This is a genomic window from Herbaspirillum sp. VT-16-41 (assembly GCF_001994935.1).
Classification (GTDB): domain Bacteria; phylum Pseudomonadota; class Gammaproteobacteria; order Burkholderiales; family Burkholderiaceae_D; genus Herbaspirillum; species Herbaspirillum frisingense.
Genome location: NZ_MUXB01000114.1, coordinates 341,650 through 397,259 on the forward strand (window position 1 = coordinate 341,650; position 55,610 = coordinate 397,259).

The 55,610-nt window shown below is 63.1% G+C and carries 50 protein-coding genes and 1 pseudogene (1 of these 51 running past the window's edge); 23 read left to right on the forward strand and 28 right to left on the reverse strand.

Annotation, left to right across the window (positions count from 1 at the left end; all coding sequences use genetic code 11):
• Positions 1-234: 234 nt before the first annotated feature.
• The 3 genes from BTM36_RS16815 to BTM36_RS16825 all read right to left on the reverse strand — a co-directional run bounded on the left by BTM36_RS16815 (position 235) and on the right by BTM36_RS16825 (position 4,239).
• Positions 235-1,269 (reverse strand): putative 2-aminoethylphosphonate ABC transporter substrate-binding protein, encoded by a 1,035-nt coding sequence (locus BTM36_RS16815; protein ID WP_077237156.1) that lies wholly within the window; start codon positions 1,267-1,269, stop codon positions 235-237.
• Positions 1,270-1,364: 95 nt separating this feature from the next.
• On the reverse strand, positions 1,365-3,110 hold the full coding sequence (locus BTM36_RS16820) for a putative 2-aminoethylphosphonate ABC transporter permease subunit (protein WP_077237157.1): 1,746 nt from the start codon (positions 3,108-3,110) through the stop codon (positions 1,365-1,367).
• A gap of 7 nt (positions 3,111-3,117) precedes the next feature.
• The gene (locus BTM36_RS16825; RefSeq protein WP_254427024.1) at positions 3,118-4,239 is read right to left on the reverse strand and encodes a putative 2-aminoethylphosphonate ABC transporter ATP-binding protein; all 1,122 of its coding nucleotides are present in this window, start codon (positions 4,237-4,239) and stop codon (positions 3,118-3,120) included.
• A 287-nt stretch (positions 4,240-4,526) separates the two neighbouring features.
• On the opposite strand from BTM36_RS16825, the gene BTM36_RS16830 reads away from it, so the two are divergent.
• A complete protein-coding gene (locus BTM36_RS16830; protein ID WP_077237158.1) occupies positions 4,527-5,069 on the forward strand; it encodes a hypothetical protein in 543 nt (180 codons plus the stop codon).
• Positions 5,070-5,274: 205 nt separating this feature from the next.
• Entirely contained in the window at positions 5,275-7,194 is a 1,920-nt protein-coding gene (locus BTM36_RS16835; protein WP_077237159.1) for a SurA N-terminal domain-containing protein, read from the forward strand.
• A gap of 274 nt (positions 7,195-7,468) precedes the next feature.
• Here the strand turns inward: BTM36_RS16835 and BTM36_RS27860 are convergent, their stop codons facing one another.
• Complete coding sequence (locus tag BTM36_RS27860; RefSeq protein WP_139347172.1) at positions 7,469-7,648, reverse strand: hypothetical protein; 180 nt, start codon at positions 7,646-7,648, stop codon at positions 7,469-7,471.
• 29 nt (positions 7,649-7,677) lie between these two features.
• On the opposite strand from BTM36_RS27860, the gene BTM36_RS16840 reads away from it, so the two are divergent.
• Positions 7,678-8,397 carry a glutamine amidotransferase gene (locus BTM36_RS16840; RefSeq protein WP_039876277.1) on the forward strand — a complete coding sequence of 240 codons (720 nt, stop codon included), beginning with the start codon at positions 7,678-7,680 and terminating at the stop codon, positions 8,395-8,397.
• Between the two features lie 88 nt (positions 8,398-8,485).
• On the opposite strand, the gene BTM36_RS16845 is transcribed toward BTM36_RS16840, so the two are convergent.
• Positions 8,486-9,109 carry an arylesterase gene (locus BTM36_RS16845; RefSeq protein WP_174616870.1) on the reverse strand — a complete coding sequence of 208 codons (624 nt, stop codon included), beginning with the start codon at positions 9,107-9,109 and terminating at the stop codon, positions 8,486-8,488.
• Between the two features lie 52 nt (positions 9,110-9,161).
• Between BTM36_RS16845 and BTM36_RS16850 the strand changes: the two genes are divergently transcribed.
• Entirely contained in the window at positions 9,162-9,884 is a 723-nt protein-coding gene (locus BTM36_RS16850; RefSeq protein WP_077237160.1) for an ABC transporter ATP-binding protein, read from the forward strand.
• A 6-nt stretch (positions 9,885-9,890) separates the two neighbouring features.
• Here the strand turns inward: BTM36_RS16850 and BTM36_RS16855 are convergent, their stop codons facing one another.
• On the reverse strand, positions 9,891-10,835 hold the full coding sequence (locus tag BTM36_RS16855; protein ID WP_006712631.1) for a DMT family transporter: 945 nt from the start codon (positions 10,833-10,835) through the stop codon (positions 9,891-9,893).
• Positions 10,789-12,357, reverse strand: a complete 1,569-nt coding sequence (locus BTM36_RS16860) for a bifunctional ADP-dependent NAD(P)H-hydrate dehydratase/NAD(P)H-hydrate epimerase (protein WP_077237161.1) — start codon at positions 12,355-12,357, stop codon at positions 10,789-10,791. Before BTM36_RS16860 ends, BTM36_RS16855 begins: the two co-directional genes overlap by 47 nt.
• 405 nt (positions 12,358-12,762) lie before the next feature.
• Between BTM36_RS16860 and BTM36_RS16865 the strand changes: the two genes are divergently transcribed.
• Positions 12,763-12,984, forward strand: a complete 222-nt coding sequence (locus BTM36_RS16865; RefSeq protein ID WP_039876271.1) for a hypothetical protein — start codon at positions 12,763-12,765, stop codon at positions 12,982-12,984.
• Positions 12,984-13,271 (forward strand): type II toxin-antitoxin system RelE/ParE family toxin, encoded by a 288-nt coding sequence (locus BTM36_RS16870; protein WP_174616865.1) that lies wholly within the window; start codon positions 12,984-12,986, stop codon positions 13,269-13,271. The genes BTM36_RS16865 and BTM36_RS16870 overlap by 1 nt, the downstream gene beginning before the upstream one ends.
• Positions 13,272-13,298: 27 nt before the next feature.
• On the opposite strand, the gene BTM36_RS16875 is transcribed toward BTM36_RS16870, so the two are convergent.
• The gene (locus BTM36_RS16875; RefSeq protein WP_077237162.1) at positions 13,299-14,570 is read right to left on the reverse strand and encodes an FAD-dependent oxidoreductase; all 1,272 of its coding nucleotides are present in this window, start codon (positions 14,568-14,570) and stop codon (positions 13,299-13,301) included.
• A 536-nt stretch (positions 14,571-15,106) separates the two neighbouring features.
• Between BTM36_RS16875 and purL the strand changes: the two genes are divergently transcribed.
• From purL to BTM36_RS16890, 3 genes are all read left to right on the forward strand, one after another.
• Positions 15,107-19,132: a phosphoribosylformylglycinamidine synthase gene (gene purL / locus BTM36_RS16880; RefSeq protein ID WP_077237163.1), complete on the forward strand. Its 4,026-nt coding sequence runs from the start codon at positions 15,107-15,109 to the stop codon at positions 19,130-19,132.
• A gap of 208 nt (positions 19,133-19,340) precedes the next feature.
• Positions 19,341-20,678, forward strand: coding sequence for a DUF6402 family protein (locus BTM36_RS16885; RefSeq protein WP_039876265.1), 1,338 nt, complete (start codon positions 19,341-19,343; stop codon positions 20,676-20,678).
• Positions 20,672-21,094, forward strand: a complete 423-nt coding sequence (locus tag BTM36_RS16890) for a hypothetical protein (RefSeq protein ID WP_077237164.1) — start codon at positions 20,672-20,674, stop codon at positions 21,092-21,094. Before BTM36_RS16885 ends, BTM36_RS16890 begins: the two co-directional genes overlap by 7 nt.
• A gap of 174 nt (positions 21,095-21,268) precedes the next feature.
• On the opposite strand, the gene BTM36_RS16895 is transcribed toward BTM36_RS16890, so the two are convergent.
• From BTM36_RS16895 to BTM36_RS16925, 7 genes are all read right to left on the reverse strand, one after another.
• Positions 21,269-22,735: an IS1182 family transposase gene (locus BTM36_RS16895; protein WP_077237165.1), complete on the reverse strand. Its 1,467-nt coding sequence runs from the start codon at positions 22,733-22,735 to the stop codon at positions 21,269-21,271.
• A gap of 151 nt (positions 22,736-22,886) precedes the next feature.
• On the reverse strand, positions 22,887-24,011 hold the full coding sequence (locus tag BTM36_RS16900) for a porin (protein WP_077237166.1): 1,125 nt from the start codon (positions 24,009-24,011) through the stop codon (positions 22,887-22,889).
• Between the two features lie 527 nt (positions 24,012-24,538).
• The gene (locus BTM36_RS16905) at positions 24,539-25,315 is read right to left on the reverse strand and encodes a peptidylprolyl isomerase (protein WP_006712622.1); all 777 of its coding nucleotides are present in this window, start codon (positions 25,313-25,315) and stop codon (positions 24,539-24,541) included.
• Positions 25,316-25,406: 91 nt separating this feature from the next.
• Positions 25,407-25,691 carry a BolA family transcriptional regulator gene (locus BTM36_RS16910; protein WP_077237167.1) on the reverse strand — a complete coding sequence of 95 codons (285 nt, stop codon included), beginning with the start codon at positions 25,689-25,691 and terminating at the stop codon, positions 25,407-25,409.
• Positions 25,688-26,308, reverse strand: a complete 621-nt coding sequence (locus BTM36_RS16915; protein WP_077237168.1) for a septation protein A — start codon at positions 26,306-26,308, stop codon at positions 25,688-25,690. The genes BTM36_RS16910 and BTM36_RS16915 overlap by 4 nt, the downstream gene beginning before the upstream one ends.
• Before the next feature lie 97 nt (positions 26,309-26,405).
• A complete protein-coding gene (msrB, locus tag BTM36_RS16920) occupies positions 26,406-26,801 on the reverse strand; it encodes a peptide-methionine (R)-S-oxide reductase MsrB (RefSeq protein WP_077237169.1) in 396 nt (131 codons plus the stop codon).
• A 64-nt stretch (positions 26,802-26,865) separates the two neighbouring features.
• A complete protein-coding gene (locus BTM36_RS16925; protein WP_077237170.1) occupies positions 26,866-28,341 on the reverse strand; it encodes a YdiU family protein in 1,476 nt (491 codons plus the stop codon).
• Positions 28,342-28,514: 173 nt separating this feature from the next.
• On the opposite strand from BTM36_RS16925, the gene BTM36_RS16930 reads away from it, so the two are divergent.
• The 5 genes from BTM36_RS16930 (at position 28,515) to BTM36_RS16950 (ending at position 32,521) form a co-directional block, all read left to right on the forward strand.
• Positions 28,515-29,450, forward strand: a complete 936-nt coding sequence (locus tag BTM36_RS16930) for a branched-chain amino acid ABC transporter permease (RefSeq protein WP_077237171.1) — start codon at positions 28,515-28,517, stop codon at positions 29,448-29,450.
• A gap of 2 nt (positions 29,451-29,452) precedes the next feature.
• A complete protein-coding gene (locus tag BTM36_RS16935) occupies positions 29,453-30,676 on the forward strand; it encodes a branched-chain amino acid ABC transporter permease (RefSeq protein WP_077237172.1) in 1,224 nt (407 codons plus the stop codon).
• Positions 30,677-30,684: 8 nt separating this feature from the next.
• Positions 30,685-31,443, forward strand: a complete 759-nt coding sequence (locus BTM36_RS16940; protein ID WP_077237173.1) for an ABC transporter ATP-binding protein — start codon at positions 30,685-30,687, stop codon at positions 31,441-31,443.
• Positions 31,436-32,146: an ABC transporter ATP-binding protein gene (locus BTM36_RS16945; RefSeq protein WP_077237174.1), complete on the forward strand. Its 711-nt coding sequence runs from the start codon at positions 31,436-31,438 to the stop codon at positions 32,144-32,146. Before BTM36_RS16940 ends, BTM36_RS16945 begins: the two co-directional genes overlap by 8 nt.
• 93 nt (positions 32,147-32,239) lie before the next feature.
• Positions 32,240-32,521 (forward strand): hypothetical protein, encoded by a 282-nt coding sequence (locus BTM36_RS16950; RefSeq protein WP_077237175.1) that lies wholly within the window; start codon positions 32,240-32,242, stop codon positions 32,519-32,521.
• Positions 32,522-32,587: 66 nt separating this feature from the next.
• Here BTM36_RS16950 and BTM36_RS16955 read toward each other — a convergent pair whose 3' ends face one another.
• The 3 genes from BTM36_RS16955 to BTM36_RS16965 form a co-directional block, all read right to left on the reverse strand.
• Positions 32,588-33,895 carry an MFS transporter gene (locus BTM36_RS16955; protein WP_077237176.1) on the reverse strand — a complete coding sequence of 436 codons (1,308 nt, stop codon included), beginning with the start codon at positions 33,893-33,895 and terminating at the stop codon, positions 32,588-32,590.
• 138 nt (positions 33,896-34,033) lie between these two features.
• Positions 34,034-34,792 carry an SDR family oxidoreductase gene (locus tag BTM36_RS16960; protein WP_006712611.1) on the reverse strand — a complete coding sequence of 253 codons (759 nt, stop codon included), beginning with the start codon at positions 34,790-34,792 and terminating at the stop codon, positions 34,034-34,036.
• Between the two features lie 228 nt (positions 34,793-35,020).
• Positions 35,021-36,454 (reverse strand): aldehyde dehydrogenase family protein, encoded by a 1,434-nt coding sequence (locus BTM36_RS16965; protein WP_077237177.1) that lies wholly within the window; start codon positions 36,452-36,454, stop codon positions 35,021-35,023.
• Positions 36,455-36,758: 304 nt separating this feature from the next.
• Between BTM36_RS16965 and BTM36_RS16970 the strand changes: the two genes are divergently transcribed.
• The 3 genes from BTM36_RS16970 (at position 36,759) to BTM36_RS16980 (ending at position 39,960) form a co-directional block, all read left to right on the forward strand.
• Positions 36,759-37,535 (forward strand): FadR/GntR family transcriptional regulator, encoded by a 777-nt coding sequence (locus BTM36_RS16970; RefSeq protein WP_077237178.1) that lies wholly within the window; start codon positions 36,759-36,761, stop codon positions 37,533-37,535.
• A gap of 41 nt (positions 37,536-37,576) precedes the next feature.
• On the forward strand, positions 37,577-38,518 hold the full coding sequence (locus BTM36_RS16975; protein WP_077237179.1) for a LysR substrate-binding domain-containing protein: 942 nt from the start codon (positions 37,577-37,579) through the stop codon (positions 38,516-38,518).
• Positions 38,519-38,778: 260 nt separating this feature from the next.
• Positions 38,779-39,960, forward strand: a complete 1,182-nt coding sequence (locus tag BTM36_RS16980) for a diguanylate cyclase (protein WP_077237180.1) — start codon at positions 38,779-38,781, stop codon at positions 39,958-39,960.
• A 13-nt stretch (positions 39,961-39,973) separates the two neighbouring features.
• Here the strand turns inward: BTM36_RS16980 and BTM36_RS16985 are convergent, their stop codons facing one another.
• From BTM36_RS16985 to imuA, 3 genes are read right to left on the reverse strand one after another with little or no spacing between them, the layout of a single operon-like run.
• Complete coding sequence (locus BTM36_RS16985) at positions 39,974-43,225, reverse strand: error-prone DNA polymerase (protein ID WP_077237181.1); 3,252 nt, start codon at positions 43,223-43,225, stop codon at positions 39,974-39,976.
• A 9-nt stretch (positions 43,226-43,234) separates the two neighbouring features.
• On the reverse strand, positions 43,235-44,719 hold the full coding sequence (locus BTM36_RS16990) for a DNA polymerase Y family protein (RefSeq protein ID WP_077237182.1): 1,485 nt from the start codon (positions 44,717-44,719) through the stop codon (positions 43,235-43,237).
• Complete coding sequence (gene imuA, locus BTM36_RS16995) at positions 44,646-45,404, reverse strand: translesion DNA synthesis-associated protein ImuA (protein ID WP_077237183.1); 759 nt, start codon at positions 45,402-45,404, stop codon at positions 44,646-44,648. The genes BTM36_RS16990 and imuA overlap by 74 nt, the downstream gene beginning before the upstream one ends.
• A gap of 239 nt (positions 45,405-45,643) precedes the next feature.
• On the opposite strand from imuA, the gene BTM36_RS17000 reads away from it, so the two are divergent.
• Both BTM36_RS17000 and BTM36_RS17005 read left to right on the forward strand, forming a co-directional pair.
• Positions 45,644-45,949 carry a nucleotidyltransferase family protein gene (locus tag BTM36_RS17000; protein WP_006465246.1) on the forward strand — a complete coding sequence of 102 codons (306 nt, stop codon included), beginning with the start codon at positions 45,644-45,646 and terminating at the stop codon, positions 45,947-45,949.
• A gap of 364 nt (positions 45,950-46,313) precedes the next feature.
• Positions 46,314-46,661 carry a KGG domain-containing protein gene (locus BTM36_RS17005; protein WP_006465245.1) on the forward strand — a complete coding sequence of 116 codons (348 nt, stop codon included), beginning with the start codon at positions 46,314-46,316 and terminating at the stop codon, positions 46,659-46,661.
• 219 nt (positions 46,662-46,880) lie between these two features.
• On the opposite strand, the gene BTM36_RS17010 is transcribed toward BTM36_RS17005, so the two are convergent.
• Both BTM36_RS17010 and BTM36_RS17015 read right to left on the reverse strand, forming a co-directional pair.
• Entirely contained in the window at positions 46,881-48,365 is a 1,485-nt protein-coding gene (locus BTM36_RS17010) for a Fic family protein (RefSeq protein ID WP_077237184.1), read from the reverse strand.
• 110 nt (positions 48,366-48,475) lie between these two features.
• Positions 48,476-49,231 carry a YoaK family protein gene (locus BTM36_RS17015; protein ID WP_006465243.1) on the reverse strand — a complete coding sequence of 252 codons (756 nt, stop codon included), beginning with the start codon at positions 49,229-49,231 and terminating at the stop codon, positions 48,476-48,478.
• A gap of 256 nt (positions 49,232-49,487) precedes the next feature.
• On the opposite strand from BTM36_RS17015, the gene BTM36_RS17020 reads away from it, so the two are divergent.
• Complete coding sequence (locus BTM36_RS17020; protein ID WP_077237185.1) at positions 49,488-49,745, forward strand: hypothetical protein; 258 nt, start codon at positions 49,488-49,490, stop codon at positions 49,743-49,745.
• Positions 49,746-50,107: 362 nt separating this feature from the next.
• Here BTM36_RS17020 and BTM36_RS17025 read toward each other — a convergent pair whose 3' ends face one another.
• Entirely contained in the window at positions 50,108-50,638 is a 531-nt protein-coding gene (locus BTM36_RS17025; RefSeq protein ID WP_006465241.1) for a CBS domain-containing protein, read from the reverse strand.
• Between the two features lie 371 nt (positions 50,639-51,009).
• On the opposite strand from BTM36_RS17025, the gene BTM36_RS17030 reads away from it, so the two are divergent.
• From BTM36_RS17030 to BTM36_RS17040, 3 genes are all read left to right on the forward strand, one after another.
• Entirely contained in the window at positions 51,010-51,297 is a 288-nt protein-coding gene (locus BTM36_RS17030; RefSeq protein ID WP_077237186.1) for a PQ-loop domain-containing transporter, read from the forward strand.
• A 192-nt stretch (positions 51,298-51,489) separates the two neighbouring features.
• A complete protein-coding gene (locus tag BTM36_RS17035) occupies positions 51,490-52,062 on the forward strand; it encodes a DUF4142 domain-containing protein (RefSeq protein WP_077237187.1) in 573 nt (190 codons plus the stop codon).
• Positions 52,063-52,205: 143 nt separating this feature from the next.
• Positions 52,206-52,445, forward strand: coding sequence for a hypothetical protein (locus BTM36_RS17040; protein WP_006465238.1), 240 nt, complete (start codon positions 52,206-52,208; stop codon positions 52,443-52,445).
• A 452-nt stretch (positions 52,446-52,897) separates the two neighbouring features.
• Here the strand turns inward: BTM36_RS17040 and BTM36_RS17045 are convergent.
• From BTM36_RS17045 to BTM36_RS17060, 4 genes and pseudogenes are all read right to left on the reverse strand, one after another.
• Positions 52,898-53,407: pseudogene (locus tag BTM36_RS17045) on the reverse strand (type 1 glutamine amidotransferase domain-containing protein); the annotation flags it as partial.
• A 69-nt stretch (positions 53,408-53,476) separates the two neighbouring features.
• Positions 53,477-53,689, reverse strand: a complete 213-nt coding sequence (locus BTM36_RS17050) for a hypothetical protein (RefSeq protein WP_006465236.1) — start codon at positions 53,687-53,689, stop codon at positions 53,477-53,479.
• 256 nt (positions 53,690-53,945) lie between these two features.
• On the reverse strand, positions 53,946-54,212 hold the full coding sequence (locus tag BTM36_RS17055; RefSeq protein WP_077237188.1) for a hypothetical protein: 267 nt from the start codon (positions 54,210-54,212) through the stop codon (positions 53,946-53,948).
• Positions 54,213-54,214: 2 nt separating this feature from the next.
• Positions 54,215-55,610: the 3' portion of a thiamine pyrophosphate-binding protein gene (locus BTM36_RS17060; protein ID WP_077237189.1), read on the reverse strand. Its footprint extends 299 nt past the window's final position; only the last 1,396 of its 1,695 coding nucleotides appear in the window; its start codon lies off the right edge, out of view — the gene reads right to left on this strand; its stop codon occupies positions 54,215-54,217.

Here is a 55,610-nt window from a genome sequence, read left to right on the forward strand (position 1 = left end):
TCTCCACGCGCCGTCGCAGGCTGGGCTGCGATGGCGCCGAAGTTCTGTCAACGCGGGGCTGTGTCGAAGATGCGACCCAGATGACCGTTCGCCCTGAGTAGCGGCGTCGCCGCGTATCGAAGGTTCACCGTCTGTGCGCCCCTTCGACAAGCTCAGGGCCGGCTTCGATACGGCCCGGCCCGGGCCTGCTCAGGTCGAACGCTTCCGGTGGATTTCGTCACAGCCCCGGAGAAGTTACTGCTTCTTCTCGGACTTGCTTTCGTAGCGCTTGCTCCACTCGGTCAGGATGCGATCACGGTTGGTGCTGGCCCAGGTGAAGTCGTTCTTGATCAGGCGCTTTTCGTAGTCGGCCGGCAGCAGTTCGTCCGGCTTGGCCACGCCCGGGATGGCGACCACGGCGAAGTTCTTTTCATACAGGGCCATGGCTTCCTTGCTGGCGGAGAAATCGGCCAGCTTCTTGGCTGCTTCCAGGTGCTTGCTGCCCTTGACGATGGCGGTGGCTTCGATGTCCCAGCCCAGGCCTTCGGCCGGCAGGATCACGTCGATGGGCGCGCCTTCCTTCTTGGTCTTCACGGCGCGGTACTCAAAGGCGATACCGATCGGGAATTCACCGGTGGCCGCCTGCTTGCAGGGCTTGGAGCCGGAGTGGGTGTACTGGCCGATGTTCTTGTGCAGGGCGTCCATGTAGGCCCAGCCCTTGTCTTCGCCCATCATCTGCAGCCAGGCCGAGACGTCCAGGTAACCGGTGCCGGAGGACGCCGGGTTGGGCATGACGATCTTGCCGGCATAGACCGGCTTGGTCAGGTCGGCCCAGGAAGTCGGCTTGGGCAGACCTTGCTTCTGCGCTTCCACGGTGTTGAAGCAGATGGCCGAGGCCCACACGTCCATGCCGACCCAGGCCGGCGGGTTGGCAGCGCTGCGGTACTTGCCGTCGATGGCCGACAGGCCTTGCGGTGCGTACGGGGTCAGCATGCCTTCCTTGTCCAGCAGGGCCAGGCTGGTGGCGGCCAGGCCCCAGATCACGTCGGCCTGCGGGTTGGCCTTTTCGGCCAGCAGCTTGGCGGTGACGATGCCGGTGGAGTCGCGTACCCACTTGATTTCGATGTCCGGATTGGCCTTCTGGAAGGCGGCCTGGTAGGCCTTGATCTGGTCGGCTTCGAGGGCGGTGTAGACGGTCAGCGTGGTGGCCGCTTGCACGGCTGGTGCCGCCAACAGCATGCCGGCGCCGATCACCGATGCGAGCAGGGAAAACAGCTTGGTTTTTTTCATGATGGCCTTCGTCTGTGAATGGCTAGGTTGAAAAAGCGTCGGAAACGCGAGGGTAAAAAAGTGCGAGGGTAAAAGCGGACAAGGGGAGAACCCGGTCAGTGGGCGCGCCCACGACGCCAGGCCTGGGCACGCGCCAGCCAGCGGCTGCCGGCCAGGTGCATCAGCAGCGCGGCGGCGGCCGAGGTCAACAGGATCAGGGTGGACATGGCGGCGGCCGGGCCGACATCGCCGGCATCATCCATGTTCAGCACCGCCACCGAGGCCAGCACGGTGTCCGGGCGGTACAGGAAGATCACCGCCGAGACCGTGGTCATCGAGGAGACGAACAGGTAGCGGAAGATCTCCAGCATCTGCGGCAGGCACAGCGGCACGGTGACCCGGATAAAGGTCTTCAGCAGCGGCACCTTCAGCGACAGCGAGGCGGCCTCGAATTCCGGATCGAGCTGCTTGAGGGCGGTGACGGCGGTGAGGTGGGCCGTAGTGTAGAAGTGCACGATGGAGCAGAGCACCAGCAAGCTCATCGTCCCGTACAGGAAGTTGAAGGGATTGGCCGGATGGTTGAAGAACAGCAGGCTGCCCAGGCCCAGCACCAGTCCCGGTACCGCCATCGGCAGGAAGCACAGCATGCGCAGCAGCGCGGACAGCGGCGCCTGGCCACGGGTCTTTTCCATCAGCCAGGCGCCGCTGAAGATCACCACGGTGCCGACCACGCTGGTGCCGCAGGCCAGTTTCAGGCTGTTGAAATAGGCCAGCCAGCCACCACCGTCCATGTTGTCGAAGTCGTAGTGCTGCAGCGTCAGTTGCAGGTTGTAGGGCCACAGCTTGACCAGCGAGGCGCCCATGGCCACCACGATCATCATCAGGATGGCGGCGGCGATCAAGGCCACCGCCAGCAGGTTCACGCCGTCACGCCGCCAGTCGGGGCGGGGCACATAGACTTCCGAGCGGCTGCTCATGTTGGCCCGCTGGCGGCGCTGCAGCCAGCCGTCCAGGGCGAAGGTCAGCAGGGCCGGCACCAGCAGCAGCAAGCCGATCAGCGCACCGCGTCCGAACTGCTGCTGGCCGACCACCGCCTTGTAGGCTTCCACCGCCAGCACGCTGTAGGCGCCGCCGGTGATCTTGGGCACGCCGAAGTCGGTGATGGTGAGCGTGAAGACCAGGCACAGCGCGCCGAAGATGCCATAGCGCGTGGCCGGCAGGGTGACCGTGCGGAAGATGCGCCAGCGCGAGGCGCCCATGGCATGGGCGGCGTCGTAGAGGCGTCCGTCGGCCTGCGACAGGGCCGACAGGAGAATCATCATGGCATGCGGAAAGGTGTAGAACACTTCACCCAGCAGGATGCCCCAGAAGCCATAGATGCTGCCGTCCATCCATTCCTTGAACAGGCCCTGGTTGCCAAACAGGTAGATCAGCGCGATGCCCGGCAGCAGCGACGGTGCCAGCAGCGGCAACAGGCCGATCCCGCGCCACAGGCCCTTGAAGGGGATGCCCGTACGCTGCAGGGCATAGGCGAAGACATAGGCCAGCGGCACCGTGACCACGGCGGTCATGGCCGAGACCCAGAGGCTGCGCCCCAGCATGGGCAGGAAATTGATGTTGGCGAAGAGTGCCATCAGCGGCGCCGCACCGGCCCAGCTGCCATCGGGCTGCAGCACCGCCTGCGCCAGGATGAACAGCAACGGCCCACCCAGGCCGACCAGCAGCAGCACCAGCAACAGCCACTTGAAGCCGGCCAGCAGGCCCTGGCTGCGATCGACCGTGCTCAGGGGCAGGGCCGGGGCGGGCTGCACGGATGGTTCGATCGCCATGGCGGACGAAGAAAGGGAGGAGGGCATGCTCATCGCAGATTCAGGCAAACACCTGCAGGGCCTGGCGCGGCAGGGCCACCCACAGGCCGTCGTTGGCGGGCAGGGCGGCCAGGCGTTCATGGGCCTGGTCGCTGACATCGGCCAGCAGGGTCTGGCCGGGCAGCGCGTCGGCGGCCAGTGCCAGGCGGTAGCGGCTACCCAGGTAGATGCGGTCGGTCACCCGCGCCTGGAAACGGTTGGCGGTGGCGTCGGTGGCAAACAGTTCGATCGATTCCGGGCGGCAGAACAGGCGGCCGCTGGGCAGTTCGGCTTCCTCGGCCTGGATTTCCAGGCGCAGCGCTCCCACCGCGACCTGCGAGCCGGAGATGCGGGTAAAGGGCAGCCAGTTGGCATGGCCGATGAAGTCGGCCACGAAGGGCGTGGCCGGGCGCCGGTAGATCTCGGCCGGCGTGCCGAACTGTTCGATGCGACCGTGCTGCATCACGGCGATGCGGTCGGCCATGACCATGGCTTCTTCCTGATCGTGGGTGACCATCAGGGTGGTGATGCCGAACTGCTTTTGCAGGCGGCGGATTTCCAGTTGCAGGTGTTCGCGTACCTGGGCATCCAGGGCCGACAGCGGTTCGTCCAGCAGCAGCAGGGACGGTGACGGCGCCAGTGCGCGGGCCAGTGCCACGCGCTGTTGCTGCCCGCCGGAGAGCTGGCCGGGATACTTGGCCTGGCTGCCGCCCAGGCCGACCATGTCCAGCATGGCCGCGACCCGATCCCGGCGTGCATCACGCTTCATGCCGGTGAGGCCGTAGGCGACGTTATCGGCCACCGTCAGGTTGGGAAACAGGGCATAGGACTGGAACAGGATGCCGTAATCGCGCGCCTGGGGCGGCAAGTGGGAGATATCGCGCCCGCCGGCGTGGAGCTGGCCGGCGTCCTGGCGTTCCAGCCCGGCGATGGTGCGCAGCAGAGTGGTCTTGCCGCATCCGGACGGCCCCAGCAGGCAGACCATCTCGCCGCGACGCACTTCCAGCGATACCCGATCCAGCGCGGTGAAGGCGCCAAAGCGCTTTTCGATGCCCTGCACGGTCAGGAAGCCGGTCTCGCTGTGCTCCTGCGGGTCCTGGCAGGGCGGCAGCGCAAGCGCGGCGGAAGAAGGATTGTGCATCATCTCGGAAGTGGTCTCGCTAGCTCGCGTTGTTGCCCAAACGCAGCGCCCGTGCGGAGTTGCGGGGCGCAGCCGGGGGTGGAAAGCATGCGGATGGTACGGTGAAAATATGACTGCTGGATGACACCCCCTGCTGCAATAGCGGACCAGAATCCTTGCTATAGATTGAAGCTATGGATGCCCGCCCGGACTCCCGGGAGCAGGGAATCGGCACGGCGATTTGCGGTCCAATCCTTCATTGACGAGCGGCATTGAGTGAATCAAGATCGTTCATCTGAGAGGAGACCAGAATGAATACACGCACCAGGCCGGCGCGGCTGCCGACCTCGCCGCGCCAGTTGGTCAGGCGATTGGCCATCTCGGGCGTGGGCGTGGCGGCCATGCTGGCCGCCTGCTCGGCCCCGGAAAGTACCCAGGAAACCCGTGACGAGCTGGCGCGCACCCTCATCGAGCAAAAGAAGACCACCGAAGACGGTACCTCTACCGCGACCACCGTGGATGGCTACAAGGTCGACCTGGCCAAACGCATTTCCCAGGTCAACTTCACCAGTGTCTATGTGGAAAGGCCGCAGGCGTTGCTGCGCTCGGTGATCGTGATCAAGTACATCGTCGATGGGGATGGCAATCTGGTCAAAAGTGAAATCCTGCGCAGCAATCGCGACAAGCACGCCGAAGCCAGCGCCCTGGGCAGTCTGAAGACCGCCGCGCCCTTTCCCAAACCGCCACCGGCGCTGTTGAAGCAGGGCCGCATCGAACTCTCGGAGAGTTGGCTGTTCAATAATGACGGCCGTTTCCAGCTGCGCAGCGTGGCCTTGGCCCAGATGGACCGCTAGGGGGCGGCAGGGGCGCAAAGATGCCTCAGGGCATTGGCATGTGTATAATGTCGCGCGAGCACGACGGTGTGCGTTGTGCGTCCCGGGCCCAAGGGCCTGCGCCGGATCAGGGCGAACGCGAGTTCGCCCTTTTTATTATCCGCGGACGCCCGGCGGCAGTCCTCGCTGACCTTCATTGACCAGATCGTTTATTGATTGGCTATTCATGTTTGATTTCATTCGTACTCACCAGCGCCTGATGCAGTTCCTGCTGCTGCTGTTCATCTTCCCGTCGTTCGCCTTCTTCGGCCTGGAGGGCTATAGCCGCCTGACCGATGACAGCGGCGTGGCCAAGGTGGCCGGCCAGACCATCACCAAGGAAGAATGGGACGCCGCGCACCGCCAGCAACTGGAGCGCATGCGCCAGGTGTACGGCAACCAGTTCGATAGCAAGATCTTCGATAGCCCGCAGGCGCGTCGCGCCATCCTGGACAACCTGATCGCCCAGCGCGCCCTGGGCGCCGAAGTGGTGGCCAACAAGCTGGTGGTGCCGGACCAGGTGCTGCAGCAGAGCATCCTGCAGATCCCCGGCCTGACCAAGCCGGACGGCAGCTTTGACAATGAACAGTATCGCGTGCTGCTGGCCGCCCAGGGCATGACGCCCAAGGGCTACGAAGCCGGCCTGCGCCGTGAAATGGCCGTGCAGCAGTTGAACGCGGCCATCCAGAGCACCGCCTTCGCGCCCCGGACCGTGGCCGAGAACCTGTCGAACCTGAACGATCAGGAACGCACGGTGCAGATGCTCAACTTCAAGCCGGACAGCTATGCCGCCCAGGTCAAGGTGAGCGACGACATGCTCAAGGCCTACTATGACAAGAACGGCGCCCGCTTCGAGACCCCGGAGCAGGCCGACATCGAATACGTGGTGCTGGACGCTGCCGCCGTGGCCGCCCAGGCTGCCGTTACCGACGACGACATCAAGGCTTACTACGAGCAGAACCAGAAGCAGTACGCCACCGAAGAACAGCGTCGTGCCAGCCACATCCTGATCACCGTCAAGAAGGATGCGCCGGCAGCCGAGAAGGCTGCTGCCAAGGCCAAGGCCGAAGGCCTGGTGGCGCAACTGCGCAAGAACCCGGGCGACTTCGCCAAGCTGGCCAAGGCCAACTCGCAGGACCCCGGTTCGGCTGAAAACGGTGGCGACCTGGGCTACTTTGCCAAGGGCGCCATGGTCAAACCCTTCGAAGATGCTGCCTTCAGCCTCAAGCAGGGTGAGATCAGTGATCCAGTGGAATCCGACTTCGGCTATCACGTGATCGAAGTGACCGGCATCAAGCCGGCCGCCGTCAAGCCGCTGGAATCGGTCAAGGCCGAGATCGGCGCCGAGATCAAGAAGCAGATCGCCGCCAAGAAGTATTCGGAAATGGCCGACCAGTTCAACAACCTGGTCTATGAAAACGGCGACAGCCTCAAGGCCGTCTCCGACAAGCTCAAGCTGAAGATCCAGACCGCCACCGGCGTGACCCGTGCGCCTAACCCGGCCGCTGGCCCGCTGCCGTACAACAATGCCAAGTTCCTGACGGCGTTGTTTACCGACGACGTGATCAAGGCCAAGCACAATACCGAAGCCGTGCAGACTGCCCCCAATACCCTGGTGGCCGGCCGCATGACCAGCTACAAGCCGGTTGCCAAGCGTCCGTTCGAGGAGGTCAAGGCCGATGTGCAAAAGGCCGTGCTGCAGCAGGAAGAACAGGCACTGGCGGTCAAGGCCGGCCAGGAACGCCTGGCACAGCTGCAGGCCAAGGATGACGCCACCGGTTTCAGCGATGCCAAGGTGGTCTCGCGCGTGAAGTCCGACGGCTGGACCCAGGAAGCCTTCAATGCCGTCATGAAAGCCGATACCGCCAAGCTGCCAGCCTACGTCGGCGCCGAGACGCAGGGCCTGGGTTACCAGATCTACCGTGTCACCAAGGTGGAACAGCCCAAGACCGTCGACACCGCCCGCCGCAAGGCCGAGCAGGAACAGATCGTGGCCGCCTTGTCGCAACAGGAAGCCCTGGCTTACCTGGACTACCTGCGCGAGAAGGCCAAGACCAAGCTGCTCAAGGGTGCCGCTGCAGTCAGCGCGGATGACGCCGCCAAGTAAGCTGGCGTGACCCGCGACGGGGCATGCGCGCACCGGGATCGTGAATCGGCGCGCAGCTCCGCCCAGTTCAGGGGAGTTGTCGGCATGTCTGCCACAATTTACTAAAATATTTACCGAGGCCGCTTTTCCAGCGGCCTTTTTTGTTTCATCATGGACACCGGCGCAGCCTGCATGCGGGATGTACAGGCGGGGGATGCACAAAAGAGCAGGGTTCGGGGATGGACCTTTTTCTGTTTTTGTCCCTCGGGATTTCGTCGGATCTTGTCAGTCCCGGTCAGTTTTCACTCAGCGAGAAAATGCACATATTGTGCTGATGAAGTGAAAATAATGTCATCCGCATGCCATCTTGCGCCGTTTTTGGAATAAACGGCTGCCGTAAAGTTGTCGCTGCCTCCAGTCGAAGTTCGAAGGCATCGCTCGGTGTATTTCCCACAAGGAATGCTTCCGATGCCATGTTTTGCCCTGAATACCGACCACGTTTTTATGCCTGCCCCAGTCCTGATCATCCAAACCGGCGATGCCAATCCTGCCCTCAAGACCAACTATGGTGGTTATGCCGACCAGATAGGTTGCGCCGCCGGTCTGTGCCACACCGAAATCGAAGTCGTCACCGTCTATGAAGGGGAGCGCCCCTCCTGCCCACGCAGCTACCGGGCCGTCTTCATCACCGGTTCGCCGGCCATGGTGACCGACAAGGAAGACTGGAGCGAGCGCACCGCCGAATGGATCCGCGACGCCGCCGACCTGGATACGCCGATGTTCGGCATCTGCTACGGCCACCAGCTGCTGACCCATGCCTTCGGCGGTGAAGTCGGCTACAACCCGGCCGGCCGGGCCGCTGGCACCATGCACGTGGAAACACTGGAATGCTGCCGTCAGGATGAATTGCTGGGCGTGCTGCCGGAGGCGTTCCCGGCGCACATGCTGCACATGCAGTCGGTGCTGCGGCCGCCCAAGGACGCCATCGTCATGGCCCGTTCGCCGATGGACCCGCACCACGTGATCAAGCACAAGCACAACGTCTACTCGACCCAGTTCCACCCGGAGTTTTCGCCCGAGTTCGTGCGCGCTCACCTGCGCTACTACACCGACATCTACCGTGGCTGCGGCATCGACGCCCAGGCCCTGTGCGAAAAGGTCAGTGCAACCCCGCAATCGACCGGGCTGCTGCGCCGTTTCCTGGACCTGTACGCGCGCCATTGAGGCGTAGCTGTCCGGTTCTTCTGCTGGATGAACGAAGCCCCTGGCGCCAGTGACGGCGGCAGGGGCTTCGGCTTTCAGGGCGGGGGATCTACTTCTTGCCCAGCAGTGGCTTCAGGTGTGGCCAGACATTGTCCAGCAGCCTGGGCTGGGCTTGTTCGTTGGGGTGGATGCGGTCAGCCTGGAACAGCGACAGGTCGGCGGCAATGCCCTCGAAGAAGAACGGTACCAGCGCCACCTTGTTGGCCTTGGCCAGGTCCTGGTACATCGCGGCGAAGCGGCGCGTGTAGTCCGGGCCGTAATTGGGCGGAATCTGCATGCCGATCAGCAGCACCTTGGCCTTTTGCTGGCGGGCCAGGTCGATCATGGCCTGCAGGTTGTCCTGGCTGGTCTTGAGCGGCAGGCCGCGCAGCGCGTCGTTGGCGCCCAGTTCGATCACCAGGATTTCCGGCTGGTGCTGCGTCATCAGCGCCGGCAGGCGATTGCGTCCGCCGATGGTGGTGTCGCCGCTGATGCTGGCGTTGACCACCCGCAGTTCCGATTTGTCCTGCTGCAGCCGTTGCTGCAGCAGCCCGGTCCAGCCGGTGCCGCGTTGCAGGCCATATTCGGCCGACAGGCTGTCACCGAGCACAAGCAGGTTTTTTGGGGCAGAATAAGCGCTCGCCGTCGCCAGCACCAGGGCGACGCCCGCCAGCAGCCGCAGCAGCCAGCCCATTACGCTGGTGCGCGCCGCGCCCCTCCCGGACCCCCTTGCCTGATTGCCCTGCATGCCTGCTTCCCTTCCTGAAACTGATACCGATACCGCACAATCCGTCGTCGTTGCAGCCATTGAAGTCCTTCAGTTATCCAAACATGTTGCCGATGTCGCCGCGCCCGGTGGGCGTTTGACTATCTTGAGCGACATCGATTTTACCGTGGCCGCCGGTACCACGGTGGCCATCGTCGGCGCCTCCGGCTCCGGCAAGTCCACCTTGCTGGGCCTGCTGGCTGGACTGGATACCCCCAGCGAAGGTTCCGTGCGGCTCGATGGCGAAGACATCTACGCCCTCGATGAGGATGGCCGGGCGTTGCTGCGCAAGCGCAAGTTGGGCTTCGTGTTCCAGTCCTTCCAGTTGCTCGGGCACTTGAACGCCCTGGAAAACGTGATGCTGCCGCTGGAGCTGCGCGGCGACGGCCAGGCCCGCGCCAAGGCCGAGCAGATGCTGGGCCGGGTCGGCCTGGGCAGCCGTCTGAAGCACTATCCCAAGTACCTCTCCGGGGGCGAGCAGCAGCGCGTGGCCCTGGCCCGCGCCTTCGTCACCGAACCGCCGCTGCTGTTCGCCGACGAGCCCACCGGCAGCCTGGATGCGGCCACCGGTGAATCGGTCATCCAGTTGATGTTTGAACTGAACCGCGAACGCGGTTCCACCCTGGTGCTGGTCACCCACGACAACGGCATCGCCGCGCGCTGTGAGCGCACCCTGACCATCGCGGCCGGACGCCTGCTCTGAGCCTGGTCAGACCGCTTCCATCGGATCGGCCGGCGGCAGCGGATGGGCGCGTTTGTGCTCGATATAGGCGATGCCGATCCCGCTGGCGCAGATGATGGCGATGCCCAGCACCGTGATGCTGTCGGGGAATTGCCCGAACACCAGCCAGCCCATGCCCGAGGCCGAGATGATCTGGGCATAGAAGAAGGGCGTCAGCACCGAGGCTTCGGCATGCCGGTAGGCGGTGTTCTGCAGGAAGTGGCCGATGGTACTGGTAATGCCGGTGGACACCAGAATCGCCAGTTCGATGGCTGTCGGCGTATGGGCGCTCCAGAAGAAAGGCACCATCAGCGTCGACAGCACGCTGCCCACCAGCGCCCCGTAGAACAGTGTCACCATGGGATTGTCGGCCTGGCTGGCCTTGCGGTTGAGGATGGACATGAATGCCATCGTCAGTGCCGACACCAGCCCCAGCGCCACCCCGTGCGGCGGAATGTCGCCACTGGGGCGGATCACAATCAACATGCCCGTAAAACCCACCAGCACCGCGATCCAGCGCGAGAGATAGCTGCGTTCGCCCAGTAGCCAGGGTGAGATTGCCAGCACGATCAGGGGTGCACAGAAATTCATCGCCGTCCCTTCAGCCAGCGGCACGATCTTCAGGACCGAAAAGAAGATCAGCGTCGACGCCAGCAGCAGCGCACCGCGCCCCAGTTGCAGGCCGAGCCGGTTGGAGCGCAGGATGCTGCGCCCGTGCCGGCGCTGGTACAGCGGCGCCAGGGTCACGGCCATGAACAGCAGATTGATGGTGTAGCGCATCCAGGCAATCATCACCACGTGGTAGCCGGCCAGGGCCAGCAGCTTGCCTGCGGTATCCAGCAGCGACAGCGTCCACAGCCCGGCGATGAGAAACAGGATGCCCAGCTTATGGCTGGGGGCGATGCGGGGATGCGGCAGGACGGCGCTGGACATGGTCTCGGATGATCTGGTTGAACACCGCCCGGATGGCGGGAATGAATTCGCTTGCGGTCAGCCCCACCGGGCCCAGGCCCGCGCCTACCAGCTGGTCGGCGGCGGCGCCGTGGATCCAGGTGGCGGCCAGGGCAGCGGCGCGGGTCGGCCAGCCTTGCGCCAGCAGCGCACCACACAGGCCCGAGAGGACGTCGCCGGTACCGGCAGTGGAGAGCGCCGGGTTGCCGCTGGGGTTGATGAGGATTTCGCCATCGGGGAAGGCGATGACCGTCCCCGCGCCCTTGAGCACGGTGATGGCATTGAACTGGCGGGCCAGCAGGCGCGCTGCCTGCGGGCGGTCCTGCTGGATCTGCTGGGTGCTGCTGTCGAGCAGGCGGGCCGCTTCCAGCGGGTGGGGCGTGATGATGCTGGTGATCTCGGCACCGGCCTGGTGGCGCCGGTGCAGCTTGTGCTGCAGGGACGGTTCGGCCGAGATCAGGTTCAGGGCATCGGCATCGATGACGATGTCGGCCTCGCTGTCCAGCGCGCGCGCCAGGATGTCATGCGCGTGGCGCGAGGTGCCCATGCCGGGGCCGATCACCAGCGCCGCGCTGGCACCGAACTCGACCCGGTCGGCCAGGCGGAACATCAGTTCCGGGTGCTTGTCGTCATAGGCCGGACCTTCGTCGACGAAGGCCACATAGACCCGCCCGGCACCGCTGAAGGCCGCCGTGCGCGCAGCCAGCACCGGCGCACCGGCCATGCCGCGTGCACCACCCACCACGATGACATCGCCATAGCTGCCCTTGTGGCTGTTGTTGGCACGCGGCTTGAGCGCGGTGGCGAAGCATTGTGGGCCGTTGAGGAAGGCGCGGGCTGGCGGGAAATGGCTATCGTCAATCTCCAGCGGTTCCAGCACGATATGGCCGCTATGGTCGCTGCCGTCACAGGTGTGCAGACCGGGCTTGTCGGAGATGAAGGTAATGGTATGGGTGGCCTGCACGGCCAGCCCCTCACGTCCGCCGACGATGCTGCCGGTATCGGCATTCAGGCCGCTGGGAACATCGATGGACAGCACCGGACAGCGCAGGCTGTTGATGTAGTCGATGATGGGTCGGAGCCTGGGACCGGGCGGGCGCGTCAGGCCGATGCCGAACAGGCCGTCGATCACCAGCGCCCAGGACTGGGCGCGCAAGGCGGTGTCGCTCAGATCGTCGATGAACTGGATTTCGGCTTCGCGCACGCGGGCCAGTGCACGCCGCGCATCTTCTGGCTGGCGGCTTTCGTCGGCATGCAATTGCACGCTGACTTCGATCCCCGCTTCTTCCAGCAGCCAGGCCGCCTCCAGCGCGTCGCCGCCGTTGTTGCCCGGGCCGGCCAGCACCAGGACAGACGGCGAGGACACCGTGGCCGAGCACAGCAATTGCTGCGCCAGCTCGGCAATGGCGGCGCCGGCACGTTGCATCAGGGTGTAAGGGGGCAGGGCGGACAGGGCCTGCTGTTCGACTTGGCGGATCTCGGCAACGGAGTGGAGCGCGCTCATGATCGTGGTCGCTGGTGCATTCGTTGGACAGCTGGATGGATGAAGTGAAGCTCAGGCAGGGCGCAGCAGTGCCACGAAGGGCAGCTTGCGTCGGCCGTCAGGCAGGATGCCGGCGCAACGGTGTCGATTTTAAGTGAATTAGGGGCGTGGCGCAGAACCGTCTCAGATGAAAAAAATCGGCGCGCTCAAATGAGGCCCGGTCGTCGTGACTGATGCGCTGGCCAGGTCGGCGTAAAAAACGGGCTTGATGGCTGGATCTGGGGTGGGTGACTCCGTGCCATGCCACGCCTTGCTGCAGAGGATGACCTGTTGGACCTGATGTTGGTCGGGGTTGCAAAAGGTTGCAAAAGGTTGCAAATGGTTGCATAGTGATGCGCAATAAAACCCTGATATCAAGGAGCTGATATGGCTATTGCAATGAAACTTTCGGATGAGCTGGTCGATATGGCGAAGCCTCGCGCAGCTGCTGAACACCGCTCTGTGCCAAAGCAGATTGAATACTGGGCGCGTCTGGGTAAGGCCGTCGAAGACAATCCCGATCTGCCGGTTCAGTTCATCAAAAGCACCTTGGTGGCGGTGGCGGAGGCTGATGCCGGCCAACTTTCCGAATATCGCTTTGGGGTGTGATGGTGTTGAGCATTCTCGGCACCCCCTCGTTTGATCGTGTCGTCAAGAGACTGCACGCGAGAGACAAAAAGGTGGTTGACCAGGCCGTCATGGCGATTGCCACCGATCCAGCCATCGGCGTGGAAAAAAAGGGCGATCTGGCAGGGGTATTCGTCTACAAGTTCAAGGTCAACAAACAAGAAACCTTGCTGGCGTATCGCTTGCAGCCGAACAAGAAGAGCCCGCAGGAAGTGGTATTGCTAAGCCTCGGCTCGCATGAAAATTTCTACGACGCCATGAAGCGCTAAAAAGCGCTAAACCTCGTTCTGGCGCGGTCAGCCCAGCAGATCGCGCGGCAGCAGTCCGTCGGTCGGGATTTCCGGTTCTTCGCCGGCCATCAGGTCGCTCAGCAGGCGTGCCGAGCCCACCGTGGCGGCCCAGCCCGTGGCGCCGTGACCGACGTTGACGAAGACATTGCCCTGCCGCGTCGGGCCCAGTACCGGCAGGCCGTGCGGCAGCAAGGCCATGGTATTGCTCCAGAAATGGGCCTGGTTGTAGTTGGCGGCATTGGGGTAGTAGTCACCGGCGATCTTGAGCAGGTTGCGCAGAGCCTTGGGCGGCAGCGTCTGCGAGGGCGGCACGAAGCCCAGCAGGCCACTGATGCGTATGCGTCCGCCCAGGCGCGTCATGGCGACCTTGTAGCTGTCGTCGTAGAGCGCCATGCTGGGCGCATCGTCCGGATTCTTGACCGGCACCAGGGCTGAATAGCTCTGCAGCGCCCGCAGGGGGAGCGCCGTGTCCAGCGGCTGCAGCAACCGGGCGCTGGACATGCCGGCGGCCACCACCACGGCGTCGACCTGCATGTGCGAGGCCAGATGGGGTGACTCCAGCAGCAAGGAAACGCGACCGCCGAAGTCGGCGCTCAAGGTCCGGACGGTGGAATCGAAATGGAAGCTCACCCCCAGCTCCTGCGCGGCATTGCGCATCTGCTTGGCAAACAGCACGCAATTGCCGGCCATGTCGTCGGGATAGTAGAGCGCGCCGGCCAGCTTGGCCTCCGAGGAAAAGGCCGGCTCCAGGGTGCGGATCGCCGCCGCATCCAGGGCCTGGTGCTTGAACTCGCATTGCTGGGCGGCTTCCTGCAGGTGGGGCATGCGCGCCGCCTCGGCTGGCTGGCGGAACAGGTGGAGTACACCGTTGCCGTTTTCGTGCTCCATGTTGTGGTGCGCCTGCAATTGCAGGGTCAGGCCCTGGCCGTAGGCCGACAGGCGCGACAGTCGCAGCTTGTTCTCGGCGAACTCGTGCTGTTGTGCCTGGCGCGTCTGGCGCATCCAGCGGCGCCGGCCGAAGTCGGCACCCGAGGCCAGCAGCACCCGTGGCTCGTCCTGGAAACGGCAGGCAAAGGTGGCCATGGCACCCGGCAGGGTCAGGGGCATGGCGGCCCCCGGTGCCAGCAGGCCGGAGTCGCCGAAGGTGGCTTCCTCGGCCACGTGCGCGCGGCGCTCGATGACGGCCACCTGATAGCCCTTGGCGGCCAGGAAGTAGGCGCTGCAAATCCCTGAAAGTCCCCCGCCGATGACGGCGATCTGTCGATGTCTGCTGTTCACTCTGTTCGTCTTGGAAGCGGCCGGGCCGCTGTGGTCATGGTCATCGGTTCTGCATGCTGGTGTGCCGCGGGCTGCCTGCCGCGCCACGTGGCCTGATCGCGCAGTGGCTGCAGGCCGTTTCCGATGCGGGCCGAATGATACCGCGAAATTTCCTTGTCGTTCGGATATTGCCGCAAAGCCACATTCTGGCCATCACCATAGGACAATCTGCTCACTTCCCAGGACAACGCACGGCACCGGGCGACCGATGACACGGATGTCCCCAGATGTCCCCACAGGCAGCCGGCGAGACCCGGGACGTCGTCGGCTACTGCAGCCAACTGCTCGCTTTGCCTGGGACGGGGACCGGCGTCCACTGTATAATGCCGGCTCTGCCAGCAAACGCGCGCACGATCCATCAGTCCGCCGTACCCGAAACTGCACGTTTTTACCTAGTGCGGTGCAACATCCGAGGGTGCGGCCGGTGTCGGTGGACCGGTCCCTGCCGCGATGCTGCGACGGTTTTCCCGATTCAAGCTAACTGCCTCGACCTCGCCATGCTGATCCTGCCGGGCTCCAATGCCCTTTCCGCTTTCCGTACCCAACGCCTTTTGACCCAATTGCAAGCAGTGGACGCCGCCATTACCGGCGTATCCGGCCGCTACCTGCACTTCGTCGATGCTCAGCAGGCATTGACCCAGGAGGATGAGGCACGCCTGAACGGCCTGCTGACCTACGGCGATCCCTTCAACGGCAGCGACGAGGGCGATGCCTTCGTGGTGATCCCGCGTTTCGGCACCATTTCGCCGTGGGCCAGCAAGGCCACCGACATCGTGCGCAACTGCGGCATGAGCCACATCCACCGGGTCGAGCGCGGCATCATCTTCCGCGTGCAGGTCAAGACCGGTCTGCTGGGCGGCGCCAAGAAGCTCAATGAAGCCAGCCTGCCGGCCGTGGCCGCGCTGCTGCATGACCGCATGACCGAGACCGTGCTGCGCGATCCGCAGGAGGCGGCCGGCCTGTTCTCCGAACTGCAGGCCCGTCCGCTGGAGAGCGTGGATGTCATCGGCGGCGGCCGTGCCGCCCTGGAAGCAGCCAATACCGAACTGGGCCTGGCCCTGTCGGATGACGAGATCGATTACCTGGTGGCAGCCTTCACCAAGGCGCAGCGCAATCCGACCGATGTCGAACTGATGATGTTCGCCCAGGCCAACAGCGAGCACTGCCGCCACAAGATCTTCAACGCCGACTGGACCATCGATGGCCAGGTGCAGGACAAGTCCCTGTTCGGCATGATCCGCAACACCCACCAGCTGGCGCCCAAGGGCACCGTGGTGGCGTATTCGGACAATTCCTCCGTCATCGAGGGCGCCAGCGTCTCGCGTTTCTACCAGCGCGGCGCCACCAAGGGCAACGTCTATGAAGCCTCGGAAGAGCTGACCCACATCCTGATGAAGGTGGAAACCCACAACCACCCGACCGCGATCTCGCCGTTCCCCGGTGCCTCCACTGGCGCCGGCGGTGAAATCCGCGACGAAGGCGCGACCGGCCGTGGTGCCAAGCCCAAGGCCGGCCTGACCGGTTTCACCGTCTCCAACCTGATGGTGACCCACGCCGTGCAGCCCTGGGAAAACGCCCGTGACGTGGCCCAGCCGGCTGCCGAGCGCGACGCCCACGCCCAGGGCGGTATCTACGGCAAGCCCGAGCGCATCGCCTCGCCGCTGCAGATCATGATCGACGGCCCGCTGGGTGGCGCGGCCTTCAATAATGAATTCGGCCGTCCCAACCTGGGCGGCTACTTCCGTACCTACGAACAGAACGTGGGCGGCCAGGTGATGGGTTACCACAAGCCCATCATGATCGCCGGCGGCATGGGCAACATCTCGGCCAAACACACCAGGAAGAACGACCTGCCGGTGGGCAGCCTCTTGATCCAGCTGGGTGGCCCCGGCATGCGCATCGGCATGGGCGGCGGCGCCGCTTCCTCGATGGCCACCGGCGTGAACACCGCCGACCTGGACTTCGACTCGGTCCAGCGTGGCAACCCGGAAATGGAGCGTCGCGCCCAGGAAGTCATCAACGCCTGCTGGGCGCTGGGTGACGAGAACCCCATCCAGTCCATCCACGACGTGGGTGCGGGCGGTCTGTCCAACGCCTTCCCGGAAATTACCAACGACGCCAAGCGCGGCGCCCTGTTCGACCTGCGCAAGGTACCGCTGGAAGAAAGCGGCCTGGCTCCGCGCGAGATCTGGAGCAACGAGTCCCAGGAACGCTACGTGCTGGCCATCCTGCCGGAACACCTGGATCTCTTCAAATACCTGTGCGAGCGCGAGCGCGCGCCCTTCGCCGTGGTCGGTACCGCCACCGAAGAGCGGCAGCTGAAGGTGATCGACCCCGAACACAACAACAGCCCCGTGGACATGCCCATGGACGTGCTGCTGGGCAAGCCGCCCAAGATGCACCGCGATGTGACGCACGTCGAGAAGCAACTGCCGCCGGTGGACCTGACCGGCATGGACCTGGTGGAGGTGGCCCAGCGCGTGCTGCGCCTGCCGGCCGTGGCCGACAAGTCCTTCCTGATCACCATTGGTGACCGTAGCGTGGGCGCCATGACCGTGCGCGACCAGATGGTCGGTCCCTGGCAGGTGCCGGTGGCTGACGTGGCCGTGACGGCCATGGGCCTGGAAGGTTATCGCGGCGAAGCCATGGCCATGGGCGAACGCACCCCGCTGGCCGTGATCGACGCACCGGCCTCGGGCCGCATGGCTGTCGGCGAAGCCATCACCAACATCGCCGCCGCCCCGATCGCCGAGATCGGCGACATCAAGCTGTCGGCCAACTGGATGGCAGCCTGCGGCCAGCCCGGCCAGGATGCCGCCCTGTTCGACACCGTCAAGGCCGTCGGCATGGAGCTGTGCCCGGCGCTGGGCGTGTCCATCCCCGTGGGCAAGGACTCGCTGTCCATGCGCAGCACCTGGAGCGACGAAGAGGGCGCCAAGTCGGTGACCTCGCCGGTGTCGCTGATCGTCTCCTCGTTCGCCCCGGTGACCGACGTGCGCCGCGTGCTCACGCCGCAACTGCGCAAGGACAAGGGCGAGACCGTCCTGATCCTGATCGACCTGGGTCGCGGCAAGAACCGTATGGGCGCCTCGGCCCTGACGCAAGTCATGCAGCAGATCGGCAACGAGACCCCGGACGTGGATAGCGCCGAGGACCTGAAGGCCTTCTTCAACGCCATCCAGCAACTGAACTCCGAAGAGCGTTTGCTGGCCTACCATGACCGTTCCGACGGCGGCCTGTACGGCACCCTGGTGGAAATGGCCTTTGCCGGCCACACCGGCATCTCGGTCAACCTCGACATCCTGACCATGGAAGGCGAGCATGCCGCCGACTGGGGCGATTCCAAGAACTGGACCACGCAAGTGGCCGAGCGCCGCAATGAACTGACCCTGCGCGCGCTGTTCAGCGAAGAACTGGGCGCCGTGATCCAGGTCCCGGCGGAACAGAAGTCGGATGTCATGAACGTGCTGCGCAGCTACAACCTGGGCGCCTGCAGCCACATCATCGGCAAGCCCAATGACCGCGACGTGGTCGAGTTCATGCGCGACGCCAAGAACATTTACAGCCAGCCGCGTGCCGAGCTGCACCGCACCTGGAGCGAGACCAGCTGGCGCATCGCCCGCCTGCGCGACAACCCGGCCTGTGCCGATGCCGAATACGAGCGCCTGCTGGACGCCGCCGACCCCGGCATGACGCCCAAGCTGAGCTTCGACCCGCAGGAAGACATCGCTGCACCCTACCTGTCGCTGGGGGCTGCTGCCCGTCCCAAGGTCGCCATCCTGCGCGAGCAGGGCGTGAACTCGCACATCGAGACCGCCTATGCCATGCACAAGGCCGGCTTCACCGCCGTGGACGTGCACATGAGCGACCTGATCGCCAACCGCGCCAAGCTGGATGACTTCAAGGGCTTCATTGCCGTTGGCGGCTTCTCCTATGGTGACGTGCTGGGTGCCGGCGAAGGTTGGGCCAAGACCATCCTGTTCAATGCCCAACTGGCCGAGCAGTTCTCGCGCTTCTTCCAGCGCCAGGACACCTTCTCGCTGGGGATCTGCAACGGCTGCCAGATGATGAGCAACCTGAAGTCCATGATCCCGGGCGCCGAAGCCTGGCCCAAGTTCACCCGCAACAAGTCCGAGCAGTTCGAGGCGCGTTTCGTGATGGTGGAAGTAGCCGATTCGCCGTCCATCTTCATGCAGGGCATGGCCGGCACCCAGGCGCCGATCGCCACCGCCCACGGCGAAGGTTTTGCCGACTTCTCGCAGACCGGCGACATCGACAAGGCCATCATCGCCATGCGCTACGTCGACCATCGCGGTGCAGCCACCGAAGCCTATCCGTTCAACCCGAACGGCTCGCCCCAGGGCATCACCTCGGTGACCACCCCGGACGGCCGCTTCACGGTCCTGATGCCGCACGCCGAACGCGTGTTCCGCACCGTGACCCAATCCTGGCACCCGGATACGTGGGGCGAGGATTCGCCGTGGATGCGCATGTTCCGTAATGCGCGCAAGTGGGTGAATTAATATTCCTCTGCAATGCTGAGAAAAGAGAAATTCACTCCGGTATAGAGCCGCAAGAAGAAACCCCATGTTTTCGGACATGGGGTTTTTTATTGCCAGATCGTGCGTCGGCAATGATGCATGGTGCAGTCAAGCTGGCTCTTTGGACGGCAGATCAGCACGATTTCGGACGCTAGCATGTCGGGCTCATCGTTTCCCATTCGAGAGTCACATGGCAAAGGTCAGGAAAGTCCCTTATTACGTAATCGAACGTTCTCTTCTGCGAAGTCCGCGCTGGCGGCTATACAAGGGCTCGGCGGGCGCGGTTCCCATCAATACATTTCAAACGATTTCCTTCGATCGGCTCCCACCAGGCTCGGCTACAAAAGCAGACCGCCTACTACCCAATGTGACGCCGGGAAGCGTACGAAAGGAAAAAACGCGCGAAGAAAAAAATAATCCGGGAAGTCCTGGTAGGCCGGAATCAGCGACTCAGCAAAAGCGGATTTCTCTATTTCGACAGCGCTATATCGACGCGGAGGATCGGGAAAAGCTTGCGATCTTCGATCTTCAGGATATTCCGGCAGCGATGGAGAAAATGGGGTGGCCAGTCGCGGCCAAAGCGGCAAGAAGGTGGTTTTCTGGCCAAGCACATGTCTATAACGATCAACCTGATTCTGAACAGCCGCTGGATGACTCGATCGTGTCACTGCGGTGGGTGCTTGGATATAAGGCCGTCAAGAGTAAATTAGACGAGTTGCTTCGCTCAGATATTTATTCCGAGAAGGCGCTCGCGTTGGTGGAGCGTAAATTGCTTGGGCGGGTTCGCGATGCCTTCCAGCGTTCTCAAAGTGCCAAGCCAAACCTAAACTTTGAGACAGAGATCATCAACTCAGACCTCCGACAGTTTCATATTGACTGGCACTTCCAGCGAAAGAAAATAAGCACGTTTGACACCTCAGATTGGGACTGGATGACGCCGACTGATTTAACTGCGACGCTAGGAAATTTTCTTCTGTATGTAGCGATAGGAAGAGTTGAGGTTCAGGGGCAGCGATATTTTGATTACAGCCAGAATCCTTATCGGTACTGTATGGACGCGGAAGCCAGGATGACCCATGTCTACGTGTATTTGAAGGACAACTACTCTTTCAATGACAAGGACCCGGCAAATAGCCAGTATCTCGGTCACTGGAACAAGCATGGAATGACTTCTTCTTTGGTGATGGCTGCCAATGAGCTACTTGGTCAGTATTATCCGTCAGCGAAAATGCATCTGAAAGGCGGAAAGAAGGAAGAATACAGAGTGGACTGGGACTATCTACCTTTTCCGCAAAAGCCGCTTGATAAGCCAATCGACACGCGACGTTCCTTTTTGAGGAAATTTGTGGAGATGGATGTTTATTGGCCTGTATTCAACCGCTCCTACAATGATTGGAGGGCGCGCAACGACCAGGGTGAAGATTTCATGATCTACAGTAAGCCTGAACTTTATAAGCTGGAAACTCCCATCACGATCAAACTCGGTACGTTAAGCCGTCCCTGCAAAGCCGGATCACCCATATGCTGAGTAGGTCCACCCTGATGTTTGTTTCGGCTTTCCTGATATTCGCGATCTATCTTGGCTTATCCGGAGGACACAAGGTTGATTGCGGCAGGTTCGATTACACGGAAAGATTAAATGGCGGATCAAAGGAAATTCTAGGGCAGCAATACATCATCACCATTTGCGGCAGCGGCACCGGCAATGGCGGGTTGTATGCCGATGATCCTCCTGACGTCGCTGAAATAAAGGTCTTAGATAGAGCGGGACACGTGCTGGTCAGGAGATACCTGACGATCGAATGGGATAACCCCTTGGGTCACCGGGCCTTGAGTATCGATCACGCCGGGATCAGCTATCAGGATGACGCGGACCAAAAAAATTACGTCATTTCAGTTCCACCATCTTTTGCGGAGCAATTAAAGGCCAAATTCCTGTTTTAGAGCGTTTATCCAGTCAGGATGAGGTTCAGCCGACCGGAGGAGCGGATGAAGATACTTTCAGGGGCTTCCACAGTGCTGCTGGTAAGCACCAAAAAACAAAAAAGCGCAGTTCCGAAAGGAACTGCGCTCAGATTGCTGACGAACCCCGTGTTTTCGAACACGGGGTTTTGTTTTTCATGCGCAGGTAATTTGTGGATGTTCGATAGCGCAGAGGCCAAGCAATGCGTTCATTTTTCTCTGTAGCCACTTTTGTACGCTTGCAGAGGTGCTTAAGCCGCGTAAAAGTGCGCGCTTGCGCGCCACCAGCAGGGCAATCTTCTTCATATTCTGGGCGGCAGCGGCCAACAGGCATTGCTCGGCGACCTTGCGCAAGCCGCGCATGCGGGCATAACGATGCCCGTGCAATTGCTTGGCGTCGGCGAAGCTGCGTTCCACCGTTTCCTTGCGTCTTGCATAGATGCGCTTGCCACATTCGGTGCGACGCCGATCATCCACCTTTTCCTTGGCACGCTCCCACACATGGCGTGTCACCACCTTGACCGCATTGGCGCTATTGGTGCATTGCTCGCGCACCTTGCAGCCCCGGCATTGCTCAGGATTGGATTTGTATTCCCGATACCCCAGACGATTGGTCGTGCTGTAGTGCAATGGCTGACCCTGCGGGCAGATGTATTCGTCCCGGTAGGCATCGTACTCATACTCCCGTTTAAAGATGGTCCCCGGCTTGTGGTTAGGCGTGCGGTAGCCCATCACGCCAGTGATCTCGTGATTCTCCAGCCCCTGGCAGATGGCCGGCGTAAAGTAGCCCGCATCCAGACCAACCGCCTGCACCTCAAATCCGAACGCCTCGCGCTGCCGGTCCAGACGCGCCAGATAAGGCTGGCTGTCATGCACCGAGGCGGGCGTGACATGGGTATCGGTAATGATGGAATGCTTGGCATCCACAGTACGGTGATCCAGGTAGAAGAAGCCCTTGGGCTTGTCGTCGCGCACCATGTAGCCACTCTCTGGATCGGTACGGCTGACCTTGATCTCCTTGGTGGGCGGCTCATCATCATCGTCACGCTTGAGCGGCTTCTTGCCATGCTCGGCACGGTCGATATCCACAGCCGCATCCAGTTCGGCCAGATAGGCCGAGGGTGTCTGGGTGACTTGCACGTAGTCGAACTTGTTCTTGTTGGCGTTGGCCTTGAGGTGGGTGCTGTCGCTGTAGAGCACGCGGCCGTCGACCATGCCACGACCAATGGCCTGACGCACGATCTCGTCGAAGATCTCTTGATAGATGGTGGTATCGATAAAGCGACGACGTCGGTTCTGGGAGAAGGTCGAGGAGTCGGGTACCTTGTCGGTGAGGCGGAATCCGGCAAACCAGCGATAAGCCACATTGACTTGAACTTCGCGGATGAGCTGGCGCTCGCTGCGGATACCGAAGAGATAGCCGATGAACAAAAGCTTGAAGAGCACCACGGGGTCCAGCGCCGGGCGGCCATTGTCGGCGCAATAAAGATGCGCCACCTTATCCCGGATGAATTCGAAATCCACCGCCGCGTCGATCTTGCGCAGCAGATGGTCCTTGGGCACGAGCATCTCGATGGTCACCATCTCTAACTCGTGCTGGGCGGCGGTCGGTTTTTTGAGCATGACCGATTAAACAACAAAGCCTTGGCTCTCGCCAAGGCTTTGTCAGCAATCTGAGCGCAGTTCCGAAAGGAACTGCGCTTTTTCTTTCTGCTTTCTGAATGCTTCCCGTTGTTAGCACGCTCTCCCGAGGGAGAGCGCCTTCACGCCCGGATCAGAAGATGTGACGAATGCCAACACCCAGGGTGGTGACGTTGTCCTTGCCGGCGGCCTGGCCGGTCAGCTCGTAGCGGGCTGCGTCCTTGGCCTTGTTGTAGTCCACGATGGTGTACAGCTGGGTGCGCTTGGACAGCGCATAGTCAGCCCAGGCTACCACGGCGTAACGCTTGCCGTCGCCGACATTGCCCACGCCGAAGACGGAAGCGTTCTGGATCTTGTCGTAGTAGAAGGCACCAGTCAGGGACAGGGCGGCGGTTGCCTGGTAGGAAGTGCCCAGGAAGTAACCCTTGTCCTTGCGTTGTACGCCAGCAATCCCAGCGATTCCATTGTTGGCGTTAGCAGCAGAAGCGGCCGCACTGCCAGACATTGCCGTGTAGGACGGAGTGGTGCCGGTGCTGTCCTTGATGTTGTAGTAGCCGCCGAACAGCTTGGCTGCGCCGATCTTGTAGGACGCCGACAGGTTGTAGGTGGTGTCCTTGTTGTCGCTGTTGGTGGCGCTCACGGTTTGCTGCCAGCCGCCGCCGACCGAGAACGGGCCGGTGGTGTATTGCAGCGAGCTGCTGATCTGGCTGCCACGGCGGGCCGAACCGGCTTGTTCGCCAGCGGCGTAGGACAGGCCGACGTTGAAGCCGCTGAAGCTGCCGTAGTACTTGATCATGTTGCTGTTGCGCACCAGGGTACCAGCAGCCGGCAGCCAGGAGTTGCTGTCGTAGTTACCGACGGTCAGCGGGTCGAAGTGGTCAGCCATCAGGTCGAACAGGGGCGTGTTCTGACGGCCGATGGACACCTTGCCGAAGCTGCCACCCAGGCCAACCCAGGATTGACGGTTGAAGATGGTGTTGGCGCTGCTCATGCCGCCGGTGTCACCGTTGAAGCCGTTTTCCAGTTGGAACATGGCCTTCAGGCCGCCACCGAGGTCTTCGGTACCCTTGAAGCCCAGACGGCTGTTGGCGATGGCGCCGTTATCCATGCGCACGTTGCTGTTGCCCTGCGCATTGTCGCTGCTCAGATAGCGGATGCTGGTATCGACGATGCCATAGATGGTCACGGTGGATTGGGCAAATGCGGTGCCGCCGGTGGTCAGGCCGGCTGCCAGCAGCAGCATGGAACTCTTCTTCATAGGTATCTCTCCTGAAAGCACGAATGTTGTGTTGTTGATGGCGTCGTGGATCGGCCTTGTGTGCTTCTCCCCGAAACACCTTTTTCTTGGCTGCGAACCAGGACTCCCTTGCTTCCTGCTCCCGTGGCGATTCGCAGCCTGTCCCTATTTGGAACAGGGACGAAGAATATCAGAACGATGGTTCGTAAATTGCGCAAAATGGTGCAGGTTTATTCTTCTTTTTTAATTATTTAGTGAATTTATATGTTTATAAAAAATTTATTGGATAAATCTTTTATAAGAATAAATCTTCACTATGACGCAGAGGATAGTGTTCCCGTAGGGCGGGAAGGCATCAAAAAGACGCTTTTTGGAGAAATTGCGAAGGATTTGGACGTTTTTTTGACGGCTACCGCATGAGTTGTGCGTTAATTCGTAGCTAAAAAGCAACATGCCCGGCAAGGAAACCTTGTCCGGGCATGTCGGTGGAGGGCGCTGGAAGACCTGGGTCTTCCTTCAGCCACTCGGGCTGCGCATGCGGGAGGGACTTATTGCACCTTGGCCTTGGCGCGCAGTTGTTCCTGATAGGCCTGCAGCTTCTTCTGTTGCAGGGCTTCAGCGATCTGCGGCTTGACTTCCTCCAGGGTCGGGACCTTGGCAGCGCGCACATCTTCCAGCTTGATTACATGCCAGCCGAACTGGGTCTGCACCGGAGTCTGGGTGATGTCACCCTTCTTCAGGGCCACCATGGCGTCGGAGAACGGCTTGACGAAGGAGGCCGGGCTGGCCCAGTCCAGATCGCCACCGTTGGCGGCCGAACCAGTGTCCTTGGATTGCTTGGCCAGGTCTTCGAACTTGGTGCCGGCCTTCAGCTTGGCGATGATGGCTTCGGCGTCTTCCTTCTTGTCCACCAGGATGTGGCGGGCGTGGTATTCCTTGTCGCCGGCCTGGGCCTTGAACTTGTCGTATTCAGCCTTGATGTCGGCGTCCGACACCGGGTTCTTCTTCAGGTAGTCGGCGATCAGGGCGCGGATCACGATGGACTGGCGGGCCAGTTCCAGCTGGTTCTTGACGTCGGTGCTGTTGGCCAGGCCTTGCTTGTCGGCTTCCTGCATCAGGATTTCACGGTTGATCAGCTCTTCCTTGATGGCGCCGCGCAGTTGCGGGCTATCAGGCTGGCCTTGCGCAGTCATCTGCTTGACCATCAGTTCGGCGCGGGAGGACGGAATCGCCTTGCCGTTGACGACGGCCAGGTTTTGGGCGAAGGCCGGGATGGAAGCAATTGCGAACAGCAGCACCAGCAGACGAGCGGGTTTGAATGTCATTGTTGAATCCTAGAAAAGAAAGGAATGAATCAAAACGGAGAAAAAAACAGGAGGGGGCTTGATAAGCAGGCGTCGGTCTTTGTTCTTGGTCTCAGTTCTTTGCCTCTGACGGGGAGAGCGCCACTATGGCCAGCGCATGGATCTCCTGCTGCATCAGGTCGGACAGGCAATCATACACCAGCCGATGGCGGTTCAACCGATTTTTGCCCTCGAACAAGTCTGAAACCAGGCGGATCCTGTAATGTCCTCCGCCCGAGGCTGCACCGGCATGTCCGGCATGCTGGGCAGACTCATCTTCGACCAGACATTCGGCTGGCGAGAAAGTTGCAGTCAGACGTGAACGAATGCGGTCTGCACGGGTATCGGCGCCACTCATTCGGCATCCTTCATGTACTTCGACAGGAACAGGCTCTGGCCGATGATGAAGGCAAACATCAGGCCCATGCTGCCGAACATCTTGAAGTTGACCCAGGTGTCGAGGGCATAGTTGAAGGCGATGTAGAGATTGAGCACGCCCATGACGGCGAAGAACACGATCCAGGCCAGGTTCAGGCGCGGCCAGATGGCTTCGGGCAGGGTGACCTGCTTTTCCATCATGACGCGGATCAGGTTCTTCTTCATGAACAGTTGCGACACCAGCAGGGCCAGGCCGAAGGCCCAGTACAGGATGGTCGGCTTCCACTTGATGAAGGTATCGTCACGGAAATAGATGGTGGCGCCACCGAAGACCACGATGATGGCCAGCGACACCCACAACATGCCATCCACCTTGCGACGGCGCAGCAGCAGCCAGGCGATCTGGCCCAGCGAGGCGATGATGGCCACGGCGGTAGACAGCAGGATCGGTGCCTGGGTGGCGGTGACGGCACCGGCCGACATGGCGCCGCCCAGGTATTGCATCACCAGGTCCTGCGCGGCCGAGGGATGGCCTTCGGCCCATTTGAAGACGCCGAAAAACAGGATGACGGGGAACAGGTCGAACAGGAACTTCATCGGTTGGCTTCTTCAGGAAAAGTCAGTAAACGGTTGATCGGCGATCATCCGGCCCGTGCCGCATGTATTGCAAGCGGTGCAGCGCGGGCCGCCAGGCTTACGCCGGGTCGAAACGCAGCGAAGCCGAGTTGATGCAATAACGCAGTCCGGTCGGCGGCGGGCCGTCCGGGAAGACGTGGCCCAGGTGGGCGTCGCAGACGTTGCAGATGATCTCGGTGCGAATCATGCCATAACTGCGGTCCACTTTCTCGCGTACGTTGGCCGGATCGATGGGCTCGAAGTAGCTCGGCCAGCCGCAGCCGGAGTCGAACTTGGCATCCGAGGTAAACAGCGGCGTGTCGCAGCACACGCAGGTGTAGGTCCCGGCTTCGTGGTGATCCCAGTAACGGCCGGTGAAGGCGCGCTCGGTGGCGGCTTCACGGGTGACCTGGTATTCCACGGGGTCAAGTTGCTCGCGCCATTGGGCTTCGGTCTTTTCTACTCGTTGGGTCATGCTTGGCTCCTTGGTGATGACGGGCGATGCCGGCATTAACTGTATTAGCGGAATGAATGGCCGTTCAGGAAGAACAGCTCACTTCCAGATGGCTGGCCCAGTCGGGGGGCAGGTCGGCATAGCGGTCGAATTCAGGCTGCTCGTCGAAGGGATGGCGCAGGATGGTCTGCAGGCGCGCCACCTCGGTGAAATCCTTCTGTTGCGCCTTGTCGATGGCGACCTGAGCGAGGTAATTGCGTAGCACGTATTTGGGGTTGACCGCATGCATTGCAAGGCGGCGGCCGGCGTCGTCGCTGTCCTCGGCGCGCAGGCGGGCGCGGTATTGCGTGGCCCAGGCATCGAAGGCGGGGCGATCGATGAAAAGGTCACGCAGCGGCTCGTCGTTGGCTTTATTGCCGATCTGCAAGTCGCCCAGGCGGCGGAAGAACAGCGTGAAATCGACATGACCGGCCTGCAGCAGGGCAAACATGGCCTCGATCAACTGGCTGTCGTCGGCGCGCTGGGTGCGCAATCCCAGCTTGGCATGCAACAGCGCATCATGCTGCGCCTGGAACACGGCCTCGTAATCGGCCAGCGCGGCCTCGGTGGCCTCCACCGAACCGATCAGGGGCAGCATTGCCTGGCCCAGCGCAAAGCAGTTCCACTGGCCGATGCGCGGCTGCATCTGGTAGCTGTAGCGGCCCTGGCTGTCGGTATGGTTGCAGATGTGGCGGGCGGCGGAGGCTTCCATGAAGCCGAAGGGGCCGTAATCCAGCGTCAGGCCCAGGATGGACATGTTGTCGGTATTCATCACCCCGTGCATGAAGCCCACCGCCTGCCATTGCGCCATCAACGTCGCGGTGCGGCGGGGGACTTCCTTCAGCAGGGCCTGGGAGGGGGTTTCTTCCCGCAATAGTTCCGGATAGAACTGCTCCAGGACGGCATCGCCCAATACCTTGAGATCGTCGAAACGCTGGTTGTAGTACCAATGCTCGAACGAGCCGAAGCGGATGAAGCTGGGGGCCATGCGGGTCACCACCGCTGCGGTCTCGGCGGTTTCGCGCTGCACGCGCTGGTCCGAACCGATCACGGTCAGGGCGCGGGTGGTGGGGATGCCCAGCGCCGCCATGGCTTCCGAACAGAGGAATTCGCGGATCGAGGAGCGCAGCACGGCACGGCCGTCGCCCATGCGGGAGTAGGGCGTCTTGCCGGCACCCTTGAGCTGCAGTTCGATGCGTCCCTGGCCGGTGGCTGCCGGCAGGTCGCCCAGGGTGATGGCGCGCCCATCGCCCAATTGACCGGCCCAGACGCCGAACTGATGGCCCGAATAGACTGCCGACAGTGCTTGCGAGCCCGGTGCCAGCTGGTTGCCGGCGAAGATGTCGAGAAAACCGCGGTCCTCCGGTGCCGGGCGCGCCAGTCCGATGGTGGCAGCGGCCTCGTCGCTGAAACCGACCAGGTAGGGATCGGGCAGGGGCGTCGGTTGCAGCCGGGTGTAGAAGGCCGGGGGCAGGGCGGCAAAGCCGTTGCCTAGCGGCGAAAGCAGATAAGGATGGGTCATAGGCAGCCTGTGAGGCCCAAAGCGGGCCGCAATCCGCTATTTTGACAGAGAAGCGCGAATCCCATAGGATCGCTCCACTTTTGCGTCCGGCCGCGCTCGATCCGGCGCCTCGACGCTGTCTGACCCCGTCCGACTCCTCTTGAACCCACCGCATCCCTGGCAAGGCTGGCAACTTGGAATTCGCGCTGATCACCTTCCTCAACGGCCTGGGCTACGGCTTCCTGCTGTTCCTGCTGTCCTCGGGCCTGACGCTGATCTACAGCATGATGGGCGTGCCCAACTTCGCCCATGCCAGCTTCTACATGCTGGGGGCGTACGTCGCCTATGCGATTGCCGGCGTGCTGGGCTTCTGGCCGGCGCTGCTGATCGCGCCCCTGCTGGTGGGCATGGCCGGTGCGCTGGTGGAGCATTACGGCCTGCGCATCGTTCACCGCTACGGCCACGTCCCGGAATTACTGTTCACCTTCGGCCTGTCCTATCTGGTGGTGGAGCTGGTTCAACTGGTGTGGGGCCGCTCGCCGGTGCCTTACCGCATCCCGCCGGAACTCGATGGCACGCTCTTCACCCTCTATTCGACCAGTTTCCCCATCTACCGCGGCTTCATGCTGCTGGTGGCGGCGCTCATGCTGCTGGCCTTGTGGCTGCTGCTGCGCCATACCCGCGTCGGCCTGCTGATCCAGGCGGCGCTGACGCACCCGCAGATGGCCGAGGCTCTGGGGCATAACGTACCGCGCGTGTTCATGCTGGTGTTTGGCGGCGGTTGCGCGCTGGCCGCACTGGCCGGGGTGATCGGTGGCAATGCCTTCGTCACCGAGCCGGGCATGGCAGCGGCCGTGGGCAGCATCATCTTCGTGGTGGTGGTGGTGGGCGGGCTGGGTTCGCTGGCCGGGGCCTTCATCACCTCGCTGCTGATCGGCCTGATGCAGACCTTCGCGGTGGCGCTGGATGTGTCCCTGGCCAGTCTGGGCGTGCAGGTCCCCAGCGGCAGCGCGCTGGCACCGCTGGTGCGCCTGACGCTGGCCCAGGTGGCGCCGGTGCTGCCCTATCTGCTGCTGGTGGTGATGCTGGTGGTGCGCCCCAAGGGGCTCATGGGCAAGCGGGAGGGCTGAGCATGAAGCGTATCGTCCTGCCCTGGCTGGGCCTGGCCCTGCTGCTGCTGGCGGCACCGCTGGTGTTTCCGCAAAGCGCGGCATTGTCGCTGCTTTCGCAGATGGGGACGATGGTCTTGCTCTGCCTCTCCTACAACATGCTGCTGGGCGAGGGTGGCATGCTCTCCTTCGGCCACGCGGTATATTCCGGCCTGGGCGCCTTCGGTGCGATCCATCTGATGAACCGCATGAGCGAGGGTGCGCTGGCCTTCCCGCTGACGCTGGTCCCGCTGGCGGGCGGCCTCACCGGCGCCCTGTGCGGTGTCGTGCTGGGCTATCCCACCACGCGCCGCGCCGGCACCACCTTTGCCATGATCACGCTGGGGCTGGTGGAACTGGTATCGGCCTGCGTGCTGATGCTGCCCGAGGTCTTCGGCGGCGAGGGTGGCATCTCCGGCAACCGGGTCATCGGCGCGCCGGTGCTGGGCATCAGCTACGGGCCGCAGATCCAGGTCTATTACCTCATCGCCGGCTGGCTGCTGGTCTGCGCCATGGCCATCTGCGCGCTGCGCCACACGCCGCTGGGACGTATCCTCAATGCCGTGCGCGACAACCCGGAACGCGCCGCCTTCATCGGCTACGATCCGCAGCGGGTGCGCTACCTGGCGCTGATCCTGTCGGCCTTCTTTGCCGGCGTCTCGGGCGGACTGTCAGCCATCAATTTCGAGATCGTCAGCGCCGAATACGTGGGCGCGCTGCGCTCCGGTGCCATCCTGCTGTTCACCTTCATCGGCGGCACCGCCTATTTCTATGGTCCCATCGTCGGCGGCGTGGTCGGCGTGCTGTTCTCGTCCTGGCTGTCGGCCTATACCCAGGCCTGGCAGTTCTATCTGGGTGCCTTCTTCATCCTGATCGTCATGACCACCCCGGGCGGCCTTGCCAGCCTGATCGACCGCGGCTGGCGCACCTGGCGCGACGGCGCCTTCGACCGGCGCCTGGTGTGGCGTCTGGCAAGCTGGCTGCTGGCCGCGCTGGTCACGCTGGCCGGCGTGGTGCTGGCCACCGAGATGGCCTATCAGGCCAGCCTGGGCAGCCTGGCCGAAGGCAGCGATGGCGCGGCGCCCCTGCAGTGGTGGGGCGGCTCCATCGATGTGCATGCGCCGCTGCCCTGGATCACCGCCGCCATGCTCATCGCGGCCGGCGCTACGGCGCTGACCCTCTGGCGCCGACAGGGGGCGGGCCGATGAGTACGCCGATGACTGCACCGTTTTCCCTGGACATGCAGGGCCTGACCAAGGCCTTCGATGGCAGCCAGATCCTGCGCGGCGTGGACCTGCAATTGCATCCCGGCGAGCGCTGCGCATTGATCGGGCCCAACGGGGCCGGCAAGTCCAGCCTGTTCAACCTGGTGTCGGGCCGTTATCGGGCTGATAGCGGGCGCGTGCTGCTGCACGGGCAGGACATCACGCAGTGCTCGCCACAGCAGATCAATCGCCTGGGGCTGGCGCGCAGCTTCCAGATCACGAGCCTCTTCCCGCGCCTGACCGCGTTCGAGAACGTGCGCTGCGCCCTGTTGTGGACGCTCGGTTATCGCTACGCCTTCTGGCGCCGCCTCGGTCAATTGCACGACGCCAGCGCCCGTGCCCGGGCGGTGCTGGAGCGTGTCGGGCTGGGCGCGCGCGCGCAGGTGCCGGCAGGCGAACTGAGCTACGCCGAGCAGCGTGCCCTGGAACTGGCCGTCACCATTGCCGCCGATGCCGCCGTGATCCTGCTGGACGAACCCACGGCGGGCATGAGCCGGGCGGAGAGTGCGGCGATGGTGGCCCTGATCCGCGAAGTCACGGTGGGCAAGACCCTGCTGATGGTGGAACACGACATGCAGGTAGTCTTCGACCTGGCCGACCGCATCGCGGTGATGGATAACGGCCGCGTCATCGCCTGCGACAGCGCCGAGCGCATCCGCGCCAATCAGGAAGTGCAGGCGCTCTATCTGAACCGGAGGCGACATGGCTGACACCCTGCTCAGCGTCCACGACCTGCAGGCCTGGTACGGCCAGAGTCACGTGCTGCAGGGTGTCTCGCTGGAAGTGCAACGGGGAGAAATCGTCAGCATCCTCGGGCGCAATGGCGCCGGCCGCTCCACCTTGCTCAAGGCCCTGATGGGCCTGGTGCGCAGCAGCGGCGACATCCGCTTTGCCGGCGCCAGCATCGCCGGTCTGCCCACCCATGCGATTGCCCGGCGCGGGATGGCTTATGTGCCAGAGAGCCGGGACGTCTTTCCCACCCTGAGCGTGGCGCAGAACCTGCTGCTGGGCCGCCAGGGCGCTCGCCAGCCGGCCGACGCCTGGCGCGAGGAGGAGGTCTATGCGCTGTTCCCGGCGTTGGCCAGGCGCCGTCAGGTGGCGGCCGGATCGCTGTCAGGCGGGGAGCAGCAGATGCTGGCGCTGGGCCGCGCGCTGCTGGGCAATCCATCGCTGGTGCTCATCGACGAGCCCACCGAAGGCCTCTCGCCACAGATGGTGGAACAGGTCGCGCATTACCTGACGCTACTGCGCCGCCGGCAGGTGGCGGTGCTGCTGATCGAGCAAAAGCAGGCAATCGCCCTGGACCTGTCGCAGCGGGTCTATGTCATGGGGCGCGGCGAGATGGTCTTCCACGGCACGCCCGCCGCGCTGGAGGCGGATGCTGCCGTGCAAGCGGAGTGGCTGGCGCTGTAGCCGACAGGACGCGCCTGGTTCTGCCCGCATGGTCGATGGTGGTAACACCTGCCCGCAGGCAGAATCGCCGCTTTACCTGCCGATGAGACTGTCATGCTGCCCTGGCTGATCCTGATGTCCTGCGCCGTACTGGCGCTCTTCGCTGCCGACCGCGCCTGGCTGCGCCACGTCAGCCGTGAAGATCGGCCCCTGCACGATCCCGAAGGCTACCTGGAGATGACCGCCCGCATGACCGAGCTGTGCCACGGCGACCGGGGCAGGGTGGATGCCCTGCTGGCGCTGCAGCGCCAGCGCCATCCCCAGGCTACGCAGACCGAGGTAGTCCGGCTGGCCATGCGTGAGCTGCTGGAACCGCAATCGCCCTCCCACCCCTGAAACGACAAACGGCGGCTTCAGGGAGCCGCCGTTCTGCGTTCAGCGTTCTGCGTTCAGCGAAGCAGATTACTTGTTGACCAGCTTGGCCGGCAGGGTCAGCGTCAACAGACCGCCGATCACCAGCGAGGCCGCCAGCACGTACATGCCGGCATTGGTGCTCTGGGTGGTGTCCTTGAGCCAGCCCACCAGGAAGGGGCTGACGAAACCTGCCAGGTTGCCCAGCGAATTGATCAGCGCAATCCCGGCAGCCGCTGCGGTTCCGGACAGGAAGGCCGTCGGCAGGCTCCAGAACAGCGGCAGCGTGGTCAGGATACCGACGCTGGCCAGCGTCAGCGAGGCCATTGCCAAGGTGGTGTTGTGGTCATAGACGGTGGACAGCAGCAGGCCGATGCATCCCAGGAAGGCCGGAATGGCCACGTGCCAGCGACGCTCGCGACGGGCGTCGGCGCTGCGGGCGATCAACACCATCGCGGCGGCGGCGAAGGCATAGGGAATGGCAGTGAGCAGGCCCACATTGAGCGGATCGGTCACGCCGGTGGTCTTGATGATGGTCGGCAGCCAGAAGCTCACGCCGTACAGCCCCATGACGAAGCAGAAGTAGATCAGCGCGCCCAGCCAGACCCGGCCATTGGAGAACATGGCGCCCAGGGAAAGGTGTTCCTTCTGGCTTTCCTCGTGGCTGATATTGGCTTCCAGCAGGCGCTTTTCTTCCTCGTTGAGCCAGTCGGCATCGCGGATGCGATCCTTCATGTACAGGATCACCAGCACGCCCAGGATCAGCGAAGGAATGGCCTCCAGGATGAACATCCACTGCCAGCCGGAATGGCCCCACACGCCCGGCATGGCATGCATGATCCAGCCCGAGAGCGGGCCGCCGATCACGCCCGAGAGAGCGATGCCGGTCATGAACAGCGCGGTGATCTTGCCGCGTCGCGCTGCCGGGTACCAGTAGGTCAGATACAGGATCACGCCCGGGAAGAAGCCGGCCTCGGCCACCCCCAGCAGGAAACGCATGATGTAGAACATCTGCGGCGTGGTCACGTAGGCCATGGCGCCGGAGATGATGCCCCAGGTGATCATGATGCGGGCGATCCACAGGCGCGCCCCGACCTTGTGCAGGATCATGTTGCTGGGGACTTCGAAGACGAAATAGCCCAGGAAGAAGATGCCCGCGCCCAGGCCGTAGACGGTATCGCTGAACTTCAGGTCCTGCAGCATCTGCAGCTTGGCGAAGCCGACGTTGACCCGGTCCAGGTAGGAGGCCACGTAGCACAGGAACAGCAGGGGCAACAGGCGCCAGGTGACCTTGGCGTAGGTGGCGTCTTCAAAGGATGCGCGTGCGCCGTCGGCAGCCGCGCCTGCTTGATAAGTCATGTCTCGCTCCAGTAGATTTTTTGACGTTATGTTGTTTTACGTCGCCGACCCTTCTGTGTGGCCGGCTGACGGTGCCCAGCATTGTAGTGGCGGGGGCAGGATTGTCAAAGCAATATCGCCCCGCGCACATGAAGGTTTTTACACGCAGCGCCCGCCATCGACCTCGATGCACACGCCGGTGACGAACTGGGCTTCGTCCGAACCCAGGTAGAGGCAGGCATTGGCGATGTCCTCGGGGGTCGAGAAGCGACCCATGGGGATGGTAGCGACGAACTTCTTGCGGTTTTCCGGGGTGTCGGGCACGCCCATGAACTCGGCCAGCAGGCCGGTGGCCGAGATCACCGGATTCACGCAGTTCACGCGGATCTTGTCGGGACCCAGTTCGGCCGCCATCGACTTGCTGGTGGTGATGACCGCGCCCTTGCTACCGTTGTACCAGGTCAGGCCCGGACGCGGACGCACGCCGGCGGTGGAGGCGATATTGACGAAGGCGCCGCCGCCGACCTTGCGGAAGTAGGGCACGAAGGTCTTGGCCGAGAGGAAGATACTCTTCACATTGACGGCATAGACACGGTCGAATTCTTCCTCTTCCACTTCCAGCATGGGACGGTTGCGGTGGGTGGTGCCGGCATTGTTGACGACGATGTCGAGCTTGCCGAACTGTTCCAGTGCGGTGGCCAGCAACTGGTCCATATCGGCCCGCTTGGACACGTCGGCGCGGGCGAACACTGCCTTGCCACCGGCGCGCTTGATCTCTTCGACCACCCGCAGGCCGCCGGCCTCGCCGATGTCGGCCACGACGATGGCCGCGCCTTCACGGGCATAAGCCTTGGCGATCCCCTCGCCGAAACCCGAACCGCCACCGGTGACGATGGCTACCTTGTCTTGCAAACGCATGGTGTGTCTCCTGGCAATGAATGATTAGAAATGATTAGAAATGCTTAGGCATTTTCATGATTGGGTAGAACCTGATTGCGATGCGCTCACCGTTCGTCCTGAGTAGCGGCGTAGCCGCGTATCGAAGGCGTAATGACGGTGTGCCTTCGATACGGCCCTGAAAGGGCCTACTCAGGACGAACGGTAGTCGCGTCATACAAATGGGCTCCAGGTTGCATCGATTCGATATCAACCGTGACGGATGGCGATGGTCTTGAGGACCGTGAAGCCATAGAGCGCCTCGAAACCTTTTTCACGGCCGTGGCCGCTGGCCTTGACGCCGCCGAAGGGCAGTTCCACGCCGCCACCGGCGCCATAGTTGTTGATGAACACCTGGCCGCTGCGGATGGCCCGCCCCAGGCGCATCTGGCGTCCGCCATCGCGGGTCCAGACGCTGGCCACCAGCCCATAGTCGGTGCCGTTGGCCAGGGCGATGGCCTCGGCTTCATCCTCGAAGGGCATGGCCGCCAGCACCGGGCCGAACACCTCTTCCTGCGCCAGCCGGTGACGCGCGGGCACATCGCGCAGCAGGGCCGGGGCCTGGTAGAAACCGCTGGCCGGCGCACCCGGGGCGACTTCGCCCTGCGCCACCAGCGGGATGCCGTCGCGCCGGGCATCGGCGAGGAAGCCCGCCACGCGCTCCTGCTGGGTCTTGCGGATCAGCGGGCCGCAATCCAGGTCCATCTGCGAAGAGCCGACCCGCAGTTGGGAGAACAGTCCCGACAGCCGTTCCAGCACCTGCTCATAGGCGCCGCGCTGCACCAGCAGTCGGCTGCCGGCGGAGCAGGTCTGGCCGGCGTTCTGCACGATGGCATTGACCACCACCGGCAGCATGGCCTCCATGTCGGCATCCTCGAAGACCACCTGCGGCGACTTGCCGCCCAGTTCCAGGGTGACCGGCGTATGGTGCTCGGCCGCGCCGCGCACCACCAGCTTGCCCACGTTGGGCGAGCCGGTGAAGGACACGTGGTCCACGTCCGGATGCTTGACCAGCAGGTCGCCGGCCTCATGGCCGTAACCGGTCACGATATTGAGCGCACCCTCCGGGAAACCCACCTCGGCGGCCAGCTCGGCCACCCGCAGGATGGACAGGCAGGCATCTTCGGCCGGCTTGACCACGCAGGTATTGCCGGCCGCCAGGGCGCCGCCCACGCAGCGCCCGAAGATCTGCATCGGGTAGTTCCACGGCACGATATGGCCGGTCACCCCGTGCGGCTCGCGCAGGGTCAGTACCGTATAGCCAGCCTGGTAGGGAATGGTCTCGCCATGCAGCTTGTCGGCGGCACCGGCATAGAACTCGAAATAGCGCACGATGGCGGCCGCATCGGCGCGCGCCTGCTTCATCGGCTTGCCGCAATCGCGGCCTTCCAGTTGCGCCAGTTCTTCCTGGTGATCCTGCAGCTTGTAGGCCAGTTTCATCATCAGGCGGCTGCGCTCGGCCGCCGACAGCTTGCCCCAGGCGCCCTCATAGGCGCGGCGGGCGGCGCCGACGGCGCGGTCGATGTCGGCGGCATTGCCGCGGGCGATGGCCTCGAAGGGCTGGCCGTCGGAAGGATCGATGACGGGGATGCTCTCGCCGGAGGCGGGGGCGACCCAGCGGTTGTCGATGAAGTGCTGTTTCATGGCGGTGCTGTCCTTGGGTGGTAGGCGCAAAGCGCAACTGGAGTGGAGCAGGTGGAGCAAGCTGAAGTAAAACGCAGCAGGCGGCATGGGCGACGGCAGTCCCGGACGCACGGTCCGCGGGCTGGCCTGGAAGGGGCTGGTCTCCTGAGTCGTTTTGCTTTTTGTGGTGAGTCAATCTAAGCCAGGGCGAACAAGATGTCAATTGAATTTACTACTTTGCTGACTGCCTGCATCGCCAGGGTGGCGGGGAGGGTGGCAAATCCGCTACCATGCGCAACGTCCATTTCAGTCTCCGGGAGTATCGATGCCCAACCCCAGCAAACCGGCGCGCCCCGCCGCGTCCAGCGAACTCCTGAGCCTGGCCGCCGCCGGCCTGGGTCCGGTGCGGCCGGAACGTTTTGCCGAGCGGGTCTACGAGACCTTGTTCCATGCCATCGTGGAAGGGCGCATCGCAGTGGGCAGCAAGCTGCCTTCCGAGAATGACCTGGCCACGCTGTTCGAGGTCTCGCGCCCGGTGGTGCGGCAGGCGCTGGACCGGCTGCGGGAGGACCAGCTGGTGGAATCCCTGCGCGGTTCCGGGACCTATGTGAAGGAAAAGGCCGGTCTGGCTCCGGCACGTCCGGACGGCGAACCCGAAACCCGCATCGGTCACATCATGAACGGCCTGGAACTGCGCCTGGTGCTGGAACCCGAATCGGCCTACATGGCGGCCCTGCGTCGCAACAAGCAGGACCTGGATCAGATGGAGCGCCTGCTGGAAGGCTTCGAAGAGGCCAACCGGGTCGGCGGCATCGCCCACCATTACGACTTCGGCTTCCATGAGGCGATTGCCATGGCCACCGGCAACCTGCGCTTCGTACAGGTGATGAAGACGCTGGAGTACGATGTCAGCCACGCCGTGAACATGCTGCGCCACCTGATGCACATCCCGCCCTGGAAGCGCTCGCAGGACGCCATGGATGAACACCGCCAGATCTTCGAGCTGATCCGGCTGCAGGATGCCGAAGGCGCCCGGCGTGCCATGCGGGGCCACATCGAGAATGCGCGCACCCGCATGTTCAATAGTCGTCCGGGCCTGTAAAACAATTTAACAACTCGTTGGACAGCAGGGAAAACCTTCGCATGGAATTACGCCAACTGCGCTACTTCGTGGCCATCGTCGATCACGGCTCGCTCTCGCGGGCGGCACGGGTGCTGCACATCGCCCAGCCGGCGCTGACCCAGCAGATACGCCAGCTGGAAGACGAGATGGAGGCGCAACTGCTGCACCGCTCGGCCCAGGGCGTGATCGCCACCGATGCCGGCAAGGTCTTCTATGAGCACGCGCTGGCGATCCTCAAGCAGGTGCAGGATGCCAAGCAGGCCGTGGCGCAATCCACCGACAAACCCTCGGGCACCGTGGCGCTGGGCATTCCGCAGAGCGTGTCCAATGCGCTGGCCTTGCCGCTGTTGAACGCGGTGCGCTCCACCTATCCGGAAATCACGCTGCAACTGACCGAGGAACTGACCGGCAACCTCATCACCCAGCTCAAGTCCGGCCGCATCAACCTGGCGGTGCTGTTCGATGATGGTCAGCTGTCCTCGTTCGCGGCCACGCCGATGATCGAGGAAGAGATGCTGTACATCACCCGGGCCAAGTCGCAATACGGCGTTTCCGGGCGCAAGGGCGTGCCGCTGGCGCGCGCCATCCAGGCACCGCTGATCCTGCCCGGCCTGGCCCATGGCGTGCGCCCGCGCATCGAAAACCTGGTACGCGCCCAGGGCATGAGCCTGGACAATGTCATCGAGATCAATTCAGTGGCCATCCTGAAATCGGCCATCCTGGCCGATATCGGTGCCACCATCCTGCCGGTGGCGCCGCTGCTGGCCGACATCGAGCGCGGCGACATGGTGGCCCATGCGATCGCCGGCGAAACCATCTCGCGCACCCTGGTCTTATGCGCTTCCCGCAACATCCCCCTGACCACGGCAGCGGCGGCCGTGGAGCGACTGGTGCTGGACGTGACCGACCAACTGTGTCGCTCCGGCCAATGGGGGCATACCCGCGTGCTGGAACGTGAATGAAGCCGAAATGACGCTGTAATGAAGGGGGCAGACATATTGCCAGCCCGGCAATAACGTTCACTTTTCATGTCATATTGCTGAAAATCACTATCATTCCGGCGGCTTCGGTTACACTAACCGCGTCCTGCCTGTGCCGTCTTTCCAGGCCGTCAGATACCTGGCAGTAGCACCGGATGGGGTTCCGGAAGCTCGCCTGCAGGCCTGACCGGACACTCTCCCGTTCTGCAATCTTCACCCGTCCCGTGGACGGGCTTATCCGGATGAATCCATTCACCGCCAGCCTGGCGCTGGCCATCGTTCAGTTTTGCAGTGGCGTGATCATGACGGGCCTGTTCATCAGCACGCCCTCGGAGCGCTTCACCCGCCTGTGGGCGTTGTCCGGGGTGCTGGCGGCACTGGGCATCTGCACCACCGTGGTCGTCTATGCCAGCCTGACTGGCACACCACGTGCGCTGGGCCTGTTGCTGGGCAATACGCTGGTGTTTTCTTCCGGGATCGTGGCCTGGGGCGGCTTGCGCAGCTTCTACCAGCGCCGCTCGGCCTGGTGGCCGGGCCTGCTCATCGTGGTCTATGCCGCGGCCTTTGCGGCGCTGCTGGCCTCCGAAGCCACGTTCACCCAGCGCGCCTACCTGGCTGTCTGCGGGCTGCAGGTGGTGTTCTGCCTGGTGCTGTGGGAATTCCTCCAGGGACTCTCCGGCGCGCTGGCCGAGCGTTATCCACGCTGGACCTTCGGTCGCTGCGTCGGTATCGGCGCCTTGCTCATCCTCAGCGCCAGCTACGTCAGTCGCTTCTTCATCTCGCTGCGCCATCCGGAACTGTTCGAACCGCCCGAGATGAGCAACCTCGGGGTAGCCCTGATCTACCTGATTCCCATCAGTGGCACCCTGTTGCTGTCGGTGGCGCTGATGATGATCTATTTCGAACGCCTGCTGGCCGACAAGCAGCGCCTGGCCACCGTGGATGAGCTGACCGGCACCCTGAACCGCCGCGAGCTGGTGCGCTGTGGCGACCTGGTGCTGGAGCAGACGGTACAGGCCAGACAGGTGCTGACCCTGGCCTTCATCGACGTCGACCATTTCAAGCAGATCAACGATACCCATGGCCACCAGGTGGGCGACCGCGTGCTGGCCGACATCGGTGCACTATTGCGCCAATGCTGTCGCCACAACGGTCTGCTGGGCCGCTATGGTGGTGAAGAGTTCTGCGCGGTCTTCCCCGGCCTGGCCGAGGTGCAGGCACGACAGATCGCCCAGCACCTGCTGGAGACGGTGCGCCAGCATGACTTCGGCCATGGCCAGCCGGTCACCATCAGTGTCGGCCTGGCCGTGCTCACACCGGGCCAGATGCTGGGGTGGGATGCCCTGGTGCACCAGGCCGACCTGGCCCTGTACCGGGCCAAGAGCGAAGGGCGCAATGCCTTCCGCATGGCGCTGGCGGCCTGAGTCAGCCAATCCATCAGAAGAAATCACGGCTGCGCGGCTGCAGTTCCCCGAGCAGGTGGGTCCAGTCCTCCAGGCGCCCGGCCACCAGATGGCGCACCTCTCCCTGGCATTGCCAGCTTCCATACACCCCCAGCAGGCGCGCATTGAGCACTTCGCTGCGCTGTCGTTCCAGCACCGCCGGCCAGATGATGACGTTGGCCGAACCGGTCTCGTCTTCGATCGTCATGAAGATCACCCCCTTGGCCGTACCCGGCCGCTGGCGCACCGTGACGATGCCGCAGCAGCAGGCGAACTGGCGGTTCTGCAGCGCGTTCAGATCGGCCACGCTCATGAAGCGGCGGCGCTGCAGGGTCGGTCGCAGCAGGGCCAGCGGGTGGCGGCGCAGGGTCAGGTTCATGGCGCGGTAGTCGTCGATGATCTGCTCGCCTTCGCCGGGCGTCTCCAGTTGCACCGCATCGTCGCCGCGTGGCGCGCTGCGCAGCAGGTCACGGTCGGGTACCGCACCCACCGCATGCCACAGCGCCTGGCGCCGATGGCCGGCCAGTTCGCGCAGGGCATCGCCGGCCGCCAGCGCCTGCAGGGCATGGCGATCCAGGGCGGCGCGCCGGGCCAGGTCGTCGACATCGGCAAAGGGACGCTCGGCGCGCGCCTGCTCGATGCGCTGCGCCGCCTCGGCCGGCATGCCGCGCAGCAGGCTCATGCCCAGCCGCACGGCTGGACGCGCCGGCCCGGAGGCGGGCTCCAGGGGCAGCTCCAGTGTGGACTCCCAGGCGCTGCGCACGACATTGGCCGGCAACACCCGTACCCCGTGCCGGCGCGCATCCTGGATCAGTTGCGAGGGCGAATAGAAGCCCATGGGCTGGCTATTGAGCAGGCCGCACAGGAAAGCCTCCGGCTCATGACACTTGAGCCAACTGCTGAAGTAGGTCAGCAGGGCAAAGCTGGCGGCGTGGCTTTCCGGGAAACCGTATTCGCCGAAACCCTCGATCTGGTTGAAGATGCTTTCGGCGAATTCGCGGGAATAGCCGTTGTCGGTCATGCCCAGCACCAGCCGCTCATGGTGTGGCCCCATGCCACCCTTGCGCTTCCAGGCCGCCATGGAGCGGCGCAGGTCATCGGCCTCGCTGGGTGAATAGCCGGCGGCCTCGATGGCCACGTCCATCACCTGTTCCTGGAAGATGGGGATGCCCAGGGTGCGCTCCAGCACCTTCCTGATCTTGCCGCTCTTGCTGGTGTTGTCGGGATACTCGAAGCTGCCACCATTGCGCACCAGCTCACGCCGGCGCAGGTAGGGATGGACCATGCCGCCCTGGATCGGACCGGGCCGCACGATGGCCACCTGCACCACCAGGTCGTACTGGGTGCGTGGCTGCATGCGCGGCAGCATGCTCATCTGGGCCCGGCTCTCGATCTGGAACACGCCGATGGTATCGGCCTTGCAGATCATCTCGAAGGTGACCGGATCTTCACGCGGGATATCGTACATCTGCATCACCTGCGGCAAGCCGCGCCGCAGGCTCACCAGCTCCAGCGACCGACGCAGGGCGGTGAGCATGCCCAGCGCGAGGACATCCACCTTGAGCAACCGGAGCGACTCCAGGTCGTCCTTGTCCCATTCGATGACGGAACGGTCTGGCATGGCGGCGTTCTGGATCGGCACCAGCCGCGACAATTGCCCGCGTGCGATCACGAAGCCCCCGGTGTGCTGCGACAGGTGGCGGGGAAAGCGCAGCAGCTTGCCGGTGATGCTGGCCCACAGCCCGATCTGCGGCAGTTCCGGGTCCAGCCCGGCTTCGGCAAAGCGCGCCAGCAGTTCTTCGCGGCTGTCGAACCAGTGCTGCGACTTGGCCACCGTATCGACGATGGCCGGGTCCACCCCCAGCGCCTTGCCCACCTCGCGCAGCGCGCCACGCGGGCGATAGCTGTGGACGGCGGCGGCCAGGGCAGCGCGACGGCGGCCGTACTTGCGGTAGATGTGCTGGATCACTTCTTCACGGCGCTGGTGTTCGAAGTCGACGTCGATGTCGGGCGGCTCGTCGCGCTTTTCACTGATGAAGCGGGCAAACAGCAGGCGCGTGGAGGTGGGATCGACCTCGGTCACCCCCAGGCAATAGCAGACCGCCGAATTGGCCGCCGAGCCCCGACCCTGGCACAGGATGCCGCGCGAACGGGCGAATTGCACCAGGTCGTAGACGGTCAGGAAGTAGGCTTCATAGTGCTTGCTGCCGATGAGCGCCAGTTCCACCTCGATCTGTTGCCGCACCTCGCCGGGCAGCCCCTGCGGATAGCGTCTGGCGGCACCGGCCAGGGTTTCCTGGCGCAGGTAGTCGGCCGGGCTCATGCCCAGCGGCACCAGTTCGTCCGGGTACTCATAGCGCAGTTCGGCCAGGCTGAAGCGGCATTCGGCGGCGATGGTCAGGGTCTGCTCCAGGGTCTGCCGCGTGTGCACCAGCGACAGCCGCATTCGTGGCCGCAGGTGTTGCTCGGCGTTGGGCGCCAGCGCATGGCCGCATTCCTGCACCGGCTGGCCCAGGCGGATGGCGGTCACCACATCCTGCAGGTATTTGCGTGAGCGCTGGTGCATCTGCACGTCGCCCACCGCCACCAGTGGCAAGCCATGGCGCCGTGCTGCCTGCTCCAGCGCTTCGCGGTGCAGTTCGTCCAGGGGGCGATACAGGCGTGTGAGGCCAACCCAGGAGCGCCCGGGCGCCAGACCGGCGAACCAGCGCAACTGGGCGTCCAGTGTGTCTTCACCGACCGCGTAATCCGGCACCAGGATCAACTGGCAATCGGGCAGGGCGCGCAGGTGCGACAAAGCCGGCGGCGGCTGGCTCAGGTCTTCCGGGGCCACCAGGTACTGGCCTTTTTCGGCACGGGTGCGGGCCAGGGTGACCAGTTCGGAGAGATTGCCGTAACCCTCCCGGTTCCTGGCCAGCGCAACCAGGGTCAGGCGGGCCAGCGGATGTTCGGGGTCTTCCCGGAGTTGGGTAAAGCGGAAGCAACTGCCGATGATCAGCCTGAAATCCAGGCTCTGGTTCTTGCTGATCTGCTCCTGCCAGGCCGCATGGGCGCGCACCACCCCGGCCAGGGTGCATTCGTCGGTGATGGCCAGGGCGCGATAACCCAGGGCGATGGCCCGCTCCACCAGTTCCTGGGCATGCGAGGCGCCGTGCAGGAAACTGAAGTTGGTGCGGCAATACAGTTCGGCATAGTCGGGCAGGCCGTTGTCATTGCCAGTACCGATGCCAGGAAGAGGGGCTTGCATGCGGTGCTCCTAGCCGAACAGTCCGTGCAGGAACCACTGCGGCTCTTCGTCGCTGGCCTCGCCGCCACGCCATTGCCGGAAAATCCAGTAATAGGCATGACGCGCATCGCGGGCGGTGAAGTAGTCGCGGGTCAGCGGGCGGCCTTCCCACCAGCCGGCTTCGATTCGTTCCGGCGGCGAGGTGAATTCCAGTGGTGTGCGGTAGAACGGCTTGTGCTGCTGCATGCGCAGGGGCAAGGGCTCTTCCAGCAGCCATAGCGGGCGCGGTGGCAGGCGCGCCGGATCGGTCGCCAGCGGTGCCGGCAATGTGGTCGCCGGCTGCATGACGCTGCACCAGCGATTGGCGATCTCGGGCCGATGATCGGCCCGGGGCGCGGCCTGGCACACCTTGTCCGCGCCCAGGCGGGCCACCAGCAGTTCCAGCAGGCGTTGGTGATCTTCCGGGCTGCCGCCGGGTTCGGGGAAGAGCAGTTCGCTGGCGGCCTGCATGGCTTGCAGTTCCTCGGCCGCCAGTCCCAGGGCGATGGCCGGCGCCGGCAGGCTGGAGCGGGCCAGCTTTTCCTTGACCAGGGTATGCAGGTGGTCTTCCTGCCAGGCCGGCACCGACAGGGTGATCCGCAATTCGGTCGGCGCCACGGCCTGGCGACCGCGTTCGTGCTCCAGCCACAGGTGTAACTGCTTGATGCTCAACTGGCGCGCCGCCAGCCAGCCGGCCAGTTGTACCAGCAGCCCCTGGGCATAGGCGGCCAGGATATCGGTGTGCTCGATGCGGTCGGGCAGCTCCACGCGGGCCTTGAAGACCGGCGGCGCCACCACCCATTCATGCAGTTCCGGCAGGTCGCCATAGGCACGGTCCAGCATGTCCAGCAGCGCCCGGCCGCAGCGCCGTTGCAGGCCGGGGCGCGGCAGCCGCCGCAACTGGCCCAGCTGGCGGCAGCCCAGGCCGTGCAGCCATTCGAGGTGGGCCTGGGCGGCACTGAGCAAGACCACCGGCAAGCGATCCAGGCGTCGTTGCAGGGAGCGGCTGCGCAGGGTACGCACATTGCCGTAGCGCGCCAGCATCCAGGCCCCGGTCGCGGTGACGCCAGAAGACAGGGTGGCCGACACCCCGAGTCGGGCGATGGTGACGCCGATCTTGCGGCACAGCGCCCGCATGCCGCCGAACAGGCGCAGGCTGGCGCTCACGTCCAGCAGCACACAGGCGTCCGGGGCCAGTGTGACCTGGGGCGTGTATTGCAACAGGGCCAGTGCCGTCTGTTCCAGCAGACCCTGTTCGCGCAGCGGGTCACGCTCCTGCAGCAGCGCCTGTGGCGCCAGCAGTTGCACGCCGCCGCGCCGCATGCCTTCCTGCACGCCCAGCGCGCGGGCAGGCGCCGACAGCGCGGTGACGCGCTCGCGCTCGAAGACCACCGCCGGGGCTTCATCCAGCCAGTTCGGACGGAATGCTTCCAGCGGCAGCAGTGGCAGGTGTACGGCGATCCACAGTGGGGACATGGCGTTGCAGATTCGGTGAAGGCGTCAGGGGAAGAAACAGGCTTTGTTCGCGCAGCGGCCCACGCCGCTTGAGAAAACCGATCTCCAGCCCGTCCCGCGCAGCCTGCAGCGTCAGCCGCAAGGGCGCGGGCGAGGGCTCGCGCGCGCAGGACCAGGGACGCAGCATGAAAAACAGGGTTTGCCCGGCCTGCGCCGCCACATGCAGCCGGCGCAGCAGATCGTGCTCACCCTTGCGCAGCCTGGGTTGCCACATCAGCAGCGCGTGACAGCTATCGGCGCGCAGGACTTGCTCGGCAGCCCAGCAGGCATCGACCGCGTTATCGGCCTGTAGGTGCAGCAGCCGGGCCGCCTGCACACCCAGATGCACCCAGCCGGGGGCATTGACCTGGTGCGGTGCCTGCAGCAGGGCGATGCGTTCGGCCCGGGTGATCCGGGCGGCTCTTTGGGCGCTGGCTGGCGCTCGCGCCAGCAGTGGGCGCAGCAGGCGCAATTCGCCAATGCCATCCTGGGGCAGCAACAACTCGATCAGCGCCCCGGTCGGCCAGCCGCGTCCCGGCAACTCGGCATCAAGCGCCTCGAAACCGCTGGATACCCCGTGCCCACCCCCACGCGCCAGCTGGGACGCCAGCCAGAGCGAAGGATGGATGTTTTCCGGACGATGCACCGGGGACGATGGAGGCAACATGGTGGAGCAGACGTACTGGTGAAGATGAAGATAACTGTATAAATATACAGTAATTGTTTTGGGGTGTGACAAAAACTGCGGATGAGCGGGCAAAAGACTGAAGCTCTTGTTGAGGAGGAGGACCTGGTCGTGTTCGGGGGCGAAGAGGGGGCATCGGTGCATTGCGATTCTGGAAAATGCTTTTAGAATGGCATTCCTGCCCCGGCCATTGCAGTGAGTTTCGACAAGAAAGGATGCCTATGCGCCCCTCCGTTGCGCTTGACATGAAGAGAGTTGCAGTACGGGAAGCCGTAGGCCGCTTCCGTACCGCGAACCTGCGCGTCTTCGGCTCGGTGCTGCACGGCACCGACGGGGACGGTAGCGACATTGATCTGCTGGTTGACGCACTGCCCGGTGCCACCCTGTTGGACCTGGGCGATCTGGAAGATGAGTTGAAATCGCTGCTCGGCGTCGATGTCGATCTGCTGACGCCTGAAGACCTGCCGCCGACGTTCCGGGCCAAGGTGCTCGCTGAGGCGCTGCCGCTATTTCCCTCGAAAGATTAAATTCAAACGCTGCTTGTCAGCCGCATCCCTTCCCAAGTATTGCCTAAATCCCACCCAGTCCTTTCCAGCGCTCTAGCCCCCAGATCTGCCTCGGCACCCGCCGAGCATGCTTCACTTCGGCATTCAGAAATACGCCTATTTCTGTTGCCGTAAGACAAGCTCATCTTCACCGATTCCTACATTTCCTACAGTCGGCACTGACAAGGGCTGGGGAGCTCTTCCGATAGTGAGGTTCGGTGAGGCTTTCTACACTGCAGACGTGGACAGATGTTTTGTGCCGCCGGTCAGCTCGCGCAGGGCAGTAGGGCAGGCAGGTGGCAGGTTCGTCCGCTCAACCTCGACCAACCAAGACAAGGAGTCACACATGGCAAATTCACAGAATCCGGGGACCAGCAATCGCGGCTTTGCTGCGATGGACAGGGAAAAGCAGCGTCAGATCGCCAGCATGGGCGGCAAGGCAGCCCACGCCAAGGGTGCAGCCCATGAGTTCAGCTCCGCCGAAGCACGCGAAGCCGGACGCAAGGGTGGCCTGAACAGCCACGGTCGCAAGAATGCCGCTGCCGCCGCGGCCGCTGCAGCACAGAATGGCCAGAACGGCACTACCGCCAGCACCTCGGCGCAGCCGCAGATGAGCCAGAGCACCCCGCCGGAGCATACCCACGGCACCCAGCAGCCACAGCAGTCCGACAGCACGCCCCAACAGCAAGGCTGATGAGGGCATGGCACCTCAGGCAATGCTTGTCGCATCCGTCGCTTTTCACCCATGGAGTTGAGAACTGCAGGGACCAGCGACCAGACAGGTCGATAACAAGAAAACGAAAGGCGCGCAGAGCGCCTTTTTTGCGTCTGGTTTTCCGAAATCTCTTAATGGGAATCGAGAATTCCTAATTTATTGGCCCAAATCTGGGTATTTATCGAGAATTCCTAATTTCTAGGATTCTGGCGGCATATCGGCCGCATCGAACATTTCTCGGGTGACCTGCTCGATGCGGTCCAGTACGGAGCGCGGCAGATGGCCATATTGCCTTCTGCGATGCAGCGAAAGCGTGCCGTTATTCGACTGGATCATGCGGATCAGCGCCGACAGGTCTTTCTGCGGCAGGTCGAACTCATCGTTGAGTTGCGCGAAGGCTGCGTCATAGCCTTTCAGGTAGGCCAGTTCCCTCGGAATTTCATCCTGTACCGCCTGTTTGATCATCTCGTGCAGGAAGGCCACTTCCCGGTCCGCCCGCAGAAAGCGATAGGCACGGCTGCCTGGGCTGCGGATCACAATTGGACCCTGGTCACCTCGACGATAGTCCCAGAGCGTCGTGACCGGCCGGGAAAATGCCGTCAGTAGCGCGCCGTAGATCGGGATGTTCTTGCTGATGACTGCCGATACCGGAACCAGCGTTCCCGGTTCCAGCAGGGGAGACCGCGCCAGCACGTGCTGGATCAGGAAACGGTGCAGACGCCCGTTACCATCCAGGAAGGGGTGCAGGTAGACGAAGCCGAAGGCCGCGCAGGCCGCTTGCACCAGCAGGTCGGGGCAACGACGGGTATCGTTGATGAAGCTTTCCCAACCGCGCATGACGTGGTCCAGATCGTCTGCAGGGGCAGGGAAAAAACTGACCCGTCCGCTGCTGTCTTCGAGCCAGTTCTGTTGATGGCGATAAGACGCTTCCTGGCTGTAGACATCCCGCACGACGACGTTCTGTAGCCCGACCAGCCAGGCTTCGTTCACTTCTCCTGCTTCTTCTGCCCGCTGCAGCAGCTGGACAAACCGTTCCTGCTTGTCGAAGCTTGGCGTTTCCGATTCGATGGCATAGCTGGAGCGGGTTTCCGAGAGATACAGGTAGGCCATGGCGCGGCGGTGCAGTTCCGGGTCGTGCAGGGCCGCCAGGGTATCCCGCGCCTGCGCCAGCAAGGCGTCCAGCGATGGCGTTTGCGGGATGGCGCGGCGACGCACCACCGGACAGAACGCCGGGTTGCCCAGAGCATTGTCCCGGACCCGGAATTTGCTTGATCGCACCGGGTCGGGGGCGGTGTAGTACTCATCCGTCGGGAACAGGTCGACATAGCCGCCATTGTTCATGGGCGCCACCTCCAGCGTGCGGCCGGTCAGCCACTCCCACAGGAAACAGGCCCGCCGGATGTGTTCGCCCGTGGGCTTGATGGCCAGTTGTTCGACCAATGTCGTGGGTGGGATATGCTCGAAGGCCGCATCGATCACCTCCAGATTGACGCCCTCATGCTTGAGCGCAAATTCCAGATGCCCGATCAAGCTCGGCTCTATCGCCACCGAAGAGGGAAAAAGAATGCGCGTCTCGGTATCCATGCGTCGATTCACCGAGGAGTCGGTGTAGGCAACCTTTTCCAGCGGCGTGACGTTCAGATGCAGTGCATCGATCAGATGTTGATAGCCCAGTGGCGTCATGGCATCGAGATTTCTTAATTTTTATCGAGAAATCTTAATTTATCACGCCAAATCATGGTTTTTATCGAAATTCCTTAATTTTCCCGGCGAAGTCGGGCATTGATACGCCTTCAGGAACGTGCCAGGTCATCCATCATCGGCACCAGCGCCAACACGAACAATCCTGCCGCCAGCGGCATGGTCGCCACAAAGCCCACGGCCTTGAATCCTAGCGCGCCTACCACGCCCCCCACGAAGAACATCAGCAACAGGGAGGAAAGCAGCATGAACTTGCGGCGCGCTCCGGGGACCGGGTCTTCCTGGTGTAATTCGCCGGGCTGGCGCGGGGCCAGGGTCCAGTAGCACATCTTGCCGATCTCGATGCCGATGTCGGTGACCAGGCCGGTCACGTGAGTGGTACGGATTTCGGAGCGGGAAATCTTGCTGATCATGGCGTTCTGCAAGCCCATCACGAAACACAGCAGCGCCACCGTGACCGGCACGAACAGGAGCCGATGGTTCTCCAGATTGCTGCCCAGGATGCCGAAACACAGCAGCAGCATGGCCTCCAGCATCAGGGGCATGGCGTATTCGCTGTGAAGGCCGCGGCGCCTGGCCCAGTTGATCATCACCGCCGAGCAGGCGGCCCCCAGCAGGAAGGACAGCAGAGCGCTGGCGCCAGAGACCAGCAGCAAGGTCTCGCCCAGGACCAGGTTGTCGGCCAGGGAGGAGACGATGCCCGACATGTGCGAGGTGTATTGTCCGACCGCCAGGAAGCCGCCAGCATTGACGGCACCGGCGATGAAGGCCAGTGAACGGCCCAGGTGGCGATTGGACAGGTCGGTGCGCGCCGGACTGGTGAGACGGCGCAGGTATTCGATGGGCATGACGGTTCCAGGGTAAAAGCACACGCATCAGGAAACAGACCGCATCGACCTCAGGCCAGCGCCGGGCGAACTCATCTTCGCCCCTTCCTACGCAGATCCCCGGTAGCCTCTTGCTGTCTTTTCCTTCAGCGTTTTTTATCCTGACAAGAATACTTCTTCTTGGCCCAAGGCGGTGGCCGATGCACCGATGGCTGACCTGCATCAGCTTGCCGCCCCGGGAATCTCTTCCAAACTTTCACTTTTTCAGGAGCCTTCCATGAGCATCCCCATCGATATTCCAGGCGGCGACAAGCTCGATGAGTTGCGTACGCCTGTGCTGCAGCCAGGCGTACAGCAGGCCGAAGGCGGCGGATTTCGCGGTATCGTCCTGATCGGCGCCAATGGCCAAGACCCGGCGTCCACCCACGTCTGCGAAGCGCTGCGCAGCAACAGCGATGCGGCCTATGCCGATGCGCTGGACTACATCGCCGGACAACGGGAACACGGGGCTCAAGCAAGACAGGGCGGAATTTAGAGGCGAGAAGGGGCGGCAATCGGCAAAGGCGGCCAAAGGCGGCAAATCCCGCAGGCAAAAAAATGGCCGCCTGGGGGAGGCGGCCTGAGGGGGAGGGATATAAGACGCCGAGGATCGGGGGAATCTTCGGAGAATTTCTGCTTATGAAAACGACTCGTGGGGATAAACCGATGGGGGATGGACAGTGTTCATGACAAGACGGAGGGGGACGTTCTTGCCGGAATTCGGGTCCTCGGTTTCGAGTTCGTTGGAATGCATAGTAGCGATGCACCGCAAAAAAGAAGATCGGACAGTACCCGATTGATGCGTAGGAAAAAACCTACACACCAAGTTGTCGCTCCTGCCCGACACCCGCGCCAGGCCTAGCTTCGACCCAGATTGACCTCGCTCAGATCACCGTCCCTGACTTCCGGCAAGGCATAGCCATTTTCGGACGCTGGATCGATGCTGCCACGGGTGGGCGCAGCGGGCAGCGATATCTCCGCCAATGCCTCGCCCACACCGCGATTCTGCGTCTTGGCGGCGACGTCGCCCAGGCTGACCATGCCCACCAGATTGCGCTCGCGATCCATGACGGGCAGGCGGCGGATCTGGCGCTGCACCATATCGTCTAGCACATCGTCCACCGGTTCATCCTCGTAACACCACAGCACATCATGGCTCATCACCTCCGTCAGGGGCATGGTCTCGGTCAGGCGATTGGGCGCGACGGCGCGCAGGACGATGTCGCGGTCGGTGACCAGACCCACCAACCTGCGCTGTGCATCGCAGACGGGCAGGGCGCCGACATCAAGGGCTTCCATGGCCTGGGCTGCATGGATAACCGAATCGTCAGGGCTCAAGGTATGGGCGCCACGAGTCATGACGTCGGCAATGGTGCGGGTAGCGTGCATGTTGACCTCCTGGGAAGAATGAAAAGGGGGAAAAGCCTCGAAAGCGGAAGAGCGAAATTGACCTGTGTAAATTGTGCAGTTTTCTTCAGGTCGCCAGGCAGGCGACCGTCATATCCACTGATATCCACTGCCACTACTCTTCCAGCCTAAGCAAGGCACACCCATGCCGCAATGCCAGAGCGCCCCATTGTCGGGTCGGCAGATTCGCGCAGGGCTGCGCGAATGCACCGACGTGCCGCCGCATCACCGGCCATCCGCGGACTCTTCCTACAGTGGCTTGCGAGGCCGGCCGACTGCATGGCTGGCCTGGCTGCTTCACCATCGCTGCATCGACCGCTTCCCGGGGCTGTACGGGCTCCCACCAAACCATCATGTCCGATCACATTACCGACCTCATCGGCTGGGGCGCCACCCTGATCCTGCTGCTGACCATCTCCTCGCAGGTCTATGAGCAGTGGCGCAGTCGTTCCACCCAGGGCGTTTCGCACTGGCTGTTTGCCGGGCAACTGGCGGCCTCGGCCGGTTTCGTGACCTACAGTCTGCTGCAGGGCGACTGGGTGTTCGTGGTGTCCAATGTCTTCCTGCTGGGGACGGCACTGCTGGGGCAGATCCTGTACCTGCGCAATCGTCGCCGCCAGCGGTCGCAGGAGCAGACCTGAGGCGGCCAAGCTGACAGCTCGCCCTCCTGCCGCATGGATGCTTCCCTCGCGCTCATCGATTCCTACAGGTTTCATTGGCGCTGTCTGATGCAAGGCAGACGCCATCCTTACTACAGTATTTGCATGACATGCCACGCAGGGCATCGCGGGCTCGCCATCTTTAGCTCAACCATAACCACAAGGAGTATCGCCATGCGTTCCATTCCCTTCGCCTCTTCGGATCTGATGACCCGCCACCGCACCCGCCGCCTGCTGGGCGCGGGCGCATTGTTCATTGCCGGCGCCACGCTGGCCTTGAGCGCCTCGGCCGAATCCGTCACCAGCAAGGACAAGAGCTTCATGACCAAGGCCGCCGAGGCCGGCAATGCCGAAATCGCGGCCAGCAAGGTCGCGCTGGAAAAGAGCAGCAATCCGGCCGTCAAGGATTTCGCGCAGAAGATGATTGACCAGCATGGCACCGTCGGCGACGAGCTCAAGCAGTTGGCTTCCAGCAAGGATGTCACCCTGCCTACCGAACCCAGCATGGCCCAGCGCGCCAAGATCGCCATCCTCGAAAAGCTGTCCGGCAACACCTTCGACAAGCGCTACGCCAGCATGATCGGGGTGTCGGCCCATGAGGATGCTGTCAAGTTGTTCCAGAAGTCCTCTACCTCGGCCGATGACCCGGATGTGAAGAATTTTGCCGCCAAGACCCTGCCGGGGCTCAAGGAACATCTGAAGATGGGCCGTGACCTGAAGAGCAAGGTGGATGCCGCCAAGAAATAAGGCCATCCAATCCAGCCCATGATGGGGGGGCCGCGAAAAAGGTAAAAAGCCCTTTCGCTGCCGCCCTCATCGACTATGCTGATAGCAGCCTTGCCCCGCCCGTCATGACGTCCCATCTCGCCACCGTGCCGAGGAGACTTGCCATGAAACACTTCGCCAAATCTGTTGAACAGCAGCAAGCCGGTCACTTCATGCCGCGCGTGACCAAGCTGGACAAGCACAAGTACGTCGCCTATCTCGATACCCGCATCGATCACCTCTGGCATATGGACCTGCACGACCTGAAGGGTCAGCCGGTACGTATCTGCAAGAAGCGCAAGGAAGCCGAGAAGGTCGCCCTGGCATTGCTGGAACAAGCCATGCGCCGCCCTGGCGCAGCGTAGGGGCTGATGCATTGACGTGATGTCGGGGGTGTAACAGCTGTCCCGATGATGTAGTTGCCGTCCGTAACGCAGGTTGCGGACGGCATTTGCGTTTTCACCGCGAGCTTCCGGTTACAGGTTTCAAGTCTTCAGGTCTGCAGAAAAAACTACGAAGTAAAAAGCAAAAAAGAGGGGATCACCCCTCTTTCCGCATGAAGCCGTATGCAGCCCGATAGTTCAGACCCGATCAACCATCACTTTGCGGAGACTGGCCATGGGCCATGGGCCACGGCAAAGGCCTCGTTTTCATGGCTGGGCGGGGCGGCTGGCGCGCTGCCTTTTTCCGACAGGCGTGGCCTGGTGGTATCGGCCTCTCCACCGGCTTCGGTCAATGCCGGCTCGCCGCCCGCCGCGTCAGGCTGCTGGCCCTGTTCCCGCCGTTGCTGCTCATCCAGCAGCTTCATGAACTCATTGTTGAAGGCCGGGATGTCGGTGGGTTTGCGGGAGGAGACGAAGTTTTCGTCACGTACCACTTCCTGGTCCACCCACTGGCTCCCGGCGTTCTTGAAGTCGTCCTGCAGGCTGGGCCAGCTGGTGACGGTGCGGCCCTTGGCGATGCCGGCCGAGATCAACAGCCAGCCGCCGTGGCAGATGGAGGCGATGGGCTTTTCCGCATCATTGGCGGCGCGGATGAAATTGCGGGCCTGCGGCAGCAGGCGCATGGCGTCGCCGTTGACGACACCACCAGGCAGCAGTACGGCGGAGTAGTCCTCGGGGCGGGCCGTGTCCAGGCTACCGTCCACGGACACCGATTCTCCCTTGTCGACATGCTTGAAGCCCTGCACGCTGTCGGTCTTGTCGGAGAGGATGTGCACGGTGGCACCGGCGGCTTCGAGCGCCTTTTTCGGCTCCAGCAGTTCGGCCTGCTCGAAACCATCGGTCACCAGGACCGCGACCTTCAATTGTTGATAGCGATTGCTCATGTTCAATCTCCCTGATGGAAAAGGGCGGCCGGCATGCACCGGCCGCCCTCGTTGGGGGCGGATGACGGATCAGTCCGGGGTGTTCTGGCGAACCTTGTTGCGGTTCTGGTGATCGTTGCTGGCCTTGTCCATCTCGGGCGCCTTTTCGATGCGCGTGATGTTGGAGGTGGCCACCGGGTCACTACCCGGGAAGCTCATCTCGTTGGCTTCGTCCAGCGCGACTTCCGAAGGGGTGTCGTACTGGTTGGGACGATGATCCTTGTTCTGTTTGCTTGCGCTCATGATGACCTCCTTTAACTTTGAAATATCAGTCTTCGCGATGTATGCGGACCTTTTGCAGATCTCTTGCCGACCTGATCGGATCGACGCATCGGTCAAACGATGTGCAAACGATGTGACCGGTGAAACCCAGCTTACTGTGCCGTCCCGGGCTGCGGTATAAGCCAGCGGCGCAAGCCTGCGTAAGAATGCAGGCAATGCTGCAGTAAGGCGCCTCTATGTGCCTTTATGCGCCTTTATGCGGCTCCGATGGCACCATTCATGGCCATGGCGCCGGCGTCACATCCTCGAACTGTGCCTGTTGCTGGCCACCGGCAGGAATCGCATCGGGTTGACGCCCGAGGTGCAGCCTGCTGCCGGTCAGCAATTCCAGTTCACGCTCGGAGGCGACGAAGGCGGCATCATCCAGCGGCTGCTCGGCGACCGGCCAGTGGGTCATGGCCCACTGCTTGTAGTCCTCGAAGCGTCGTTTCAATTCGCGGGCATAGTCCTCGCGTTGCTGCTCAATGCTCGTCTGGCTTTCCATGTTCAGCCTCCTTTCATGGCGATCAGGCTCTCGCGCACCTTGGCCAGGCCAAAGCGCCATATCTGTTCCATCTTGATGTGCGGCATGACCGGCAATTCGGACGGATCGATGAAGACATCCAGCACCGCCGGGCCGGGCGCTGCCAGCAGCTGCTGCAGGCTCTCCTGCAGCTCGTCGGGCGTGCGGGCGGTGAAGCCCTGGCCGCCGCAGGCGCGTGCAAAGGCGGCGAAATCGGCATTGGGGAATTCCGAACCCTCGAAGGCGGGCATGCCGGCTTCTTCCATTTCCAGGTGGACCAGGCCCCATTCGCGGTTGTTGAAGACCACCACCTTCAAGGGCAGCTTGTGCTCCACACTGGTCATGAACTCGCCCATCAACATGGTGAAGCCACCGTCGCCCACCGCCACCACGACCTGCCGCTGGCGATCCAGTGCCTGGATACCGTTGGCCTGGCCCAGCGAGGTGCCGACGGCGGCATTGTTGAAGGAGGCCAGGATGCGCTGCTGCCCGCGCTGGCGGATCCAGTTGCCACACCATAGCGTCACCACGCCGGTATCGACCACGAAGGTCGCATCGTCGTCGGCCAGGTCGCTCAGCGTGCGGGCCAGGCTCTGCGGCTTGATCTTCTTGTGCTGAGGCTTGATGTCGGCGGCGCTGTCGAGCTTGGCGTTCCAGCGTTCGCGCTCGCCATTGACCTTCTGCAGGAAACTGCCGTCGGTCTTGCCCTCGACCTTTTCCAGCAGCGCCCGCACGCTGGGCCCGACCGAGCCGGTGATGCCCAGCGTGACCGGCGCCCGTCGTCCGAGGACGAAGCCGCGTTCGTCGATCTGGATCACCTTGGACTTGGTGGGCAGGAATTCCGAGTAGGGATAGTCCGATCCCAGCATCAGCATCAACTCCGCCGCCTGCAGCGCATCGGTGCCCGGCGCGCCGCCGATCAGGCCGACCCCGCCGATCCAGTGCGGATGGTCGTAGGCCATCAGGTCCTTGCCGCGGAAGGTGTGCATCACCGGTGCCTGCAACTTGCTGGCCAGGGCCAGCACCTGGTCGATGGCGCCCCGGCAGCCATTGCCGGCAAAGATGGCGACCGAGCTGGCAGCGTTGATCAGTTCTGCGGCGGCCTGGATGTCGGACGGCGGCGGCGCCAGTTCGGCGCGCTCGCGCAGGGTGTGCAGGCTGGGGACCGTATTGGAGGTACGGGCACCGATGATGTCGGCCGGCAGGTTCAGGTGGGCTACGCCGCGTTGGGCGTAGGCCTGGGCAATGGCCTGGTGGAAGACTGCAGGCGCCTGGTCGGCACTGGTGACGATCTGGCTGTAGGCCGCGACATCGCGAAAGAGCAGGTCGGGTGAATTTTCCTGCAGATAATCGGTACCTCGACGCGCGGCTGGCACGCCG

What these genes read in the sequence shown, in the direction of transcription:
- BTM36_RS16815 (WP_077237156.1), bottom strand. Translation starts at nt 1,269, where the DNA reads ATGAAAAAAACCAAGCTGTTTTCCCTGCTCGCATCGGTGATCGGCGCC.
- BTM36_RS16820 (WP_077237157.1), bottom strand. Translation starts at nt 3,110, where the DNA reads ATGAGCATGCCCTCCTCCCTTTCTTCGTCCGCCATGGCGATCGAACCA.
- BTM36_RS16825 (WP_254427024.1), bottom strand. Translation starts at nt 4,239, where the DNA reads ATGATGCACAATCCTTCTTCCGCCGCGCTTGCGCTGCCGCCCTGCCAG.
- BTM36_RS16830 (WP_077237158.1), top strand. Translation starts at nt 4,527, where the DNA reads ATGAATACACGCACCAGGCCGGCGCGGCTGCCGACCTCGCCGCGCCAG.
- BTM36_RS16835 (WP_077237159.1), top strand. Translation starts at nt 5,275, where the DNA reads ATGTTTGATTTCATTCGTACTCACCAGCGCCTGATGCAGTTCCTGCTG.
- BTM36_RS27860 (WP_139347172.1), bottom strand. Translation starts at nt 7,648, where the DNA reads ATGGCATCGGAAGCATTCCTTGTGGGAAATACACCGAGCGATGCCTTC.
- BTM36_RS16840 (WP_039876277.1), top strand. Translation starts at nt 7,678, where the DNA reads ATGCCTGCCCCAGTCCTGATCATCCAAACCGGCGATGCCAATCCTGCC.
- BTM36_RS16845 (WP_174616870.1), bottom strand. Translation starts at nt 9,109, where the DNA reads ATGGGCTGGCTGCTGCGGCTGCTGGCGGGCGTCGCCCTGGTGCTGGCG.
- BTM36_RS16850 (WP_077237160.1), top strand. Translation starts at nt 9,162, where the DNA reads ATGCCTGCTTCCCTTCCTGAAACTGATACCGATACCGCACAATCCGTC.
- BTM36_RS16855 (WP_006712631.1), bottom strand. Translation starts at nt 10,835, where the DNA reads ATGTCCAGCGCCGTCCTGCCGCATCCCCGCATCGCCCCCAGCCATAAG.
- BTM36_RS16860 (WP_077237161.1), bottom strand. Translation starts at nt 12,357, where the DNA reads ATGAGCGCGCTCCACTCCGTTGCCGAGATCCGCCAAGTCGAACAGCAG.
- BTM36_RS16865 (WP_039876271.1), top strand. Translation starts at nt 12,763, where the DNA reads ATGGCTATTGCAATGAAACTTTCGGATGAGCTGGTCGATATGGCGAAG.
- BTM36_RS16870 (WP_174616865.1), top strand. Translation starts at nt 12,984, where the DNA reads ATGGTGTTGAGCATTCTCGGCACCCCCTCGTTTGATCGTGTCGTCAAG.
- purL (WP_077237163.1), top strand. Translation starts at nt 15,107, where the DNA reads ATGCTGATCCTGCCGGGCTCCAATGCCCTTTCCGCTTTCCGTACCCAA.
- BTM36_RS16885 (WP_039876265.1), top strand. Translation starts at nt 19,341, where the DNA reads ATGGCAAAGGTCAGGAAAGTCCCTTATTACGTAATCGAACGTTCTCTT.
- BTM36_RS16890 (WP_077237164.1), top strand. Translation starts at nt 20,672, where the DNA reads ATGCTGAGTAGGTCCACCCTGATGTTTGTTTCGGCTTTCCTGATATTC.
- BTM36_RS16895 (WP_077237165.1), bottom strand. Translation starts at nt 22,735, where the DNA reads ATGCTCAAAAAACCGACCGCCGCCCAGCACGAGTTAGAGATGGTGACC.
- BTM36_RS16900 (WP_077237166.1), bottom strand. Translation starts at nt 24,011, where the DNA reads ATGAAGAAGAGTTCCATGCTGCTGCTGGCAGCCGGCCTGACCACCGGC.
- BTM36_RS16905 (WP_006712622.1), bottom strand. Translation starts at nt 25,315, where the DNA reads ATGACATTCAAACCCGCTCGTCTGCTGGTGCTGCTGTTCGCAATTGCT.
- BTM36_RS16910 (WP_077237167.1), bottom strand. Translation starts at nt 25,691, where the DNA reads ATGAGTGGCGCCGATACCCGTGCAGACCGCATTCGTTCACGTCTGACT.
- BTM36_RS16915 (WP_077237168.1), bottom strand. Translation starts at nt 26,308, where the DNA reads ATGAAGTTCCTGTTCGACCTGTTCCCCGTCATCCTGTTTTTCGGCGTC.
- msrB (WP_077237169.1), bottom strand. Translation starts at nt 26,801, where the DNA reads ATGACCCAACGAGTAGAAAAGACCGAAGCCCAATGGCGCGAGCAACTT.
- BTM36_RS16925 (WP_077237170.1), bottom strand. Translation starts at nt 28,341, where the DNA reads ATGACCCATCCTTATCTGCTTTCGCCGCTAGGCAACGGCTTTGCCGCC.
- BTM36_RS16935 (WP_077237172.1), top strand. Translation starts at nt 29,453, where the DNA reads ATGAAGCGTATCGTCCTGCCCTGGCTGGGCCTGGCCCTGCTGCTGCTG.
- BTM36_RS16940 (WP_077237173.1), top strand. Translation starts at nt 30,685, where the DNA reads ATGACTGCACCGTTTTCCCTGGACATGCAGGGCCTGACCAAGGCCTTC.
- BTM36_RS16945 (WP_077237174.1), top strand. Translation starts at nt 31,436, where the DNA reads ATGGCTGACACCCTGCTCAGCGTCCACGACCTGCAGGCCTGGTACGGC.
- BTM36_RS16950 (WP_077237175.1), top strand. Translation starts at nt 32,240, where the DNA reads ATGCTGCCCTGGCTGATCCTGATGTCCTGCGCCGTACTGGCGCTCTTC.
- BTM36_RS16955 (WP_077237176.1), bottom strand. Translation starts at nt 33,895, where the DNA reads ATGACTTATCAAGCAGGCGCGGCTGCCGACGGCGCACGCGCATCCTTT.
- BTM36_RS16960 (WP_006712611.1), bottom strand. Translation starts at nt 34,792, where the DNA reads ATGCGTTTGCAAGACAAGGTAGCCATCGTCACCGGTGGCGGTTCGGGT.
- BTM36_RS16965 (WP_077237177.1), bottom strand. Translation starts at nt 36,454, where the DNA reads ATGAAACAGCACTTCATCGACAACCGCTGGGTCGCCCCCGCCTCCGGC.
- BTM36_RS16970 (WP_077237178.1), top strand. Translation starts at nt 36,759, where the DNA reads ATGCCCAACCCCAGCAAACCGGCGCGCCCCGCCGCGTCCAGCGAACTC.
- BTM36_RS16975 (WP_077237179.1), top strand. Translation starts at nt 37,577, where the DNA reads ATGGAATTACGCCAACTGCGCTACTTCGTGGCCATCGTCGATCACGGC.
- BTM36_RS16980 (WP_077237180.1), top strand. Translation starts at nt 38,779, where the DNA reads ATGAATCCATTCACCGCCAGCCTGGCGCTGGCCATCGTTCAGTTTTGC.
- BTM36_RS16985 (WP_077237181.1), bottom strand. Translation starts at nt 43,225, where the DNA reads ATGCAAGCCCCTCTTCCTGGCATCGGTACTGGCAATGACAACGGCCTG.
- BTM36_RS16990 (WP_077237182.1), bottom strand. Translation starts at nt 44,719, where the DNA reads ATGTCCCCACTGTGGATCGCCGTACACCTGCCACTGCTGCCGCTGGAA.
- imuA (WP_077237183.1), bottom strand. Translation starts at nt 45,404, where the DNA reads ATGTTGCCTCCATCGTCCCCGGTGCATCGTCCGGAAAACATCCATCCT.
- BTM36_RS17000 (WP_006465246.1), top strand. Translation starts at nt 45,644, where the DNA reads ATGCGCCCCTCCGTTGCGCTTGACATGAAGAGAGTTGCAGTACGGGAA.
- BTM36_RS17005 (WP_006465245.1), top strand. Translation starts at nt 46,314, where the DNA reads ATGGCAAATTCACAGAATCCGGGGACCAGCAATCGCGGCTTTGCTGCG.
- BTM36_RS17010 (WP_077237184.1), bottom strand. Translation starts at nt 48,365, where the DNA reads ATGACGCCACTGGGCTATCAACATCTGATCGATGCACTGCATCTGAAC.
- BTM36_RS17015 (WP_006465243.1), bottom strand. Translation starts at nt 49,231, where the DNA reads ATGCCCATCGAATACCTGCGCCGTCTCACCAGTCCGGCGCGCACCGAC.
- BTM36_RS17020 (WP_077237185.1), top strand. Translation starts at nt 49,488, where the DNA reads ATGAGCATCCCCATCGATATTCCAGGCGGCGACAAGCTCGATGAGTTG.
- BTM36_RS17025 (WP_006465241.1), bottom strand. Translation starts at nt 50,638, where the DNA reads ATGCACGCTACCCGCACCATTGCCGACGTCATGACTCGTGGCGCCCAT.
- BTM36_RS17030 (WP_077237186.1), top strand. Translation starts at nt 51,010, where the DNA reads ATGTCCGATCACATTACCGACCTCATCGGCTGGGGCGCCACCCTGATC.
- BTM36_RS17035 (WP_077237187.1), top strand. Translation starts at nt 51,490, where the DNA reads ATGCGTTCCATTCCCTTCGCCTCTTCGGATCTGATGACCCGCCACCGC.
- BTM36_RS17040 (WP_006465238.1), top strand. Translation starts at nt 52,206, where the DNA reads ATGAAACACTTCGCCAAATCTGTTGAACAGCAGCAAGCCGGTCACTTC.
- BTM36_RS17050 (WP_006465236.1), bottom strand. Translation starts at nt 53,689, where the DNA reads ATGAGCGCAAGCAAACAGAACAAGGATCATCGTCCCAACCAGTACGAC.
- BTM36_RS17055 (WP_077237188.1), bottom strand. Translation starts at nt 54,212, where the DNA reads ATGGAAAGCCAGACGAGCATTGAGCAGCAACGCGAGGACTATGCCCGC.